At 72.8% G+C, this 54,831-nt stretch carries 56 protein-coding genes and 1 tRNA gene (2 of these 57 running past the window's edge); 38 read left to right on the forward strand and 19 right to left on the reverse strand.

Annotated elements, in window-relative coordinates; all coding sequences use genetic code 11:
* Positions 1-272, reverse strand: the 5' portion of a protein-coding gene (locus ABD330_RS15325; protein WP_344465135.1) for an SsgA family sporulation/cell division regulator. Its footprint begins 172 nt before the window's first position; 272 of the gene's 444 nt are visible here — the first part of the coding sequence; it begins with the start codon at positions 270-272; its stop codon lies off the left edge, out of view.
* Positions 273-597: 325 nt separating this feature from the next.
* On the opposite strand from ABD330_RS15325, the gene ABD330_RS15330 reads away from it, so the two are divergent.
* A complete protein-coding gene (locus ABD330_RS15330; RefSeq protein ID WP_344465137.1) occupies positions 598-1,905 on the forward strand; it encodes an RDD family protein in 1,308 nt (435 codons plus the stop codon).
* A gap of 103 nt (positions 1,906-2,008) precedes the next feature.
* A complete protein-coding gene (locus ABD330_RS15335) occupies positions 2,009-2,710 on the forward strand; it encodes an RDD family protein (protein WP_344465139.1) in 702 nt (233 codons plus the stop codon).
* 119 nt (positions 2,711-2,829) lie between these two features.
* Here ABD330_RS15335 and ABD330_RS15340 read toward each other — a convergent pair whose 3' ends face one another.
* A complete protein-coding gene (locus tag ABD330_RS15340; protein WP_344465141.1) occupies positions 2,830-3,072 on the reverse strand; it encodes a hypothetical protein in 243 nt (80 codons plus the stop codon).
* A gap of 322 nt (positions 3,073-3,394) precedes the next feature.
* Here ABD330_RS15340 and ABD330_RS15345 point away from each other — a divergent pair, with 322 nt between their 5' ends.
* From ABD330_RS15345 to ABD330_RS15375, 7 genes are all read left to right on the forward strand, one after another.
* Entirely contained in the window at positions 3,395-4,117 is a 723-nt protein-coding gene (locus ABD330_RS15345; protein ID WP_344465143.1) for an endonuclease V, read from the forward strand.
* A 168-nt stretch (positions 4,118-4,285) separates the two neighbouring features.
* Positions 4,286-4,786 carry a hypothetical protein gene (locus ABD330_RS15350; protein WP_344465145.1) on the forward strand — a complete coding sequence of 167 codons (501 nt, stop codon included), beginning with the start codon at positions 4,286-4,288 and terminating at the stop codon, positions 4,784-4,786.
* 67 nt (positions 4,787-4,853) lie between these two features.
* Positions 4,854-6,227: a WXG100 family type VII secretion target gene (locus ABD330_RS15355; RefSeq protein ID WP_344465147.1), complete on the forward strand. Its 1,374-nt coding sequence runs from the start codon at positions 4,854-4,856 to the stop codon at positions 6,225-6,227.
* A 95-nt stretch (positions 6,228-6,322) separates the two neighbouring features.
* A complete protein-coding gene (gene mycP / locus ABD330_RS15360) occupies positions 6,323-7,759 on the forward strand; it encodes a type VII secretion-associated serine protease mycosin (RefSeq protein ID WP_344465149.1) in 1,437 nt (478 codons plus the stop codon).
* 125 nt (positions 7,760-7,884) lie between these two features.
* Positions 7,885-8,100, forward strand: a complete 216-nt coding sequence (locus ABD330_RS15365) for a hypothetical protein (protein WP_344465151.1) — start codon at positions 7,885-7,887, stop codon at positions 8,098-8,100.
* A gap of 67 nt (positions 8,101-8,167) precedes the next feature.
* Positions 8,168-8,701: a GNAT family N-acetyltransferase gene (locus ABD330_RS15370; RefSeq protein ID WP_344465153.1), complete on the forward strand. Its 534-nt coding sequence runs from the start codon at positions 8,168-8,170 to the stop codon at positions 8,699-8,701.
* A 78-nt stretch (positions 8,702-8,779) separates the two neighbouring features.
* A complete protein-coding gene (locus ABD330_RS15375) occupies positions 8,780-9,331 on the forward strand; it encodes a DinB family protein (RefSeq protein ID WP_344465155.1) in 552 nt (183 codons plus the stop codon).
* Here ABD330_RS15375 and ABD330_RS15380 read toward each other — a convergent pair.
* Positions 9,328-10,416, reverse strand: coding sequence for a DUF2332 domain-containing protein (locus ABD330_RS15380; RefSeq protein WP_344465157.1), 1,089 nt, complete (start codon positions 10,414-10,416; stop codon positions 9,328-9,330). The two genes, ABD330_RS15375 and ABD330_RS15380, sit on opposite strands and share 4 nt — an antisense overlap.
* 106 nt (positions 10,417-10,522) lie before the next feature.
* Positions 10,523-10,963: a hypothetical protein gene (locus tag ABD330_RS15385; protein WP_344465159.1), complete on the reverse strand. Its 441-nt coding sequence runs from the start codon at positions 10,961-10,963 to the stop codon at positions 10,523-10,525.
* Between the two features lie 207 nt (positions 10,964-11,170).
* Between ABD330_RS15385 and ABD330_RS15390 the strand changes: the two genes are divergently transcribed.
* Positions 11,171-11,368: a hypothetical protein gene (locus ABD330_RS15390; protein WP_344465161.1), complete on the forward strand. Its 198-nt coding sequence runs from the start codon at positions 11,171-11,173 to the stop codon at positions 11,366-11,368.
* Positions 11,369-11,551: 183 nt separating this feature from the next.
* On the opposite strand, the gene ABD330_RS15395 is transcribed toward ABD330_RS15390, so the two are convergent.
* Entirely contained in the window at positions 11,552-12,214 is a 663-nt protein-coding gene (locus ABD330_RS15395; protein ID WP_344465163.1) for a hypothetical protein, read from the reverse strand.
* Positions 12,215-12,530: 316 nt separating this feature from the next.
* Between ABD330_RS15395 and ABD330_RS15400 the strand changes: the two genes are divergently transcribed.
* Positions 12,531-13,556, forward strand: coding sequence for a hypothetical protein (locus ABD330_RS15400; protein WP_344465165.1), 1,026 nt, complete (start codon positions 12,531-12,533; stop codon positions 13,554-13,556).
* A 25-nt stretch (positions 13,557-13,581) separates the two neighbouring features.
* Here ABD330_RS15400 and ABD330_RS15405 read toward each other — a convergent pair whose 3' ends face one another.
* Together ABD330_RS15405 and ABD330_RS15410 are read right to left on the reverse strand one after the other, a co-directional pair.
* A complete protein-coding gene (locus ABD330_RS15405; protein WP_344465167.1) occupies positions 13,582-14,172 on the reverse strand; it encodes an isochorismatase family protein in 591 nt (196 codons plus the stop codon).
* Positions 14,173-14,273: 101 nt separating this feature from the next.
* Positions 14,274-15,608, reverse strand: a complete 1,335-nt coding sequence (locus ABD330_RS15410; RefSeq protein WP_344465169.1) for a nicotinate phosphoribosyltransferase — start codon at positions 15,606-15,608, stop codon at positions 14,274-14,276.
* Positions 15,609-15,889: 281 nt separating this feature from the next.
* Here ABD330_RS15410 and clpS point away from each other — a divergent pair, with 281 nt between their 5' ends.
* The 7 genes from clpS to ABD330_RS15445 all read left to right on the forward strand — a co-directional run bounded on the left by clpS (position 15,890) and on the right by ABD330_RS15445 (position 20,664).
* On the forward strand, positions 15,890-16,183 hold the full coding sequence (clpS, locus tag ABD330_RS15415) for an ATP-dependent Clp protease adapter ClpS (protein ID WP_344465171.1): 294 nt from the start codon (positions 15,890-15,892) through the stop codon (positions 16,181-16,183).
* Positions 16,184-16,254: 71 nt separating this feature from the next.
* On the forward strand, positions 16,255-16,830 hold the full coding sequence (locus ABD330_RS15420) for a DUF2017 domain-containing protein (RefSeq protein WP_344465173.1): 576 nt from the start codon (positions 16,255-16,257) through the stop codon (positions 16,828-16,830).
* Positions 16,831-17,011: 181 nt separating this feature from the next.
* Complete coding sequence (locus tag ABD330_RS15425; protein ID WP_344465175.1) at positions 17,012-18,418, forward strand: amino acid permease; 1,407 nt, start codon at positions 17,012-17,014, stop codon at positions 18,416-18,418.
* A gap of 175 nt (positions 18,419-18,593) precedes the next feature.
* Positions 18,594-19,025: a M67 family metallopeptidase gene (locus ABD330_RS15430; protein WP_344465177.1), complete on the forward strand. Its 432-nt coding sequence runs from the start codon at positions 18,594-18,596 to the stop codon at positions 19,023-19,025.
* Between the two features lie 138 nt (positions 19,026-19,163).
* Positions 19,164-19,280, forward strand: a complete 117-nt coding sequence (locus tag ABD330_RS15435; protein ID WP_344465180.1) for a putative leader peptide — start codon at positions 19,164-19,166, stop codon at positions 19,278-19,280.
* A gap of 94 nt (positions 19,281-19,374) precedes the next feature.
* On the forward strand, positions 19,375-19,653 hold the full coding sequence (locus ABD330_RS15440; RefSeq protein ID WP_344465182.1) for a MoaD/ThiS family protein: 279 nt from the start codon (positions 19,375-19,377) through the stop codon (positions 19,651-19,653).
* Between the two features lie 42 nt (positions 19,654-19,695).
* Complete coding sequence (locus tag ABD330_RS15445) at positions 19,696-20,664, forward strand: PLP-dependent cysteine synthase family protein (protein WP_344465184.1); 969 nt, start codon at positions 19,696-19,698, stop codon at positions 20,662-20,664.
* A gap of 64 nt (positions 20,665-20,728) precedes the next feature.
* Here the strand turns inward: ABD330_RS15445 and ABD330_RS15450 are convergent, their stop codons facing one another.
* Complete coding sequence (locus ABD330_RS15450) at positions 20,729-21,184, reverse strand: type II toxin-antitoxin system PemK/MazF family toxin (RefSeq protein ID WP_344465186.1); 456 nt, start codon at positions 21,182-21,184, stop codon at positions 20,729-20,731.
* 228 nt (positions 21,185-21,412) lie between these two features.
* On the opposite strand from ABD330_RS15450, the gene ABD330_RS15455 reads away from it, so the two are divergent.
* Complete coding sequence (locus ABD330_RS15455; RefSeq protein WP_344465188.1) at positions 21,413-21,607, forward strand: MerR family transcriptional regulator; 195 nt, start codon at positions 21,413-21,415, stop codon at positions 21,605-21,607.
* A gap of 234 nt (positions 21,608-21,841) precedes the next feature.
* On the forward strand, positions 21,842-22,588 hold the full coding sequence (locus ABD330_RS15460) for an MBL fold metallo-hydrolase (protein ID WP_344465190.1): 747 nt from the start codon (positions 21,842-21,844) through the stop codon (positions 22,586-22,588).
* 91 nt (positions 22,589-22,679) lie between these two features.
* Here the strand turns inward: ABD330_RS15460 and ABD330_RS15465 are convergent, their stop codons facing one another.
* The 4 genes from ABD330_RS15465 to ABD330_RS15480 all read right to left on the reverse strand — a co-directional run bounded on the left by ABD330_RS15465 (position 22,680) and on the right by ABD330_RS15480 (position 28,902).
* Positions 22,680-23,294, reverse strand: coding sequence for a hypothetical protein (locus tag ABD330_RS15465; RefSeq protein ID WP_344465192.1), 615 nt, complete (start codon positions 23,292-23,294; stop codon positions 22,680-22,682).
* 89 nt (positions 23,295-23,383) lie between these two features.
* Positions 23,384-25,558, reverse strand: a complete 2,175-nt coding sequence (locus ABD330_RS15470) for an RICIN domain-containing protein (RefSeq protein ID WP_344465194.1) — start codon at positions 25,556-25,558, stop codon at positions 23,384-23,386.
* Between the two features lie 148 nt (positions 25,559-25,706).
* Positions 25,707-26,981 (reverse strand): PTS transporter subunit EIIC, encoded by a 1,275-nt coding sequence (locus ABD330_RS15475; RefSeq protein ID WP_344465196.1) that lies wholly within the window; start codon positions 26,979-26,981, stop codon positions 25,707-25,709.
* A gap of 631 nt (positions 26,982-27,612) precedes the next feature.
* Positions 27,613-28,902 carry a PTS transporter subunit EIIC gene (locus ABD330_RS15480; protein ID WP_344465198.1) on the reverse strand — a complete coding sequence of 430 codons (1,290 nt, stop codon included), beginning with the start codon at positions 28,900-28,902 and terminating at the stop codon, positions 27,613-27,615.
* Positions 28,903-29,314: 412 nt separating this feature from the next.
* Here ABD330_RS15480 and ABD330_RS15485 point away from each other — a divergent pair, with 412 nt between their 5' ends.
* From ABD330_RS15485 to rdgB, 4 genes are all read left to right on the forward strand, one after another.
* Positions 29,315-29,548 (forward strand): PTS sugar transporter subunit IIB, encoded by a 234-nt coding sequence (locus ABD330_RS15485; RefSeq protein ID WP_185031809.1) that lies wholly within the window; start codon positions 29,315-29,317, stop codon positions 29,546-29,548.
* Positions 29,549-29,648: 100 nt separating this feature from the next.
* Positions 29,649-30,374, forward strand: a complete 726-nt coding sequence (gene rph / locus ABD330_RS15490) for a ribonuclease PH (RefSeq protein WP_344465200.1) — start codon at positions 29,649-29,651, stop codon at positions 30,372-30,374.
* A 192-nt stretch (positions 30,375-30,566) separates the two neighbouring features.
* On the forward strand, positions 30,567-30,956 hold the full coding sequence (locus ABD330_RS15495; RefSeq protein ID WP_344465202.1) for a hypothetical protein: 390 nt from the start codon (positions 30,567-30,569) through the stop codon (positions 30,954-30,956).
* A gap of 68 nt (positions 30,957-31,024) precedes the next feature.
* Positions 31,025-31,633 carry an RdgB/HAM1 family non-canonical purine NTP pyrophosphatase gene (gene rdgB, locus ABD330_RS15500; protein WP_344465204.1) on the forward strand — a complete coding sequence of 203 codons (609 nt, stop codon included), beginning with the start codon at positions 31,025-31,027 and terminating at the stop codon, positions 31,631-31,633.
* A 69-nt stretch (positions 31,634-31,702) separates the two neighbouring features.
* Here the strand turns inward: rdgB and ABD330_RS15505 are convergent.
* Together ABD330_RS15505 and ABD330_RS15510 are read right to left on the reverse strand one after the other, a co-directional pair.
* Positions 31,703-31,775, reverse strand: a tRNA-Leu gene (locus tag ABD330_RS15505).
* A gap of 71 nt (positions 31,776-31,846) precedes the next feature.
* The gene (locus ABD330_RS15510; RefSeq protein ID WP_344465206.1) at positions 31,847-32,692 is read right to left on the reverse strand and encodes an HNH endonuclease signature motif containing protein; all 846 of its coding nucleotides are present in this window, start codon (positions 32,690-32,692) and stop codon (positions 31,847-31,849) included.
* A 358-nt stretch (positions 32,693-33,050) separates the two neighbouring features.
* Between ABD330_RS15510 and ABD330_RS15515 the strand changes: the two genes are divergently transcribed.
* On the forward strand, positions 33,051-35,576 hold the full coding sequence (locus tag ABD330_RS15515; protein ID WP_344465308.1) for a chitinase C-terminal domain-containing protein: 2,526 nt from the start codon (positions 33,051-33,053) through the stop codon (positions 35,574-35,576).
* 298 nt (positions 35,577-35,874) lie between these two features.
* Here ABD330_RS15515 and bcp read toward each other — a convergent pair whose 3' ends face one another.
* Positions 35,875-36,351: a thioredoxin-dependent thiol peroxidase gene (gene bcp / locus ABD330_RS15520; RefSeq protein ID WP_344465208.1), complete on the reverse strand. Its 477-nt coding sequence runs from the start codon at positions 36,349-36,351 to the stop codon at positions 35,875-35,877.
* A 145-nt stretch (positions 36,352-36,496) separates the two neighbouring features.
* Here bcp and ABD330_RS15525 point away from each other — a divergent pair, with 145 nt between their 5' ends.
* The 3 genes from ABD330_RS15525 (at position 36,497) to ABD330_RS15535 (ending at position 39,505) form a co-directional block, all read left to right on the forward strand.
* Positions 36,497-36,838, forward strand: a complete 342-nt coding sequence (locus ABD330_RS15525) for a DUF3618 domain-containing protein (RefSeq protein ID WP_344465210.1) — start codon at positions 36,497-36,499, stop codon at positions 36,836-36,838.
* A gap of 172 nt (positions 36,839-37,010) precedes the next feature.
* A complete protein-coding gene (locus tag ABD330_RS15530) occupies positions 37,011-37,313 on the forward strand; it encodes a GroES family chaperonin (protein ID WP_344465310.1) in 303 nt (100 codons plus the stop codon).
* A 293-nt stretch (positions 37,314-37,606) separates the two neighbouring features.
* Positions 37,607-39,505 (forward strand): alkyl/aryl-sulfatase, encoded by a 1,899-nt coding sequence (locus tag ABD330_RS15535; RefSeq protein ID WP_425555536.1) that lies wholly within the window; start codon positions 37,607-37,609, stop codon positions 39,503-39,505.
* Here the strand turns inward: ABD330_RS15535 and ABD330_RS15540 are convergent.
* Entirely contained in the window at positions 39,460-41,694 is a 2,235-nt protein-coding gene (locus tag ABD330_RS15540; protein ID WP_344465212.1) for a transglycosylase domain-containing protein, read from the reverse strand. The two genes, ABD330_RS15535 and ABD330_RS15540, sit on opposite strands and share 46 nt — an antisense overlap.
* 337 nt (positions 41,695-42,031) lie before the next feature.
* Between ABD330_RS15540 and ABD330_RS15545 the strand changes: the two genes are divergently transcribed.
* From ABD330_RS15545 to ABD330_RS15575, 7 genes are all read left to right on the forward strand, one after another.
* On the forward strand, positions 42,032-42,883 hold the full coding sequence (locus ABD330_RS15545) for an ABC transporter permease (protein WP_344465214.1): 852 nt from the start codon (positions 42,032-42,034) through the stop codon (positions 42,881-42,883).
* Positions 42,876-43,718, forward strand: a complete 843-nt coding sequence (locus ABD330_RS15550) for an ABC transporter permease (RefSeq protein ID WP_425555537.1) — start codon at positions 42,876-42,878, stop codon at positions 43,716-43,718. Before ABD330_RS15545 ends, ABD330_RS15550 begins: the two co-directional genes overlap by 8 nt.
* Positions 43,719-43,737: 19 nt before the next feature.
* Entirely contained in the window at positions 43,738-44,697 is a 960-nt protein-coding gene (locus ABD330_RS15555) for an ABC transporter ATP-binding protein (protein ID WP_344465216.1), read from the forward strand.
* A gap of 116 nt (positions 44,698-44,813) precedes the next feature.
* A complete protein-coding gene (locus ABD330_RS15560; RefSeq protein ID WP_344465316.1) occupies positions 44,814-45,971 on the forward strand; it encodes a glycosyltransferase family 2 protein in 1,158 nt (385 codons plus the stop codon).
* A 140-nt stretch (positions 45,972-46,111) separates the two neighbouring features.
* Positions 46,112-47,401 (forward strand): nucleotide sugar dehydrogenase, encoded by a 1,290-nt coding sequence (locus ABD330_RS15565; RefSeq protein ID WP_344465318.1) that lies wholly within the window; start codon positions 46,112-46,114, stop codon positions 47,399-47,401.
* A 138-nt stretch (positions 47,402-47,539) separates the two neighbouring features.
* On the forward strand, positions 47,540-48,835 hold the full coding sequence (locus ABD330_RS15570) for a DUF445 domain-containing protein (RefSeq protein ID WP_344465218.1): 1,296 nt from the start codon (positions 47,540-47,542) through the stop codon (positions 48,833-48,835).
* Between the two features lie 220 nt (positions 48,836-49,055).
* Positions 49,056-50,096 (forward strand): adenosine deaminase, encoded by a 1,041-nt coding sequence (locus ABD330_RS15575; protein WP_344465220.1) that lies wholly within the window; start codon positions 49,056-49,058, stop codon positions 50,094-50,096.
* A gap of 70 nt (positions 50,097-50,166) precedes the next feature.
* Here the strand turns inward: ABD330_RS15575 and ABD330_RS15580 are convergent, their stop codons facing one another.
* The 3 genes from ABD330_RS15580 to ABD330_RS15590 all read right to left on the reverse strand — a co-directional run bounded on the left by ABD330_RS15580 (position 50,167) and on the right by ABD330_RS15590 (position 52,395).
* The gene (locus tag ABD330_RS15580) at positions 50,167-50,856 is read right to left on the reverse strand and encodes a YidC/Oxa1 family membrane protein insertase (RefSeq protein ID WP_344465222.1); all 690 of its coding nucleotides are present in this window, start codon (positions 50,854-50,856) and stop codon (positions 50,167-50,169) included.
* Between the two features lie 78 nt (positions 50,857-50,934).
* Positions 50,935-51,228, reverse strand: coding sequence for a DUF6412 domain-containing protein (locus tag ABD330_RS15585; RefSeq protein WP_344465224.1), 294 nt, complete (start codon positions 51,226-51,228; stop codon positions 50,935-50,937).
* A gap of 93 nt (positions 51,229-51,321) precedes the next feature.
* Positions 51,322-52,395 (reverse strand): Gfo/Idh/MocA family protein, encoded by a 1,074-nt coding sequence (locus ABD330_RS15590; RefSeq protein ID WP_344465226.1) that lies wholly within the window; start codon positions 52,393-52,395, stop codon positions 51,322-51,324.
* Positions 52,396-52,562: 167 nt separating this feature from the next.
* On the opposite strand from ABD330_RS15590, the gene ABD330_RS15595 reads away from it, so the two are divergent.
* The 3 genes from ABD330_RS15595 to ABD330_RS15605 all read left to right on the forward strand — a co-directional run.
* Complete coding sequence (locus ABD330_RS15595) at positions 52,563-53,342, forward strand: HAD-IIA family hydrolase (RefSeq protein ID WP_344465228.1); 780 nt, start codon at positions 52,563-52,565, stop codon at positions 53,340-53,342.
* A gap of 133 nt (positions 53,343-53,475) precedes the next feature.
* Positions 53,476-54,189, forward strand: coding sequence for a uracil-DNA glycosylase (locus ABD330_RS15600; RefSeq protein WP_344465230.1), 714 nt, complete (start codon positions 53,476-53,478; stop codon positions 54,187-54,189).
* A 79-nt stretch (positions 54,190-54,268) separates the two neighbouring features.
* Positions 54,269-54,831: the 5' portion of a glycoside hydrolase family 6 protein gene (locus ABD330_RS15605; RefSeq protein WP_344465232.1), read on the forward strand. 412 nt of this gene lie beyond the right edge of the window; 563 of the gene's 975 nt are visible here — the first part of the coding sequence; the start codon lies at positions 54,269-54,271; its stop codon lies off the right edge, out of view.

A 54,831-nucleotide genomic window follows, 5' to 3' on the forward strand; every position in this document is an offset into this window, starting at 1 on the left:
CCCTTGCCGCCGCTCCCGGCCGGTGCCTGGGCGAGGGCCGGCCAGATCCGCACGTCACCCTGGCCGCACGGCCGGAAGGTGCCCTCCACCAGCAGCTCGCGGGCGAACACCCAGGTCACGGGCGTGCCGGTGTCCAGGTGGAAGGTGATGTGCACGGCGAACGGGTCGTGGCTGCCGTAGGACAGCCGGGCCGGGACGGGGACGCTGCGATCCGGTGACAGCACCAGGCTGAGTTCGAGTTCGTGCTCGACGACGCTCGTGGACCTCTCCATGACCGGTTTCCTCTCGCTCTCCTTCGGGGCCCGGCTCCGGGCTCCTGCACAGGAGAAGAGCGCGGTGTGCGAAAGGTCTTACACACCTTTCGAGAAACTTCCGGGTATTCCGTATCTGCCAGCCGCCGCACTGCCGAGGCACTACCCTTTGTGACTGTGTGGCGACTGTCCGCCCATGCGCGTCGACGGACCGCCCGCGCACTGCCGCCTGCTCGCCCCCTCCCGCACCGCTCCTCGCACGTCATGCACTCCAGCCCCGCCGCCCCCGGTTCCCCCCACGGCTGAGGACTCCGGCGCTGTCGCGAAGCCACGAAAGAAGAACCACATGACGCAACGGCCCTTCGTCGGCGGCGTGGACACCGCCGTTGGCCCGACGCCGGGCTACTACCCCGACCCGTCCGTCCCCGGCTTCGTCCGCTACTGGGGCGGCGCGGCCTGGGTGCCCGGTACGAGCAGGCCCGCGCCGGTGGAGGGCGAGGTGCTGGAGCCGCCGCGGTTCGCCGCCCGCAGACCGGCCCCGGCTCCCGCCCGGTACGTGCCGCCGCCTGTGGCCGCGCCCCCGGCCCCGGCTCCCGCCCCGGTTGCCGTCCCGGCTCCGGCGGCGGTGGTCGAGACCGGGCCGGTGTATCTGGACCAGACCTCGGCGGGAGCCTCCTTCAGCTTCGCCCCGGACGCGGAGTTCGAGCGTCGGCCGGGTCCGGCTGCTGCTCCGGGGCCGGTGCCCCCGCCCCCGCCGGCTCCGGTACCCCGAGCGGCCCCGGCCCCGGCTCAGGTCCGCGCTCCGGTCGCGGCGCCCGTGCCGCAGCCGACGGTGCCGCTCCGGGCGGCCAATGCCTGGAAGGCCGACCCCGGTGCACAGCGCGGCCTGCTGGAGGGGCCGGACGCCCCGGGCCGGATCTCCTGGGGGGCGCCTGCAGCCGTTCCGCCGGCCGGCCGGGCCGACCTGCCGGTGCCGGTGGTCCGGCCCGCGCCCGTCCCCGTCCCGGCGGTCCGGCCCGCGCCCGCCCCCGTGCCTGCGGCCGCGCCCGCCTCCGCCTCCGTTCCCGTGCCGGTGGCCGCGGCGGCGGCCCTGCCCGTCGTGCGTCCTTCGCAGCCCCGCAGCCCGGCCGTACCCCGGAAGGCGGCTCCGCGTCCGGCGGCCGGGCTGGGGCGTCGGCTCGTCGCGCGGCTGCTGGACGGCGCGGTGGCCGCGGTGGTCGCCGTCGGGGTCGGGCTGCCGCTGCTCTCCTCGGCCACCGAGCACCTCCAGCAGAAGCTCGACCAGGCCCGGGTGGCCAGTGAGCTGACGGGGCGTGACGTCCAGGTCTGGCTGATCGATCCGGTGGTGCTCGGCAAGGCCGGGGTGCTGCTCGGGGTGCTCGTCCTGTTCGGGCTGGTCTACGAGGCGATCCCGACCGCGCGGACGGGGCAGACCTTCGGCAAGCGGCTGATGGGTGTCCGGGTGGTCGGCGTGGGCGCGGGTGCGTCCGGTCCGGGCGCCGAGCCGCTGGGCCTCGGCCGTTCGACGGTGCGCTGGCTGGTCGGCGTCTTCGGCACGCTGCTGGTGGTCGGCCTGTTCCCGCCGCTCTTCGACCGGGCTGCCCGGCGCGGGTGGCACGACCGGGCGGCGCGCTCGCGGGTGGTCCGGTCCTGAGGCCGGACCAGGGGCGGCCGGGAGTGGCCCGGCCGACGGCGCGACGCGGCAGAAGTGACGGAATGTCCGAGAATCGTAGTATTGCTGATGGTCTACTCGGTTCATGAGCAGCTATGACCCCTCAGGCCCCGCAGGCCCCGAGCCGGAAGGGGGCGGCAAGCCCTCCTTCGACAAGCCCCCGCCGGCGGGCACGCCGTCAGGTGGGGCGTCCGACCCGTACGGTGCGCCCCCGCCACCCCCGCCCCCGCCGCCGCAGAACGGCAGCCCCTACGACGCCCCGCGCGGGTACGGCGCTCCGTACGGTGCCCCGCCACCCGTCTTCGGCTCGCCCTTCGCGTCCCAGGGCGCTCCGTACGCGCCGGGCGGCGGCCCGGTGCCGGGCATGCCGCCGCTGGGCAGGTGGGGCGACCGGATCATCGCCCTGCTGATCGACTACGTGATGGTCCAGGTCCTGGGCATCCTGATCGTGCTGCCGTTCGCGAGCCTCGGCGCGCGCGACGGCTGGGTGGGCGCGATCTGGCTCGGCTACGGGATCTACCTGGTCTACGACGGGCTGATGCTGAGCCGGGACGGGCAGACCATCGGCAAGAAGGTGATGAACCTCCGGGTCGCGATGCTGCTGGACGGCAGCCCGCCGACCGGTGCGGTGGCGTGGACCAGGGCGGTGACGTTCGTGCTGCCCGCGCTGGTCTGCTGCGGCATCTTCTGGTGGCTCGTCGACGGCTTGTTCGGTGTCTTCGACAAGCCGTACCGGCAGTGCATCCACGACAAGGCGGCCAAGACCGTCGTGGTTTCGACGGTCTGAGGGCCGGGCGGTCCGAAGGCCGAGCGGTCCCAGTGCGTCCCGGGTGGCCGCGGGCCGTGACCGGCGTCGGTGGACGGTCACGGCCCGCGCGTCTGCGTACCGCGCGGCCGACAGGGGGCTCAGTGCTGGCGCGCGTACTCCGGCCGTCGGGCCGGGGCCCGGCCGTCGGCGGGGGGTGCGGGCCGGTGCCGGGCGACGGTCATCAGCAGCGCCGTGGCGAGGGTGCCGAGTGCCACGGCGAAGGCGACCAGGACCATGATCTCGAACACCCCCGTGGCGCCGGAGACGGCCAGCAGCGCCACGGTGGCGACGACGACGGTGAGGGTGCCGGTGCACAACTGGGCGATGGTGGGGCGCGGCATGGCGGTCCGTCCTTCGCGCGAGGGTCGGTGTCGTGCTGGAGGTCTACCCACGACGGTAGGCCGGTAAGTACAGCCTAATTCGGCATATGCGGGGCACGGGGGGCGCACAGGCTCACGCCTTCGCTTGTCTGTGCGACGCCCGCCCCTCGGGGCCGGGCCCGGAGCCGGGGCCGGCTGTGACGCGGGCCCGCGCGCGGGACGGGTGCGGTGACCGACCGGGTGATCGGTACGGTGGGCCCGGAACTGTCCGTCAACTCTTCGCGAGAGCCGTGCACGTGGCGCCCGTACCCGGCACCGGCTCGCGAGTCCTCCTGGGGGAACCGTGCCCGTACCCGACGACTGGCCGAGCACCGAGGCCGAGGCCCTGGCCGAACAGCGGCGGCTGCGGGCCCTGGTGGAGCCGTCCGGCCCCGGGCTCGCCGACGGCGCGCTGGTGGCGGGCGTCGACGTCGCGTACGACGACGACGCGGACCTGGTGGTGGCGGCGGCCGTACTGATCGACTCCGCCACCCGCGAACCGGTGGAGGAGGTCACGGCGGTCGGCCGGATCAGCTTCCCGTACGTGCCGGGCCTGCTGGCCTTCCGCGAGCTGCCGACCGTGCTGGACGCGCTCGCCGCCCTGCGCGGCACCCCCGACCTCGTGGTCTGCGACGGCTACGGCCTCGCCCACCCCAGGCGGTTGGGCCTGGCCAGCCACCTCGGCGTGCTGACCGGCCTGCGGACGGTCGGCGTCGCCAAGACCCCGTTCGTCTTCGGCTACGAACAGCCCGGGGCCGAACGCGGCGCCTGGTCGCCGCTGCTGGACACCGGGACCGGGGAGGAGGTGGGGCGGGCACTGCGCACCCGACGGGGCGTCAAACCGGTCTTCGTCTCGGTCGGCCACCGGATCGGCCTCGCCGAGTCGGTGGCCGTGACCCTCGCGCTGGCCCCCGACTACCGCCTGCCGGAGACCACCCGGCGGGCCGACTCGCTGTGCCGGCGGGCACTGGCGGACGCGCTGGCCGGGCCGCGCCGAGGCGATTCCGGCCTGGTGCCGCGGGTATGACAGGGAAGGGGCCGGGGGAAGAGGCGCCGTGCGGGCCACCGGTGGCCATGTGTTAGACATGTGGGTTGGAGATGATGTGACACGGCCCGGTTCGGCCGGCCGACCGGATCGGCGGGTCGGCCCGAGGCGGGTCACGGTGTACGACGGGTACGGGGGAGGCACGAGGTCGTGAGCACGGGGAGCAGGTCGAGTGGCGGCTCCGGCTACCGCGTCGAGGTGGACAGCCTGCGGGCGTTCGCGGCGCAGGTACGGGGACTGCTGAGTGAGTTTCAGGCGAGCGCGGACGGCACGCGGACGCGCGGGGTGAGCGGGGTCGGGCAGACGGCCTTCGGCACCTTCGCCGAGGCGACGACGCTGCACGACAAGTACGAGACGATGCGGGACGGTCTCTGTGACGTCCTGGACGCCCTGCACGCCGCGATCGACGCGGCGCAGCACCGGGCCGACCTCACGGCGTCCAACTACGAGGAGCAGGAGAGCGACACCTCCCGTCGATTCCGGGTCGCCGCCGACGGCTGGTCCGTCGACGACCCGGTGCCGGGCAACCCCGCGCCGACGCGTACCGCGTACCGCGGTCTGCCGACCCGGCCCGCCGGCCCGCCGGCCGCGCCGACGGCGCCCGCGGGCAGCGCGCCGGCGGGCGGCGGCAGTCCGCAGCCGACGTGGTAGGCACGGGCGCGGCGGAGCGGCGGCACGACGGAGAGCGGTACGGGACGGGGACCGGAGGCGTCCGAGCATGAGTGACTTCACGAACTTCAACGGCTACAGCCATGGCGACCTGCTGCGCATGGTCCACTCGATGGACTCGGGCGGGGTGATGGCCGCGGGCGATCCGTGGCGCAGGGCCTCGGACACCCTCAAGCAGATCCGGACCACCCTCGACTCGGCGTCCGGTGACGCCACCTCGTCCTGGGAGGGGCCTTCGAGCGACGCCTTCTACTCGAAGATGACCAAGCTCGCGGCCAGCGTCAACAACATCGCCGCCTACGCCAACGACGCGGCCATCACCATGAAGATGATGTCCGAGGCCATCGACGAGGCCAAGCACGCGATGCCCGAGGAGCCCAGCTTCCTGGACAAGGTCGGTGACGCGGTCGGCGACACCGCGAAGTCGGCGGTCGGCGTCGACGACGCGAGCACCAGAACGACGATCACGGACGAGAAGAAGGCCCAGGCGGTCGCGGTCATGGAGGTCCTCGCGACCAAGTACCGTGCGGCGTCGTCGTTCCTGAAGCCGCCGCCGTTCGGCGCGGGGCAGACCGACGACGTCACCGACATCCCGCCGCCGGCCGATCCGACCGGATCCGCCGCGATCAGCGCGCTGATCGTCGGCGGCGGCATGGGGCTGCTCAGCGCCAACGGGACGCTCGAAGCCGAGCGGACCACCTCGCGGTCCGACGACCCGACGCTCAGCCGGTCCGTGCAGACTCCGCAGTCACCGAGGAGCGTCGTGCCCGGCCCGTCCGACCCCGGCATCCGGGGCGGGCTGGCGAACCCGCTGCCCAAGCCGAAGGCCCCGGGCAGCTTCGGTCCCGGCACCGGCCTCGACGGTGTGCCCGGCGGATCCCGTCCGGGCGGCCCCGGCGGGGGCGGCCTCGGTCTGGGCGCCACGGGCGGCGGCCCCGGCGAGAAGGGCCTCGGCGGCTGGTCGGGCGGCTCCGGCGGTGGGACGGAGACCGTCGGCGGAGCGTTCGGCGGCCGGGCCGGCGGCGGGGGCGACCGGTTCGGGCGCGGCTCCGGCCCGGGCGGCCGCGGCGGCGGGGCGTTCGGCTCCGACGGGCTCCTGGACGGCGAGGGCGGTGCCGGTGCGGGCAGCGGCGCCGGCGGGCGCGGTGGCGGCCTCGGCCGCCGCTCGGGCGCCGTGATGGGCGAACCGGGGGAGGGCACGAGCGGGCGGCGCAGCTTCACCGAGGGCGGCTCGGGGATCGGGCGCGGCCGTGCGCAGGCCGGGCAGGAAGGCGCCGGGAAGGGACACGGCGGCGGCGCGCCCGGCGGTGCCCAGGGCAGGAAGAAGGACCGGAAGCAGGACAAGGACCGCCCCGACTACCTCGTCGAGGACGAGGAGACCTGGGCGTCCGGCGAACTGCCCCATTCGAACGTGGTGGAATGAACCGCTGTTCGACGTGACGTACCGCTGGACCTGACAGGTCGTCCCGCAGAGCCCGCTCTGCGGGACGACCGCTTCGACGAGTGGGGTGACCAGGCTTGACGACCGGCCGACCGTTGCGCGGCATGGCCGTGCTCGCCGCAGGAGCGCTGCTCTGGGGTGTGAGCGCCGGGCCCGCCGGCGCCGACAGCATCCGTGACGGGCAGTGGCCCCTGATGAAGTACGCCGCGGACCGCTCGGTGTGGCCGCTCAGCGAGGGCGCCGGGGTCACCGTCGCCGTCATCGACAGCGGCGTGTCGGACCACCAGGACCTGGCGGGCCAGGTGCTCCCCGGCGCGGACTTCTCGGGCGGCGGTTCGCAGGGCCACGACGACGCCACCGGCCACGGCACCGGGATGTCCAGCCTGATCGCCGGGCACGGCCACGGCGGGCAGGCCGGGATCATGGGGCTGGCACCCAAGGCGAAGATCCTGCCGGTGAAGGTCGGGCTGACCGACGGCGGCGACTTCAGCGGCGGCCAGGAGACCAGGCTCGCCGAGGCCATCCGCTACGCCACCGACCACGGCGCCAAGGTCATCAACATGTCCATCGCCGGCCCGCTGGGCCACGACACGGCCGCCCGCGACGCGGTGAAGTACGCCGTCGGCAAGGACGTCGTGCTGGTCGCCGGGGCCGGCAACCTCGGCCAGACGGACGACAGCCGCGTCCAGTACCCCGCGGCCTTCCCCGGGGTGGTGGCCGTGGGCGCCGTCGACCAGCAGGGGAACCTGTGGCCCGGCTCGAACCGCGGCCCCGAGCTCACCCTGGTCGCGCCCGGCGTGGACATCTACCGGGCGACCGCCAAGAGCACCAGCAGCTACGGCAAGGGCACCGGCACCTCCGACGCGACCGCCTACGTCTCGGCCGTCGCGGCACTGGTCCGCGCCAAGTACCCCGCCCTCTCGGCCGGACAGGTCATCAACCGGATCATCAAGTCGGCGGTCGCCCCGCCCGACAACTCCAAGGTGCCGGGCGACGGCTACGGGTACGGCATCGCGTCGCCGAGCCGGGCCCTGGCCGCCGATCCGGCGGTCGACAACGGGCCGAAGGAGAACCCGCTGCTGACCCGGCCCGAGTCCCAGGGCGGCCCGGCCACCGGCCCGGGCACCTCCTCCACCGCGCCGATGGCCGCCGGCAGCAGCGGCAAGAGCGGCGGCGGCATCTCCGCCGTGGTCTACGCGGCCGGCGGGGTCCTGGCGCTGCTGGTGGTCGTGGGCGCCGTCCTGCTGCTCCGGCGGCGGAGCGGCCGGGGCACCGCCACGGCACCCGGCGGCTACCAGCCCCCGGCACCGGCCGGGCCGGCGCCGGGGCAGCCGGGGGCGCAGGCGTACCAGCAGCCCTATCAGCAGCCGTACCAGCAGGCGGTGCAGCAGCCGGGACAGCCGCCCTACCAGCAGCCGTACCAGCAGAACCCGTACAGCGCGCAGCCGCCGCAGCAGTACCCCCCGCAGGCTCCGCAGAACCCGCCCGCGCCCCCCGGCAATCCGTACAGCTGACACCACCCGGTGCCGTCACCCGGCACCGGCACGCACTGACACGCCCACGAACGGATCAAGATCACCGGGCGGCAGCGGCCCTTCGGGTATTGATGGCTCGTCCGTCGTCTACCTGAAGGGCCGTCATGTTCAAGCAGCTGGTCACCCGAGTCCTGTTCGCCGCGGCCGTGGTCGCGCTCCCGGTCGCCACCGCCGGGCCCGCCGCCGCGGACAGCAGCGGCCCGGCCAACGCCCAGGAGGCGGCCGTCTGCAAGCAGCTGCTGTCGGACTGGCTGACGCCCTTCGGGCTCCCGGCGACCTCGGTCAACGCGGTCTGCACGGTCAAGGGCAACCACAGCTGACCGCAGGGCGGGGTCCGGCGCGGGGCGGCCCGGAAAACGGGTTGCCCCCGGCCGGAGGATGGCGGGTGTGACCATCCCTTCACCCGCCTCGCCGCCGACCTGGACCATCACCCCGACGCCGGTCGGCGACCCGGCCGCGGCGGGGCTGCTGCGCGCGTACCTGGACGAGTTGATCAGCCGCTACTACGGCCGTCCGGCGCTGGAGGCCGAGATCCTCCAGGAACTGGGGGACGGTGCGGACCTGTCGGCGCCGCACGGGGTCCTCCTGGTGGCCAAGGACGCCGACGCGGTGCCGGTCGGGTGCGCCGGGCTGCGGTGGCTGAGCCCCGGGACCGGTGAGCTGACCCGGGTGTTCGTGGCCGGGGCGGCGCGGCGGGGCGGCGGCGGGGCCCGGCTGCTCGGTGCGGCCGAGCGGACGGCCCGGGCGCACGGGGTCCGGCAGCTGCTGCTGAACACCCGGAAGGACCTGACCGAGGCGATCGCGCTCTACCGGCGGCTCGGGTACCGCGACACGGACCCGTACGGCGACGACCCCTATGCGGAGATCTGGCTGGCCAAGCCGCTCGACGGCGGCCCGGTCCGGCCCGGTCCCACGGCCTGACCGGGCTGGCAGCATCTCGACGCGGTGTGGCGCTCCGGCCGCTGGCCGGGGCGGCGGCCGCCGGGCCATCCTGGGGGCATGATCACTCCTGACACCAAGGACTGGACCTGGGTCCTGCAGCGCCCCTGCGGCGACTGCGGACTCGACACCGCCACGCTCGTCCGCGAGGAGCTGGCCGGGGCGGTACGCGCCGAGGCGGCCGCCTGGGCGGCGCTGCTCACCGGCAGCCCGGCGGTGGTGCTGCGCCGCCGTCCGAGCCCCGAGGTGTGGTCGGATCTCGAATACGCCTGCCATGTGCGGGACGTCCTGCGGCTGTTCGGCCACCGCCTGGAGCTGATGCTCACCGAGGACGCCCCGTGCTTCGCCGACTGGGACCAGGACGAGACGGCCGTGGCCGAGCGCTACGGCGAGCAGGACCCGGCCGTCGTCGCGACGGAGCTCGCGGCGGCGGGCGAGCGGATGGTGGCCGTGCTGACGGCGGTCTCGGGCGAGCGGTGGCAGCGCCGCGCGGACCGCAGCGACGGGGCCCGGTTCACCGTGGAGTCCCTCTCGCGGTACGTGTTCCACGACGTGGCGCACCACCTCTTCGACGTCACCGGGGTATCACGCCGGACCCCGACGGCGCGCTAGGAGCCGAGCGCCGCCGCGGGCTGCCAGGCCGGCAGCCCGTGCGGAGGGGCCTCGGCGAGGACCTGTTCCGGGCCGGTGCCGACGCGCACGGTGAGCAGGAAGTGGTGTTCGGTGCCCACCCGGCGGGGCTCGAAGGCGATGTGGGCGAACGGGGCAGCGGGCGTGCTCGCGGCCGCGAGGCGCGCCAACTCCCCCTCGACGCGCTGCCATTCGGGCTTCGGTACGTACTGGCGCATGATGGAGTGCCAGACGACGGTCAGGGCGCCGTCGGCGCCGTGGACGTCCCGGAGGAAGTCGGCGGCGCCGGTGGCCTCCACCCGGGGCGGCAGCTCGGCGGCGAGCCGCAGTGCGCCGTTCAGCCGGGCGGCGCGGGCGGGCTGGTCGGCCCAGACGTAGGCGCGCAGCGCCAGGGCGCCCTCGGGGGAGAGGGGGCCGATCGGGGCCGGGTCGCAGCCGCGCCGCTCGGTGAACTCCAGCGGGTGCTGCGGTCCGGTGAGCCAGCCGGGCGGGGTGTCCTGCCAGGCCTGCGGGAGCAGGACGGGCGAGTCCGCCGGGCCGTACGCGAAGCCGGGGGCCTCGCAGCGGAAGCGGTCCGCGAGCAGGTTCAGCCCCGCGCTGGAGCCCAGTTCGAAGAGCCGGACGGGCAGCGGGCCGGTGGCGAGGGTGTGCAGCAGACCGGTGATCAGCAGGTTGGCGCGGCCGACCTCGTTGGTCTGCGGGGGCCGGGTCAGCCAGTCCTTGACCCAGGGGAGGTTGGCGGCGACGGTGTCGCGGAAGGCCGCCCAGGCGGCCTCCGCCGCTGCGGGGGAGGAGGGGTCGAAGCTGCCGCCGGCACTGGGGTAGTGGGCCTCCAGCGCGGGGGCCCGGCCGGTCAGGACGAGGGCGTGCACCGCGCCGAGCAGCCGCAGTGCGACGGCGGCCGGACCGGGGGCGTCCTCGTACCCGGCGATGGCCGTCGCGCAGGGGCCGCCGCCGGCGATGTCCCGGGCCGCCCGGTGCAGCAGCGCCGCGTACAGCGGGGAGCCCAACTCGGCACAGGCGGCGGCCTGGTGCTCGGTCATGGTGACGGCGTGTTCGAGTGGCATGTGCGGTTCTCCCAGCAGGTCGACTGTAGATCATCATTCGCCTGCGGGCCGGGCCGGCGACAGTGGCCGAGCGGGTGATCGGCATCACCAGGGGAGGGGCGGCGGGCTACCAGTCGGCGGTCTCCCGCCGCAGGGCGTGCCGCAGCTGGCTGGCGACGCTCGCGGTGTCGGTGCCGACCACGTCGGCGATCTCGGGAGTGGCCAGGCCCACCACGTAGTGCAGGATGGCGAGATCCTCGTCGGCGGCGCCGGCCCGCGGACCGGCCCGGCCGGGCGCGGTGATCCGTTCGGCCACCGTGCCGCGCAGGATCTGCCAGGCGGCGGCCGTGGGGTTGGGGCTGCCCAGGATCTCGGACCATACGGCGGCCAGCGCCTTGAAGGCCAGCTCCACCGCCTCGGCCGCCGACCCCGGCTCGGCGAACCAGACCCGGGCGTAGCTCAGGTAGCGCGGGTGGTGGAGCTCCCGGAAGGCCGTGAATTCCAGGGACAGCAAGGCGGGTTCGGCGGCGTCGGCCGGTCCGCCGGAAGGGATATGACGATTGGTCACATCGGCCTCGCGATCCGGTCTCGACGGCAGGGGGGTCGTTGCGCTCACTCTAGGCCCTCGGGCGGACGCTTTGAGTGACAAGTCTCATCAGATGTTCAGGAGGGGCTTGATTGAGCCGCTGTATGACGAAGTGTCAGCTATGGCACGGTGAGGTCTCCCGGGGTAAACCCTGAGGACGTCCCGTGGTCACCTCCGGGGTGCTCCGGGGTGATCACCGATAGCCGGGCCGACGGGCCGGACGGCAGGCTGGCGGACATGAAGCCCGCCGCCGCCAAGCCCGCTGCCGTCAGGCACGCCGCCGTCAAGCATCCCGTCCCCGCGCTCGCCCGCCGCGCCGCACTGGCCCTCGCCGGGATCGCCGTCACGGCGGGGCTGGTCGCCGTCTACCTGCCGGCCTTCGCCTAGGGCCGGCAGGCCCTGGCCGCGGGCCCGCTCCGGTGATCCGCGCGGGTGATCCGTGCGGGCGGCGTCGGCCGCCCCGCCGTGCTGTATCCCCTCCCCGTACCCCCGGCCGGTCCCGGCCCCGCCGCCCGGGCCTGCCCCGGCCCGTACCCCCCGGCCCGGTGGCGTACGGCGCCGGCTGCGACGTCAGGAGGCCGGGCCGGTCGGCGGCGCCCCGGCCGACCGGTCCGTGCCGAGCCGGACGTGCTGCGCGCCGGCCGTACCGGCCGTGCCGACGGTGCCGACCACGGCTGCCGCGGCCGAGGCGGCGGCCGCAGCGGCGGCAGCGGCGGCGGCCGCAGCGGCGGCAGCGGCGGCGACCGGTGCGGCGGCGGCGCGCAGCTCCGCGAGGCTCCGGTCGGTGCGGCTCTGCTCCGGTATCGCGGCGACGACGGCTGCGGCGGAGGGGGTCGTGGCGGAGCGGGCGGGCGCGGTGGGGCCCTCCGGCCCGGCCGGGTCGGACGGCTCCGCCGGGCCGGCGGGTCTGCTGCGGCGGGTGCGCGTGACCTCCTCGGCCGCCTCCCGGGCGGCCAGGTAGGCCTGTACCGCCGCGATCCCGTAGACCGGCTGGATCAACTGGTGGCCCTTGAAGAACGGCCGGGCCGGGGCGAAGCCGGCGGCGATCACGACCTCGCGGATCTCCGCTATCTCCTGTTCGTTCCGCGCGGTGAAGCGGACCTCCCACCCCTTCTTGTACGTGTGTCCGTCCTCGCCGTTGCGGCGGGTCAGGTCCGGCTGGCGGACGTAGCCGGGCAGGCGGCCGAGACGCAGTTGAGCGGCACGCAGGCCGGTGGAGTCGTCACGTGACATGAAGCGATGGTAGGCAATCGCGGGGGGCCTCTGTGACTCCAGGGTGGTGCTTCACCGTATGGTTCTCGTCACTCTCGGTCAGAGTCGGCTGTTCGAGAGTGGGCGACCCATCGGCCGGATCACCCCGACGAAATGCGATAAAGCGGATGGTATGGACCAACTGTGGCCTGGGTCCGGCAATCGGACGAACGTCTGTTAGGCCGAATGGGTGAGGGTATGAGGACTTTAGTGCGGGCCAGTCCCGATTTCGCGACGGTTGGGTAACGGTGCGTCAGGTCGCGGGTGCCGCAGCCGCCCTCTTGGGGAGGGTGTCCGCATGAGCTACCAGATTCCTTCCTCGCACCCGTCCCTGCAGGAGCTGGCACAGCGTCAGCAGAATGTCATCACCGCCAGCCAGCTGCGCGCCCGGGGGGTGCCCACCCGGCTGGTCAGCGAGCACTGCCGGCAGGGCGGCCCCTGGCGGCGGCTGCTCCCCCGGGTCTACCTGCTGCAGGGCGGCGAACCGACCCCCGAGCAGCGGATGTGGGCCGCCCTGCTCTACGCCGCGCAGGACGGGCGGGAGGAGGGCCGCCGCGAGGGTGCCGTGATCACCGGCACGGCGGCGCTCGCCCTGTACGGCTTCGCCTCGGTGCCCCGGCTGCCGGCCGTCACCGAGGTGGAGATCCTGGTGCCCCGGCAGCGGCGGCTGAAGGACGCGGGCGAGGTCCGGATCCGGCGCACCGAAAGGGAGTTGGAGGCCAGGTCGGTCCACGGTCTGGCCTGTGCCCCGGTCGCGCGGGCCGTCGCGGACGCGCTCCGGGAGTGGGCGCAGGCGGGCGCCTTCGAGACCGGCGAGCTGCCGCCGGAGCTGGTGCGGGCGGTGCTGGGCGAGGCGGTGCGCAGGGAACTCGGCTGCACGCTCGCCGAGTTGACCGCCGAGCTGGGCGAGGCCGGAGTGCTGGCGGACCCGCGGGTCCGGGCCGCACTGGACGAACTGCTCGCCGCCGAAAGGGAGTCGGTGTTCGAGCGGGTCGGCGAACTGGTCGACGAGTGGCTGCTCCCGGTGCCGCTGGTCGGGCCCGAGCTGCGGATGCCGGGCGGCACCTACATCGCGGTGCCCGACCTGTACTGGCCGGCGGCCGGGGTCGCGGTGGAGGTGGACTCGGAGCTGCGCTGCGTCAGCGCGGGGGAGGCGGCCTGGGTGCGCGGCGGCCAGCACCGGATGGAGTACCTGGGGGTGCGGGTGGTGTACCTGTCGGGGCGGCGGATCGCCGACGAGCCGGACGTCGTCGGAGCCGAGCTGCGTGAGGCCTTCCGGGCGGGCGGTTCGGACGTGGTCGAGCTGCTGGTGACCGAGCGCTGAGCCGCCTCTGCGCAAGGCCGTGCGGTCAGCCCCGGACGACCGGGGTGCCGGTCAACTCGACTCCAGCCGAAGCGAGTTCGACCAGTGCGGCCTCGGTGGTCGGCGCGGCCACCCCGGCGGTGAGGTCGAGCAGCACGCGGGTGGCGAACCCCTCGCGGACGGCGTCCAGCGCGGTGGCCCGGATGCAGTGGTCGGTGGCGATGCCGACCACGTCCACCTCGGTGACGCCCCGGGCCCGCAGCCAGCTGGCCATCGACTCGCCGTTCTCGTCGGCGCCCTCGAAGCCGCTGTACGCGGCGGAGTACGCGCCCTTGTCGAAGACCGCCTCGATCGCGCCGGTGGTGACGGACGGGGCGAAGTTCGGGTGGAAGCCGACGCCCTCGGTGCCCGCCACGCAGTGCGCGGGCCAGGAGGCGACGTAGTCCGGTGCGGCCGAGAAGTGCGCGCCCGGGTCGATGTGGTGGTCCCGGGTGGCCAGGATGTGGGCGTACCCGGCGGCGGACTCGGCGATCAGGTCGGTGATCGCGGCGGCCACCTCGGCGCCTCCGGCGACGGCCAGGCTGCCGCCTTCACAGAAGTCGTTCTGCACGTCGACGACGATGAGTGCCCGGTGCATGGGGTGCGTCCTTGGTCGTATCGGGGGGAAGGCCGGTCGGTGGGGGCCACTCTAGGGAGTGACGCGCGTAGGCGGAAGGGTCCGGGCCGAGGCCGGTCGGTTCAGGCGGGGACGCCCTCGGCGGCGGCGATCCGCAGCTCGGTCGCCAGCACGGGCTCGCCCTTGGAGAGCTGGGTGGCCGACAGCGGCAGCGCGGCCCGGGCCCGCAGGTGGCGTTCGCGGGCGGCGGCCAGCGGCTCGCGCCCGACCACCTCGCCCGCGGTGATCAGCGGTACGTGCAGCAGGTGCGGTTCCAGCTCCCCGGGCACCGGCCCGGTGCCGACCACCTCGGCCTCGGCGACACCCTCCGCGTCGAGCGGCCGCGCGGCCCACTTCCGGTCGCCCACGCTGGACTTGCCGCCGGCCGAGCGCTTGGCGACCGGCACCAGCGGACCGTCGGGCGTGGCGGCCCGGGCGACCAGCTTGTAGACCATCGCGCAGGTCGGGTGCCCGCTGCCGGTCACCAGGCTGGTGCCGACCCCGTAGCCGTCCACCGGCGCGGCGGCGAGCGCGGCGATGGCGTACTCGTCCAGGTCGGAGGTGACGATGATCCGGGTCTTGTCCGCCCCGAGCTCGTCCAGCTGGCGGCGGACCCGGTGGGCGAGCAGGGTGAGGTCGCCGGAGTCGATCCGGACGGCGCCCAGCGTCGGGCCCGCCACCTCGACGGCGGTGCGGACGGCCTCGGCCAGGTCGTAGGTGTCGACCAGCAGGGTGGTGCCGCGGCCCATCGAGTCGATCTGGGCGGTGAAGGCGTCCCGCTCGCTGTCGTGCAGCAGGGTGAAGGCGTGCGCGGCGGTGCCGGTGGTCGGGATGCCGTGGGTGAAGCCGGCCTCCAGGTCGGAGGTGGCGGCGAAGCCCGCGATGTACGCGGCGCGGGCGGCGGCCACGGCGGCGCCCTCGTGGGCCCGGCGGGCGCCCATCTCGATGCACGGGCGGCCCCCGGCGGCGCTGGTCATCCGGGAGGCGGCCGCGGCGATCGCCGAGTCGTGGTTGAGGATCGACAGGATGACCGTCTCCAGGATCACCGCCTCGGCGAAGCTGCCCTCCACGGTCAGCACCGGCGAGCCGGGGAAGTAGACCTCGCCCTCGGCGTAGCCGTGGATGTCGCCGGTGAAGCGGTAGTCGGCCAGGAAGCGCAGGGTGGCCTCGTCGACCACGTTCTGGTCGGCCAGCCAGTCCAGCTGCGGGCTGGTGAAGCGGAAGTCCTCGACCGCGTCCAGCACCCGTCCGGTCCCGGCCAGCACGCCGTAGCGGCGGCCGTCGGGGAGCCGTCGGGTGAACACCTCGAAGACCGATCGGCGCTGCGCGGCGCCGCTGCGGAGTGCGGCCTGCAGCATGGTGAGCTCGTAACGGTCGGTGAGCAGCGCGGTCGAACGGCGCGCGGTGGTGGCATCCATGGGGATGATGCTACTACCACTTAGCGTCAGAGTGACGATTTCTGTCGCGGGTTCCGTTCGGAGTGTCCCCGGGGCGCCCGCCGGGCGCCTGCCGGGGCGCCTGCCGGACATCCGCCGGGCGGCCCGCCGTGCGCCCGCCGGGCGGGTTCGCCGCTGGTTCGCCGGTGGGCCGGGGCCGGTCCGCCGGCGGAGCGCGCCGGTGCTGCGGGCCGGATTGGCCCGCAGGTCGCCCGGATGGAAGCATGAGAGGCGGAATCCGTGCCCAGCGAGGAGTGTCAGCCGTGAGTGTCGCGCCCGTGGAGATCGAGCGCCCGGAAGTCGAAGGCCTTCCGGTGGTGGAGCCGGACACACCCTGGGTGACCATCGTCCACAACGATCCGGTCAACCTGATGAGCTACGTCCAGTACGTCTTCCAGGCCTACTTCGGCTACCCGAAGGAGAAGGCCAGGACGCTGATGATGGAGGTGCACTCCAAGGGGCGCGCCGTCGTCTCCAGCGGATCCCGCGAGGAGATGGAGCGGGACGTCCAGGCCATGCACGGCTACGGCCTGTGGGCCACCCTCCAGCACGACTGAGAACGTCCGGGCCGCCGCGGGCGGCCGGACGGCTGAAGCACCAATCGACGAAGACGGGCTGACTGAGACTCATGGCTGGGTTGTTCGAGAGCGCCGGCGGCGGCAGTGCGGCGATCGCACTGGACGAGCTGGAGGCGTCCATCCTGCGCTCGCTCGAAGTACAGATGCTGGAGCTGATCGGGCCGGGCCCGGGGTCGGAGAGTGACGACCCGTTGGCCGCACTGTTCGCGGAGGGCCCCAGCGAGGCCCCCAGCGACCCCGCGCTGGCCCGGCTCTTCCCGGACGCCTACGGCGAGCCCGGGGAGGCGGCGGACCCGCAGACCAGGGAGCTGGCGGCCGAGTTCCGCCGCTACACCGAGCTGGACCTGCGGGCGCGCAAGCGCGACGACGCGCTGAGCGTGATCCGGGCGCTGGACGACCTCGGCGGCGAGGGCGGCGCACTGAAGGTGGCGCCGCCCGAGTGCCCGCGCTGGCTCGGCGCGCTGAACGACCTCCGGCTGACCCTCGGCGCCCGCCTTGAGGTCTCCGAGGAGGACGAGGAGGGCCTGTACGGGCTGCCCGACTCCGACCCGCGCAAGCCCCTGGTGATGGCTTACCTCTGGCTCGGCGGCATGCAGGAGTCGCTGATCGAGGCGATGACCGACTAGCGCCCCGCTGCCCGGAACCACCCCCGGCCCCCTGTCCAGTACGTGGACAGGGGGCCGGGTCATTCCGGGTGAACCGGGACGTATCCCGACATGACATGCTCAAATAACGCTCAGATGGACACCGCTCTCCGGTCACCACGTGGTACGACTTCCTCTCCCCACGATCGAAGGACGGTGCCCCATGGCCGATCAGGTGTACGACGAGGTCGTCGAAGCCGCGGTGGACGACGAGGGCTACGCCCGGGGCCTGGGCAGCCGCCAGATCCAGATGATCGCGATCGGCGGCGCCATCGGCACCGGACTCTTCCTCGGCGCCGGCACCGCGATCTCCAAGGCCGGGCCCAGCCTGATCCTCAGCTACGCGGTGGCCGGCGTGGTGATCTTCGCGATCATGCGGGCCCTCGGCGAACTGCTCACCTACCGCCCGGTCTCCGGCAGCTTCGCCGAGTACGCCCGCGAGTTCCTCGGCCCGTTCGCGGGCTTCGTCACCGGCTGGACGTACTGGCTGTTCTGGGTCGTCACCGGCATGGCCGAGACCACCGCCGCCGCCGTGTACGTCAAGTACTGGGCCCCCGGGATCCCGCAGTGGCTCAGCGCGCTGGTCTTCCTGGTGGTCCTCTACGCCGCGAACCTGATCTCGGTGAAGCTCTTCGGCGAGATCGAGTTCTGGTTCTCGATGGTCAAGGTGACCGCGATCATCGGCATGATCCTGATCGGCGTCGGCGTGCTGACCCTCGGCTTCAGCAAGGCCGGTGACACCGCGTCGGTCACCCACCTCTGGCAGGACGGCGGGTTCTTCCCGAAGGGCATCGGGTCGACCCTGATGACCCTGCAGATCGTGATGTTCGCCTACCTCGGCGTCGAACTGGTCGGCGTCACGGCGGGCGAGAGCGAGAACCCCGCGAAGACCCTGCCCCGGGCCATCAACACGCTGCCGCTGCGGATCGTGCTGTTCTACATCGGCTCGCTGACGATCATCCTCTGCCTGGTCCCGTGGACCGAGTTCAAGCCCGGCGTCAGCCCGTTCGTCGCCGCCTTCGGCAAGGTCGGCATCCCGGCGGCGGCCGGCATCATCAACTTCGTGGTGCTCACCGCCGCGCTCTCCTCCTGCAACTCCGGCATGTACTCCACCGGCCGGATGCTCCGCGACCTGGCCCTGCGCGGCCAGGCACCCGGCCGCATCACCAAGTTGAACCGGCACCAGAGCCCGGCCGTGGCGATCACCGCCTCCGCGCTGCTGATGGGCGTCGGCGTGCTGCTCAACTACGTTGCCCCGGGCAAGGCGTTCACGTACGTCACCTCCGTCGCCACCGTCTGCGGCATCTGGACCTGGGCGGTCATCCTGCTCTGCCAGCTGCGCTACCGCGCCGCCTGGCGCGGCGGACGCCTCCCCGCGCCGAGCTTCAAGGCCCCCGGCGGCCCCTGGGTCAGCTGGGCCGCACTCGCCTTCCTCGGGCTGGTCGTGGTGCTGATCGCCTTCGACCCCGACAACCGGATCTCGCTGTACGTGTTCCCGGTCTGGGCCGTCCTGCTGGTGATCGGGTACCAGGTGCTCAAGCGCCGCCGGCCGGACGCGGTAACCGGTTGACCACAGGGGCGCGGGGAACTGCGCGAGGCCGGAAGGCAACGGTCCGCACCTTCCGATCCCGCGCGGTTCTCCCCCAGCCTTCGGCCGGGAGGTGCCCCCACGCGCCCCTGTCTGTGGGCTGACCGAGTGCTGAACCGGCCCGGAGGGCACGCCGCCGCGTGGCTATCCTGACCGCATGCTGACCATCACCCGAGAGCTGCACGACGCGATCGTCGCCCACGCCCGCGCCGACCACCCGGACGAAGCCTGCGGCGTGGTCGCGGGCCCGGCGGGCACCGGCCGCCCCGAGCGGTTCATCCCGATGCTCAACGCGGCACGCTCGCCCACCTTCTACGAGTTCGACTCCGGTGACCTGCTGAAGCTCTACCGGGAGATGGACGACCGGGACGAGGAGCCGGTCATCGTCTACCACTCGCACACCGCCACCGAGGCGTACCCCTCGCGCACCGACGTCAGCTACGCCTCCGAGCCGCACGCCCACTACGTCCTGGTCTCCACGGCCGACGGGACGGGACCGGACGACGCCTTCCAGTTCCGCTCGTACCGGATCGTGGACGGCGAGATCACGGAGGAGGACGTCGAGCTCGTCGAGGCGTACCAGGCCTGATCAGCGACGTGCCCGCAAGCCCGCCGGTGCCCGGCCCCGGCGGGCCCCCGGCCCGCAGATCCCACAGAGGGAGACGGAATCATCCGGATCGCGAGACGCGGATGTCGGAGCAGGGGCGGGAATCTATACGATGAGCCCATGCGTTCCGTCGATGTGAGCACTCAGGCCCCGGGCATCCGCCTCGTGGCGCGCCTGCACATCGACCTGTGCCGGCTCGCCGGCGCCAGCTGTCCCGGCACCGCCGGCGCCCGCTGAACCCTCGGCGCCGCCCGCCCGCCCCCGCACCGGGGGCCTCTCCGCCCGCGCCGCGCCCCGCGGCCACCCGAAACCACTCCACAGGAGCGCAGTCATGGCCATCGAGGTCCGCATCCCCACGATCCTCCGCACCTACACCGACGGCCAGAAGGCCGTCGAAGGCGCAGGCAGCAACCTCGAGGAGCTCTTCGCCGACCTCGACGCCCGCCACCCGGGCATCGCCGCCCGCCTGCTGGACGCCGGCGAGCTGCGCCGCTTCGTCAACGTCTACCTGAACGACGAGGACGTCCGGTTCCTGGACGGCGTCACCACGTCGCTGACCGACGGCGACAGTGTCACCATCCTCCCGGCCGTGGCCGGCGGCTCCCGCTAGCAGCCCCCGCTCTCCCCGACCCGACCCCAGCCGGAGGCCCCCTTGCGTTACGACAGCCCGCTCGACGCCGTCGGCAACACGCCGCTGGTACGGCTGCCGCGGATCTCGGCCGCCGTCCCCGGCAACGAGGACGGGCGGGTGACCCTCTGGGCCAAGCTGGAGGACCGCAACCCCACCGGCTCGATCAAGGACCGCCCGGCCCTGCACATGATCGAGCGGGCCGAGGCCGACGGCCGGCTCACCCCGGGCTGCACCATCCTGGAGCCGACCAGCGGCAACACCGGCATCTCGCTCGCCATGGCGGCCAAGCTCAAGGGCTACCGGATGGTCTGCGTCATGCCGGAGAACACCAGCGAGGAACGCCGCGAACTGCTCCGGATGTGGGGCGCGGAGATCATCCCCTCGCCCGCCGCCGGCGGCTCCAACACGGCGGTGCGGATCGCCAAGGAGATCGCCGCCGAGCACCCCGACTGGGTGATGCTCTATCAGTACGGCAACCCGGACAACGCCGGCGCCCACTACGCCACCACCGGCCCGGAGATCCTCGCCGACCTCCCGACCGTCACCCACTTCGTCGCCGGACTCGGCACCACCGGCACCCTGATGGGCGTCGGCCGCTACCTGCGCGAGAAGGTCCCGGGCGTGCGGATCGTCGCCGCCGAGCCGCGCTACGACGACCTGGTGTACGGGCTGCGCAACCTCGACGAGGGCTTCGTCCCCGAGCTGTACGACGCCGAGGTGCTCACCACCCGGTTCTCCGTCGGCTCGGCGGACGCGGTGCTGCGCACCCGTGAACTCCTCCAGCAGGAGGGGATCTTCGCCGGGGTCTCCACCGGCGCCATCCTGCACGCCGCGATCGGGGTGGCCCGCAAGGCCGCCCGGGCGGGCGAGCGCGCGGACGTGGTCTTCGTGGTCGCGGACGGCGGCTGGAAGTACCTCTCCACCGGGATCTACACCGCCGCCAGCACCGAGGAGGCCGTCGAGGCCCTCCAGGGCCAGCTCTGGGCCTGAGGCTTCCCTCCGAGGGCGCAACCGCCGAAGGGGCTCGCGCCCCTGTTCCGGTGCGACTGACTGCCTAGAGCGAAGCGACCCGCGCCCAGGTCCGGTCGTCGAGCGGCCCGACCTTCCGGCGGAAGTCGGCGAGCGGCACCTCGCGCAGCTCGTCCGTCTCCAGCCAGCTGGTGCGGCCCTGCCGGTCGCCGACCGCGCCCGGCGGGAGCGCGAGCACCCCGGGCCGCTCGGCGTGGTGCTTGCTGGTGATCTTGACGACGGTGGCGGTGCGCCCGTGCACCCGCAGCACCAGGCAGGGCCGGTCCTTCGCCCCCGGGCCGTCCTCGAACGGGACTTCGGCCCACCAGATCTCACCGGGGTTCGGTCCGCGCCCGGCCGGGCGCGGGCGGCCCGGCCCGGTCGGCGGCCGGGTCGGCCGCTCCGGCTTCGTCCGGCCGCGCAGCGCCGCCACCGCGAGGGCGACCGCCACCGCCAGCCCCGCCGCCACCCAGCCCCAGACGTGCCCACCGCCGCCGTGCATGCCACTCTCCTCCGGACGATCACCCGTACGGCAGACCGTACCGGCCGCCACCGGGCGGCGTGACACCGGTGGCCGTCGTGACAATCGGGGATTTGTCCGTTCCCCGCTGCCGGTTCGTCACGGAACGGCCACCGAGTCCGCAGCGCGCTCAAGGTTCCCGCCCGGCCGTTGAAGCTGATCACGTAACCCCAGTGCAGCTTCGGAACCCTCGCTCCCAAGGCGGCCCAGATGAGCCCTCGCAGCAACGAACTGTGGTCCTACGCCGAGATCGCCCGCCACATCAACGTCCAGCCCGAGACGGTCCGCAACTACCGCCGGCACGGCCTGCTGCCCGAACCCGACCTGACGGACTCGGCCGGCCACCCCCGCTGGTACCCCGACACCATCCGCGCCTGGGCCCGCAGCCGGCCCGGCCACCGCTGACCCCACGACCGCCGGCCCGCCCCCCGCCGACCGGGTGGCGGGCCGCCCCCGTCGCCGCCCCGTTCTGGTGATTCCAGCCACAGCACGGCACGGAGACGGGGGCAAAGTGCTTCACCGCCCTTACTCTCGTCTCGCGGACCCAGCGCTACCAGCAGGTAGTGCGGACAGGTGTGCCGCGGACCGGCGCGCCGCGTCCGGGCGCGGACCAGGACCCAACGAGGCGGAGGGCACGGCATGAAGCTGACCGTGGTGGGATGCTCGGGGAGCTTCCCGTCCGTCGACTCGCCCTGCTCCAGCTATCTGGTCGAGGCGGACGGCTACCGCGCCGTACTGGACCTCGGCAACGGCGCGCTCGGCGCCCTGCAGAACTACTGCGGGCTGTACGAGGTCGACGCGATCCTGCTCAGCCACCTGCACGCCGACCACTGCATCGACCTGTGCGCCTACTGGGTCGCCCGCAACTACCGCATCGAGGGCTGCCCGGACCCGCTCCCGGTCTACGGACCGCACGGCACCCCCGAACGGCTGGCCCGCGCCTACGACATGCCGGAGGATCCGGGGATGAAGGAGGTCTTCGACTTCCACACCCTCACCGAGGGCACCTTCGACCTCGGCCCGCTGCGGATCACCGCCATCCCCGTCAACCACCCGGTCGAGGCGTACGCGTTCCGGGTCGAGCACGGCGGCCGGAGCTTCGTCTACTCCGGGGACACCGGGGTGAGCCCCGAACTCGTCGAACTCGCCCGTGGCACCGACCTGTTCCTCTGCGAGGCGGCCTACACCCACGGCCGCGAGCCCTATCAGGACGTCCACCTCAACGGACGCCAGGCCGGCGAGCACGCCGCCGCCGCCGGGGTCGGCCGCCTGGTCCTCACCCACATCCCGCCGTGGACGGACGCGGAGTACAACCGCGCGGACGCGGCGGCGGCGTACGCCGGACCGGTCGAGGTCGCCCACGCGGGCGCGGTGTACGAGTTCTAGCGTCACCGCACCGCCCGCCATCGACAGCCCAAGGCCCAACACCCTTGGGAATGAACGGACTTGTGGGGATCCAGCCCGGGCCGACGGCTGTTCAGGCCCGTCCCGTCCGGGTCCGCCTGCGCACCGCCACGGCCACCGCTGCGGCCGCCGCCACGGCCAGGGCGCACGCCGCCGCGATCCCGACGGCGGCCCGGCCCGAGCCGCCCGACGACCCGCCCGACGCCGACCGCGCGACGACCGCGGGCGCCGGTGCGCCCGCCGCCGTACTCGCCGCCGTGCTCCCTGCGGTGCTCGCCGCTGCGCTCGGCGCGGCAGCCGTCGGGCCGGCGGCGGCAGCGGCGACGGTGAGGTCCGCCTCGCCCCGGCCCAGCGCCGGGAAGCCGGACTCCACGCTCACCTTCCACCGCCCGGCGGGCAGGGTCTCCAGCACGGTGAAGGTGGCGGGGGAGCCCGGCACGGCCACCAGCCGCCAGGGCCCCACCTGGCGCCCGTCGGCGGAGCGCGCACTGAGCGTCGCCGCGAGGTCCTCGGTGACCGGATCGCCGTCGTTCTCCCAGCTGGCCACGGTCCGGGGGTGCCCGCCGCTGCCGCCGCTGATGTCGAAGCGGATCGTGTCGCCGTGCGCGGCCGCCGGCCCGGCCGCCGCCAGGGCGAGCAGGCCGGAGAGTGCAAGTGCCGCCGTCAGTACGGCAGATCGGTTGCCCATGGGGTGGGACTCCTTGTGGGAAACGGCGGGGGTGCGGCCCGGCCGGGTCGGCCGGACCGCACCTGGGGGAGCGGAGAAGGGAGCAGGGCTCAGGAGGCCGGCTGCAACGCCCACTGCTGGTAGGCCTGGTCGCCCGGGGTCTGCAGCTCAAGGAGCCAACCGCCGTAGTACCAGCGGTTGCTGATGCCGAGCACCAGCGAGGAGTCCCGGGCGGTCAGCGCGTAGCGGTTGCCGCTGGACGCGAGCTTCCACTGCTGCGCTGCCGCCGAGCTGCAGCCCTGCTCCGCCACGTACTGCCCGGGGAGGAGCTGCCCGCCGACCTGGAGGCACTTGCCGGTCAGCGCGGACCTGATCCGCAGGTACCCGCCGCCGGCGTCGTCGAAGAGCCACTGCTGGTTCGCGTAGCCGGTGCTCTGGTAGGCGATGAGGACGGTGCCGTCATTGGCGGAGCTGCCCCACAGGTCGGCGGCCTGGCCGGTGAGGCCGTTGAGCAGCTGGTACGGCGTGCCGGGCTTGGTCGGACTGCCCGTCCCGCCGGCCGGCAGCGTGTGGAAGGAGGCGGCCCGGCCCGGGTTCGAGGTGTGGCCGCCCTGGTCGCGCACCGCGACGGCGATCGTGTACGCGGTGTCCGGCCGCAGCCGGACCACCCGCACCACGGTCGAGCCGACGGACCCGATGACCTGGCCGTTCAGCCGGATCTCGTACGCCGCCGCACCGCTGACCGGCTGCCAGCTCGCCACCACCGAGTCGACGCTGACCTGGCTGGTCGTCACCGCGGGGCCGCCGGTGGGGGTCGGCGGGACGCTCGGGCTCGGGCTGCCGGTCGGGCTCTTGCTCGGGCTCGGGCTCGGCGTGGGGTTCGGGTTGGGCGTGGTGCCGCCGCCCGCGATCAGGAACTGGTTGTTGGCGACGTTCCAGTGGGTGGCCAGGTAGCTGCCCGGCTTCGGGTCGGTGCTGTAGTAGTCGTCGTGGTTGCAGTCCAGCCGGTCGTCGTGGCTGCGGTCCGGGCAGAGGGTCTGCATCTGCGGGTAGTACGGCGCGTCCGAGTAGCACATGATGTCCCACTCGTCGGTGCAGTGGCCGGCCTTGCTGGAGTGCGGCGCGCTGTTGTTCACCGCGCCGAGGTTGTGGCCGAGTTCGTGCGAGGCGGTGGAGCCGCTCCAGCAGCCGTTGTCCGTCCGGCCGTACGAGGGGCCGAAGTTGCTGGTGTTGTCCTGGCCCGGGCGCTCGTCACCGTTGAACGTGCCGATGCCGCAGTACACCTGGGCGTCCGCGAAGATCATGTACTTGCGGTCCCGGCGGTTGAAGCCCTGGGACGCGAGCGCGTCGTTGGTCGAACCGAACTCCTGGAGCGCGGTCGCCGAGAGCTCCACGTCGAGCACCGTGGCGGTGCAGTCGGGCTCGGTGACGAACCGGATGTGCCGGACGCCGCCGGTCTCCTCGGCGCTGGCGTCGTAGATGACGTCCGCGTCGGCCGCCCACTTCTTGAACGAGGGCAGGTACTGCCCGAAGCGGTCCTGCCCGGGCGCGTGGACGTACAGCACCTGGACGCGGTTGCCGGTGCTCCCGTCACCGTCGCAGACCACCGTCGTCCCGGCGGCGGGGGCCGCCGCTGCCGCCGACCGGGCGGTCGACGCGGGCGCGGCGTCGGCGGCGGCGCCGGACCCGTCGGCCGCCGACGCGGTGGAGGGCGAGGAGGAGGGGGCCGCCGACACGTCGGCCAGATCGGCCCCGGTGGTGGCGTCGAGGACGGGCGGCAGGTCCTTCAGCAGGTCCGAGGCGGCCGGCGCCTGCGCGCCGGCGTCCCCGCCCTGCGGCGCCACGGGCGTCGTCACGGCCGCCGTCACGGCGGGCGGCGTGACCTGGTGGATGTCGACACCGTGCGGCGGCGCGTCCGGACCGTGGGTGCACTGCTCCACGGTGGACACCCGGTAGACGCCCGCGCACTTGTCGTTCTTGGCGGCCGGCGCCAGGCCGGTGTAGACCATGCCGCGCGCCGGGTCGCTCTTGGGCACCCCCTGGACCGGGGTCGGCGTCTCGGCGTGCTGCGGCGCTGCGGCGGGGGAGGGCGGCGCCGTACCCGACAGCGCCCCGGCTATCGCGTCGGCGGCCACCGGCTGGGGGACCGCGGAGTCCATCGCGCTGCCGATGCCGACCACGCCGGCCAGGAGGCCGGCGGCCACCACCGCGGTGAGGACGATCCGGCCCCGGTGGCTGCGCCTGGCCCGGCTGCGATGCCGGTGTGCGGGCTTCCTGACTGCCATGCAGATTCTCCCGTCTGTACCTTCCGATACCTGGGAGATCACCGGGCGGCTTCCGCATAACGGAAACCTCGGCGGAAAACCGAACGCCCTTGCCGGCGGCTCCGGCGAGCGGCGGGCAAGGGCGTCCGGGGTGGGTGGGGCGTGCGGGTCAGGCCTTGGTGAGGTCCTCGATCTCCTCGTCGCTCTCGCGGCCGGGGGTCGGCAGGTTGAACTTGGTGATCGCGAAGCGGAAGACCACGTAGTAGATCACCGCGAAGACCAGGCCGATCGGGACGATCAGCCACGGCTTGGTGGCGAGGTGCCAGCTGAGGCCGTAGTCGATCGCGCCGGCCGAGAAGTTGAAGCCGATGTGCACGCCGAGCGCCCAGGTCACGGCCATCGACAGCGCGGTCAGCACGGCGTGGATCGCGTACAGCACCGGGGCGATGAAGACGAACGCGAACTCGATCGGCTCGGTGACACCCGTGACGAAGGAGGTCAGCGCCAGCGACATCATCATGCCCATCACGACCTTGCGGCGCTCCGGGCGGGCGCAGTGCGCGATGGCCAGGGCGGCGGCCGGGAGGGCGAACATCATGATCGGGAAGAAGCCCGAGGTGAACTGCCCCGCCGTCGGGTCGCCCGCGAAGAAGCGGCTGATGTCGCCGTGCACGACGGTGCCGTCGGCCTTGGTGTAGTCACCGGCCTGGAACCAGGCGTACGAGTTGACGAACTGGTGCATCCCGACCGGCAGCAGCGCACGGTTGACCAGCCCGAACGCGCCCGCGCCGAACGCACCGGCGCCGATCAGGGTGTTGTTCAGGTGGCCGATGGCCGAGCCGACCGGACCCCAGGTGTAGGCGAAGACGACGCCGACCGCGGTGCCCACGAACGCCATGATGATCGGGACGAGCCGGCGGCCGTTGAAGAAGCCGAGCCAGTCGACCAGCTTGGTGCGGTGGTACTTCTGCCACAGCACGGCACTCAGCAGACCGATGACCACACCGCCGAGCACACCCGGGTCCTGGTACGTCGCGGGCGCGTCCTTGCCCGGCAGGATCTGGTACTCGGTGATCGGGAACGCCGTCAGCACGTTCTTGTACACCAGGAAGCCGACCAGGGCGGCGAGCGCGGTGGAGCCGTCGGCCTTCTTGGCGAAGCCGATCGCGATGCCGACCGCGAAGAGCAGCGGCAGGTTGTCGAAGACCGCGTGCCCGGCGGTGGAGAAGACCGCCGCGACCTTGAGCCAGCCGAGCCCGTCCTTGCCGAAGACGTCGTCCTGCCCCAGGCGCAGCAGGATGCCGGCGGCGGGGAGGACGGCGATCGGCAGCTGGAGGCTGCGGCCCATCTTCTGCAGGCCCTGGAGGAGGCTCTGCCCGAATGTCTTGCCGGAGCCGGGCTTGGGAGCCGCAGCGGGCGCCGGTGCCTGCGCAGTCGTACTCATGGGGGTGGTTCCTAACGGCAGGGCGGGTCGGTCGGGGGGAGCGTCGGGGGCCGAACCGCGAACTGGTCTACACCACTAGTGGTGTAGACCAGTTTCTAGCATGCGCCGAGAAGGGGGGGAACCCCCGAAAGGCGTGCACGGAGGAAGCGCTATGAAATCGAAACCTTGCCGCGGATTAACGATCTTGGCTACCGGCCGTAACAGCGCTTTTGGAGAGTCGCGCAACAAAAGGCGGGCGGCCCGGCCGGATCGGTCCCCGGCCGGGCCCTCGGTCTCCTCCGCCGGTTCGCGGCCCGGGGTGGCGAGGTCGAACCGGGTGCGGGCGAAGCGGACCGGCGTGCGGTGGAGCGTCGCGAAGGCCGGTCCGACCGGTATGACCGGCCGGGGTCCGGCGGCGGGCTTCCGGTTCGGCGGGTGGTCGGTTGAGCCGTCGTGGCAGCAGTGGCAGGTTGCCGGACACCGCGTCACCGGCGGTGGTGAACACGGCGGCGGCCGCGGGACGGGTCCTCGTACGCACGAGGTAATGGCGGAAGGGTCGTCAGTCCCTTTCCGGACATGCCGAAGGCCCCCGGATCGCAGGGTCCGAGGGCCTGGAGACGGAGGTCCGGGGTCATATCCCCGGCCTCCCGGATCACGCCTTCGCGACGTCCTCGATTTCGTCGTCGTCCTCGCGGCCGGGGGTTTTCAGGTCGAATCTGACGATGATGAACCGGAACAGCGCGTAATAGACGACGGCGAAGCAGAATCCGATCGGAATGATCACCCACGGCTTGGTCGCCAGCCCCCAGTTGATGACGTAGTCGATCAGCCCGGCCGAGAAACTGAACCCGTCGTGGACCCCGAGTGCCCAGGTCACCGCCATCGAGGCACCGGTCAGCAGCGCGTGCACCGCGTACAGCGCCGGGGCGATGTACGCGAAGGAGTACTCGATCGGCTCCGTCACGCCGGTCACGAACGAGGTCAGCGCGACCGAGGTCATCAGGCCGTAGATCTCCTTGCGCCGGTGCGGCTTGGCCGAGTGCGCGATGGCCATCGCGGCGGCCGGCAGCGCGAACATCATGATCGGGAAGAAGCCGGAGGTGAACTGCCCCGCCGTCGGGTCACCCGCCAGGAAGCGCGGGATGTCGCCGTGCACCACGGCGCCGCTCGGCTTGGTGAAGTCGCCGAACTGGAACCAGACGAAGGTGTTCAGCAGCTGGTGCATGCCGATCAGCAGCAGCGCCCGGTTGGCCACGCCGAAGATGCCCGAACCCCACGCCCCGAGGTCGGACAGCCACCTGCTGAACGAGGTGAGCCCGTCGCCGATCGGCGGCCAGACCCAGAGGCAGAGGCAGGCGAAGACCAGTCCCACCAGGGCGGTGATCATCGGGACCAGCCGGCGGCCGTTGAAGAACCCCAGCCAGTCGACCAGCTTGGTCCGGTGGAAGCGGACCCAGAGCCAGGCCGAGGCCAGCCCGATCAGGATGCCGCCCAGCACACCCGGGTTCTGGAAGGTCGCGGCGGCGGCCGCCCGGGAGGTGAAGTCGACGCACTGGTTGCCCACCAGCACGGTCGTCCCCCTGCACTTCTGCGGGAAGGCCTGGAGGACCTGGTAGTAGACCAGGAAGCCGACCACAGCCGCGAGCGCGGTCGAACCGTCCGCCTTCTTCGCCATGCCGATCGCCACGCCGATGCAGAACAGCAGCGGCAGGCCGAGGCCCGAGTCGAGCAGCGCGCCACCGGCGGCGGCGAAGACCTTGGCGACCTTGTCCCAGCCCAGACCGTCCTTGCCGAACACGTCGTCCTGCCCCAGCCGGTTCAGGATGCCCGCCGCCGGGAGCACGGCCACCGGGAGCTGGAGGCTCCGCCCCATCTTCTGCAGACCGTTGTAGAAGGAGTGCCACCACACCGCCTGAGGGGCCGCCGCGCCTGCCGAGCTCATCTTCGCCCTCCGAGTGCCGTCACGAATGCCTTCCCGGGTACCCGCGCGAGCGCTCGCCGGCGGACCGCCCGACAGGTCAGGAACCCCGGGGGCCGTTCCCGCGTTGTGCGGAGTGCGCCTAATATTGGTGTAGACCACTTGGGGCAGAGTCGACCGCGCCGGGTCCGAGGTCCTCCCATCGTCATCCTGTGGCGAAGACCGGGAACCCGCGCGTGGAAGTGGGCCAAAAGTGGACTAACGTGGCAGGCCGGTTGAACTCGGGTGATGCTTGTCGCGCTGTTGCACAGCGCGGCACCTGAGCCCGCGTCACCCCCGGCGGCGACCTCCCCGGCCACCCGCCGGACGGTCCCCACACCAGGCAAGAACGGCACCCGGCAGAGCAGCCGGCGCGCCGAGACAGAGGGAGAAAGACATGGCCACCAAGGCTGAGAAGATCGTCGCCGGTCTCGGCGGACTCGACAACATCGAAGAGGTCGAGGGCTGCATCACCCGCCTCCGCACCGAGGTCGTCAACCCCGACCTCGTCGACGAAGCAGCCCTGAAGGCCGCCGGCGCCCACGGCGTCGTCAAGATGGGCACCGCCATCCAGGTCGTCATCGGCACCGACGCCGACCCGATCGCCGGCGAGATCGAGGACATGATGTGAGCTGACCCACCGGGTCACTCCCGTACGGCCCGCCGACCCACCCGTCGACGGGCCGTACGCATGCCGGGCCCACGCCCCCGACCGACTACGCTCGGACGCTATGTCACGCATCGACGGCCGCACCCCCGACCAGCTCCGCCCCATCACCATCGAACGAGGCTGGAGCAAGCACGCCGAAGGCTCCGTCCTGGTCTCCTACGGCGACACCAAGGTGCTCTGCACCGCCAGCGTCACCGAAGGCGTCCCCCGCTGGCGCAAGGGCAGCGGCGAAGGCTGGGTCACCGCCGAGTACGCCATGCTCCCCCGCGCCACCAACACCCGCGGCGACCGCGAATCCGTCCGCGGCAAGATCGGCGGCCGCACCCACGAGATCAGCCGCCTCATCGGCCGCTCACTGCGCGCCGTCATCGACCACCGCGCCCTCGCCGAGAACACCATCGTCCTCGACTGCGACGTCCTCCAGGCCGACGGCGGCACCCGCACCGCCGCCGTCACCGGCGCCTACGTCGCCCTCGTCGACGCCGTCTCCTGGGCCCGCGACAAGAAGATCCTCCGCGCCAAGGGCCAGCCCATCACCGGCGGCGTCAGCGCCGTCAGCGTCGGCATCATCGACGGCATCCCCATGCTCGACCTCCGCTACGAGGAAGACGTCCGCGCCGAGACCGACATGAACATCGTCTGCACCTCCGACGGCCGCTTCGTCGAGGTCCAGGGCACCGCCGAAGGCGCCCCCTTCGACCGCGCCCTCCTCGACCAACTGCTCGACCTCGGCACCCTCGGCTGCGCCGAGCTGGACGAGATCCAGCGCAAGGTCCTCGAAGGCTGACACCGGCCGCACCACAGCGGCCCTTCAGGGCTGATCGAGTGCCAGGTGGTAAGGGCTCCGGGGGCGGACGCTGTACAGGCGGCCCCTGGAGCCCGTACCGTTCCGCTCAGATGTCCGGCACGGGAACCGGCGAACCCCCACCGCCCGTCCTCACCGTCGGAACAGCCCCGCGCCTTCACCGGAGGACCCTCGATGCCGCACAGCATCAACCGCTCCACCACCCTCGCCGTGGCCGCGCTCATCCTCCTCCTGCCACTCAGCGCGGTGAGCTGCTCGGCCGCCCGGAAGGCCATCGACTGCGGCAACACCGCCGTCCGGATCACCAGCGACCTCGCCGACGCGGGCACCGCCTTCAACAACGCGGACAAGGACCCGAAGCCCGCCGGACAGGCCCTCCAGAAGCTGAAGAAGGACCTCGACCAGCTCGGCCGCAACTCCAGCGACACCAACGTCGGCAAGGCCGTCACCGACCTCCAGGCCCAGTTCGACAAGGCCCAGAAGGCGATCGACGCCAAGCAGGCCCCCGACCTCCAGCCGCTGGGCGACGCCGCCGCCAACCTCAGCAAGGTCTGCACGGGCTGACCGGGCTGCGCCGACCGGTCTGCACAGGCTGCACGGGCTGACCGGCAGGGCTCGTTAGGCTGGGCCGCATGACTACCCGACGCCTCGTCCTCGCCACCCGAAACCAGCACAAGGTCGCCGAACTGCGCGCCATCCTCGGCGACGCCGGGCTGTCGGTCGAGCTGGTCGGCGCCGACGCCTACCCCGAGATCCCGGACGTCCCCGAGACCGGCGTCACCTTCGCCGAGAACGCCCTCCTCAAGGCCCACGCCCTGGCCCGCGCCACCGGCCTTCCCGCCGTCGCGGACGACTCCGGCCTCTGCGTGGACGTCCTGAACGGCGCGCCCGGCATCTTCTCCGCCCGCTGGGCCGGCAAGCACGGCGACGACCGCGCCAACCTGGACCTCCTGCTCGCCCAGCTCTCCGACATCGGCCCCGAACACCGAGGCGCCCACTTCGCCTGCGCGGCCGCCTTTGCCCTCCCCGACGGCACCGAGCGCGTCGTCGAGGGCCGCCTCCTCGGCACCCTCCGCACGACCCCCTCCGGCGACGGCGGCTTCGGCTACGACCCGATCCTCCAGCCGCTGGGCGACACCCGGACCTGCGCGGAGCTGACGGCCGACGAGAAGAACGCCATCAGCCACCGGGGGCAGGCCTTCCGGGGGCTGGCAGAGGTGGTCCGGGAGCTGCTGGGCTGACGGAGCGTCCGGCGGAACGACGAAGGCCCCGCCTCCTTCGAATCGAAGGTGGTGGGGCCTTTTTGCCTGTACGCCCGGTGGGATTCGAACCCACGACACTGCGGACCTAAACCGCATCCCTCTCCCGCTGGGGCACGGGCGCGTAGCACCGCCAGCTTACCGTCTGCGAATCGCGACTGGTAGCAGGAGGCCTGAGGGGTTGGTGGTGGTCAGTCAGGCGGCGCGCTGCGGGTTCTTGTTGCGACCACAGTAGGTCGAGGTGATCGAGTGGCAGTTGGGGCACAGCAGGCGGAGGTTCTCGATCCGGTTGTCGAGCCAGTCGCCGTTGATGTGGTCCACCTCCAGCGTCATCGGCCGCCCGAGCCAGGTCGGCGGCGTGCCGCACGTCTCGCAGACTCCCGGGTGGCCGATGTGCACCAGCATCGCCCGCAGGCGATCACCGTGGGTTCGGTGGCTGCCCGGAGGTAGCAGTACGAGCAACTCTTCGGGCTTTCGGCGCGGACCGATCTTCTTGCCTTTGCTGTGCAGTTGCCCGGTGAAGTGACTGGTGTCGATCCCGTGCAGCGCGATGCCCTCCTTCACTTGCTTCCGGGAGGAACCGCTCTCGACCAGGTCGAGAGCCCGCAGGACGGCGCTGATGCTGGCGTGTGCGGCGACCGCCTCAGCCAGCAGGTTCTTGGAGATCAGCTGCACCCGGTGCTTGCCGTCGCCCCGGAAGCAGAAGTGCGACGTGTCTATGCCGAAGTCGCGGAGCCGCTTCTTGAAGTACGAGTAGATGCTGTCGTACGGGGTGATGCCCATGTGGTCGAGCATCCCGTTGATGCTCGTGCTGTGCGCGGCCGCCTCCGCGAGCTGCTCGCGGGTGTAGCGGCGGCGGCCGTAGTCGGGGCGGCCACCGTTGAAGTGCGAGGTGTCGATCCCGTAGTGCTTCAGCCGCCGGCTCAGGTAGCTGTGGGTGCCGCCCGCCATCGGCACGCCGAGCCGCCGCATCATGTCGTTCACGCTGTTCGACTCCGCAGCCAGCTCGGTGAGCAGCTCGCGGGTGTACTTGACGGTCATGTGTACCCCTCCCGGGTCTGTGGTGCACCCGTCCCCCGATGGAGTAACGACCGTTGGGGCGCAAGGATGCGGGGTATGCGAAATATGAAGATGTGATGAGAATCACTGGAGGGCAATTGGCTGCCGATTGGTACAGACCTATTGACCTATGTGGTTCAGACCACATAGCTTCGCGCCAATCTGCAGCGAGGCAGCCGGGGGGTGTTGACCGGGGGTCGGCTGCGGTTCCGTCCGACCTCCCCCACGGCGTGCGCCCCCACTGCGCGTCCGGCACTCTCTCCTGGAGGACCGAGTGTTGATCCGATCCGTCGCGGCGCGGCGTCCCACCGCCGCCGTCCGCAAGAAGTCCGGCGCGCGGGTGGCGCTGGCCTCGGCCGCTGCCGCCGGGCTGGCGGGCCTGCTGGTCGCCACGCTCGGGGCGACGCCCTCGCAGGCGTCCGCCGTCGCCCCCGCCGCTCCCGCCGCTCCGGCCGTGGACAACCAGTCCTGTCGGCCGGACGGGATGTACACCACGCCCGGCGTGGACGTGCCGTACTGCGACGTCTACGACAGTGCGGGCCGCGAGAAGATGGGCGCGGACCACCAGCGCCGGATCATCGGGTACTTCACGGGTTGGCGTACCGGCAAGGACGGGACCCCGCCCTATCTGGTCAACAACATTCCGTGGGACAAGGTCACCCACCTCAACTACGCCTTCGGGCACGTCGGTTCGGACAACAAGATCTCGGTCGGCGCCGACGGCCCGAACAACGCCGCCACCGGGATGACCTTCCCGGGCGTGGCGGGCGCGGAGATGGACCCGACGCTGCCGTACCAGGGGCACTTCAACCTGCTGAGCAAGTACAAGAAGCAGTACCCGAACGTCAAGACCATGATCTCGGTGGGCGGTTGGGCCGAGACCGGCGGCTACTTCGACGACTCGGGCAACCGGGTCGGCTCGGGTGGTTTCTACTCGATGACGGTGAACGCGGACGGCAGCGTCAACCAGGCCGGGATCAACACCTTCGCGGACTCCTCGGTGGCGTTCATCGAGAAGTACGGCTTCAACGGCGTCGACCTCGACTACGAGTACCCGACCTCGATGAACAACGCCGGCAACCCGCTGGACTGGACGACCGCCAACGCGAAGCGCGGTTCGCTGATGAAGGGCTACGCGGCCCTGCTGAAGACGATGCGCGAGAAGCTGGACCGGGCCTCGGCCGCCGACGGCAAGTACTACCTGCTGTCGATCGCCTCGCCGTCCTCCGGGTACCTGCTGCGCGGTATGGAGACCTTCCCGGTCACCCAGTACCTGGACTACGTCAACGTGATGTCCTACGACCTGCACGGCGCGTGGAACCAGTACGTGGGCCCGAACGCCTCGCTCTACGACGACGGGAACGACGCCGAGCTCAAGGCGGCGAACGTCTACGGGACTTCGCAGTACGGCGGCATCGGCTATCTGAACGCGGACTGGGCGTACCACTACTTCCGGGGTGCGATGCCGCCCGGCCGGATCAACATCGGACTGCCGTACTACACCCGTGGGTTCAAGAACGTGACGGGCGGGACGAACGGCCTCTGGGGCACCTCGCAGACCACCAACTGCCCTGCGGGATCCGGGCTCACCACCTGCGGTGACGGCGCGGTCGGCATCGACAACCTCTGGCACGACCTGGACAGCAACGGCAAGGAGGCCCCGGCGGGCTCCAACCCGATGTGGCACGCCAAGAACCTGGAGGCGGGCGTCGTCCCGGACTACCTGTCGAAGTACGGGCTGACGGACACCGCCCTCCAGGGTACCTACAGTCGCAACTACAGCTCGGCGCTGGGCGCGCCGTGGCTCTGGAACGACAGCAAGAAGGTCTTCCTCTCCACCGAGGACGAGCAGTCGGTCGGCGCCAAGGCGGACTACCTGGTGAACCAGGGCGCGGGCGGCGCGATGATCTGGGAGCTGGCGGGCGACTACAAGTGGGACGCCACGGCGAACGGCGGCAAGGGTGAGTACGTGCCGGGGTCGACCCTGACCTCGCTGATGTACGACAAGTTCAAGGCGGCCTCGCCGTACGGTGCGACGCGTTCGACGGTCGCGCTGCCGGCCCAGACCCTGCCGATCGACGTGTCGTTCACCAACTTCGCGCTGGGTGACTCGAACTACCCGATCAACCCGAAGATCCACATCGTCAACAACTCGGCCCAGACCCTGCCGGGCGGCACCGAGTTCCAGTTCGACTACTCCAACTCGGCTCCGGGCAACGCCAAGGACCAGTCCGGCTTCGGCCTGACCGTCATCCGGCAGGACAATCCCGGTCCGGGCAACGTGGGCGGCCTGAAGGGGACGTACAACCGGGCCTCGGTGAAGCTGCCGGCCTGGCAGTCGCTGGCGCCGGGCGCCTCGGTGGACATCGACTTCGTCTACTACCTGCCGGTCTCCACGCCGTCCAACTGGACGGTGAACGTGGGCGGCACGCTGTACGGCCTGACGGGTGACCTGACCCGGGGTGCGACCGGCGGTGGCACCTCGTCGCCGAGCCCGACCCAGAGCCCGACCTCGTCGCCGTCCGGCAGCCCGAGCGGCAGCCCGTCCGGGACCCCGTCCGGCAGCCCGTCGTCGAGCCCGAGCGGCACGCCGTCCGGTACCCCGACCGGCACGCCGTCGTCGAGCCCGAGTTCCACTGCGAGCCCGAGCCCGACCGGCACCCCGACCGGCACGCCGTCCGGCACTCCGAGCACGCCGTCCGGCAGCTGCACGGCGCCCGGTTGGAGCGCGGGCACGACGTACGCGACCACCGGCACCAAGGTGTCCTGGAAGGGGCACACCTACGCCAACAAGTGGTGGACCTCGGGCGAGGACCCGACGACCACCGGCGCTTGGGGCGTCTGGAACGACCTCGGGGCCTGCTGATCACGCGGTAGCCCGCTGAGGTGACGAGCGGCGGTGGCGGTGCACCCTGTCGGGGGGTGTGCCGTCACCGCCTTCGGGTGTCCGGGGGCCGTGCCGTCCGGAGGTGCGCCGGATTCCCGTCGCGTTCGATCCTGTTGGATTGTGATTGATTATGGGAAGATCTGGGCTGACGCCGTCCCGGGACGGGAGTCCTCGGCGTCAGCACGCTCCCGGCGCGCGTAGGGGCCCGCCGGGTTGTGGGGGTCGTCGCCCCCGGCGGACGGGCCGGGGGCGACGACTGCACACGGACGGACGTCCGTCAGGCAGCGGCGATCTTCAGGTCGCGCAGCAGCTTGGCGACGTGGCCGGTGGCCTTGACGTTGTAGAGGGCGTGCTCGACCTTGCCCTGCTCGTCGACGACGATCGTGGAGCGGATCACGCCGAGGTAGGTCTTGCCGTAGTTCATCTTCTCGCCGTAGGCGGCGTACGCCTCCAGGACGGACTTGTCCTCGTCGGCGACCAGGGTGACCTTGAGGTTCTCGGTCTCGCGGAACTTGCCGAGCTTCTCGGGCTTGTCCGGGGAGATGCCGATGACGTCGTACCCGGCGCCGGCGAAGACCTCCAGGTTGTCGGTGAAGTCGCAGGCCTGGGTGGTGCAGCCGGGGGTGAGGGCGGCGGGGTAGAAGTAGACGATCACCTTGCGGCCGAGGTGGTCGGCGAGGGACACCTGCTTGCCGTCGGCGTCGGGCAGGGTGAAGGCGGGGGCGGTGTCGCCGGCCTTGAGGCGCTCGCTCACGGTGGATCTCTCCTCGTGCGTGGACTGGGGTCGTGCCATCGCAAACTTACCTCCGTCGGTGGGTGGGGCCGCGCGTGCGTGGGTGTCAGCTGACAGACTGGCCCTGTCGCAACAGGACAACATCAGTAGTGAAGGGGTGGCCCGAGTGGGCAAGGCCGGCACAGACGACAAGGCGGCGCGGACGACCGCCCAGATCGAGGCGAACATCGCCCGGACCCGCGAGCAGCTGGCGGCGAACCTGGACGAGCTCGCCTACCGCGTCCACCCGAGCACCGTCGCCGCCCAGACCAAGGCGAAGCTGCTCGCGTCGGTGGAGCAGAAGGCCGGGCAGGTGTACGTCGCGGCGAGTGGCGCGGTCGAGCAGGTGAAGGCGCAGTTCACGGACGAGAAGGGGCGCCCGCGCAAGGAGCGGATCGTGCCCGCCGCCCTGGTGGGCGCGGGTGTGCTGCTGCTGGTGGCGTCCGCCCGCAAGCGCAAGCGGGGCTGACCGTCCCGTCGGAGGGGCCGGGGTCCGCCCCCGGCCCCTTCCGCATGCCGGGCCAGCGTGTCACCGGGGGCGCGGGACCGGTACGGTCGGGGGCGTGAGCACCGACGACGAGCAGAGGACGCGGCACGAGACGCCGCGCCACGACCGGCTGGGCGAGAAGCTGCCGATCAAGATGTTGCACGACCGCGTACTGGTGAAGACGGACGGCGCCGAGGGCGAGCGTCGCTCGACCGGCGGCATTCTGATCCCGGCGACCGCCGAGCTGTCCAAGCGGTGCACCTGGGCGGAGGCGGTGGCGGTCGGCCAGAGCGTACGGTCCGTGGAGCCCGGCGACCGGGTCCTGTACGACCCGGAGGACAAGCTGGAGGTCGAGGTGCGCGGCGCCACGTACATCCTGCTGCGCGAGCGCGACCTGCACGCGGTCGCGGGGATGCGCTTCGGCGACGCGGAGGGGTCGACGGGGCTGTACCTCTGAGCGGTGGCGTGACCGGCCGCCGCTCCGCGCCTGCCGTCGGGTGGTCCCTCACAGAGTTGTAGCCGCCTGTCGCCGCTGACGTCCGGTCAGTCCGGTACGACGCGCGGGGCGGCCGCCGCCCTGGCCCTGGGCTCCGGTCGGGCCGGGTGGCCGTGCCGGCCGGCGGCCGCCGCGTCGTCCTGCTGACCCGGGCGGCGTAGGCGGGGTGGTGTTCCGGGCCGTGGGCACGGAGGGTGGCTGTGGGCCGTGGCGGTGTGAGCGGCCTTCCAGCCCCCGAAAGGTAGGAACGTGCTGTGAACGCTGCTCCCCGGGACGCCGAGGCTCCGATCGCGGAGGCCAACGAGGCCGTCCGGCACCGGTTCCCGTTCGAGGACGCCCGGGACGCGCAGGACGAGCGCCGGGGGTTCCTGGGGACGTCGGAGGAGACCGGGATCCGGGCCGCCGACGGCCGGGTGGTGTGGGACCTGGGCGCGTACGACTTCCTGGACGCGGACTGCCCGGCCTCGGCCAATCCGAGCCTGTGGCGGCAGAGCCGTCTGGTCGCCGGGCACGGGCTGTTCGAGGTGGTCCCGGGGATCTACCAGGTGCGCGGCTTCGACCTGTCGAACATGACGGTGGTCGAGGGGGAGCGCGGCGTCCTGGTGATCGATCCGCTGATCTCGGCGGAGACCGCTGCCGCCGCGCTCGCCCTGTACCGCCGCCACCGCGGTGAGCGGCCGGTCACCGGTGTGCTGTACACCCACAGCCACGTCGACCACTTCGGCGGCGTCAAGGGCGTGGTCGGTGTCGAGGAGGTCGCCGCGGGGCTGCCCGTGATCGCCCCGCAGGGGTTCATGGAGCACGCGGTGAGCGAGAACGTCTACGCCGGCACCGCGATGGCGCGGCGCGCGGCCTACATGTACGGTGCCGCCCTGCCGAAGGGCGTTCGCGGCCAGATCGGGGCCGGCCTCGGTGCCACCACCTCGACCGGCACGGTCACCCTCATCCCGCCGACGCTGGACGTCACCCGGACCGGGCAGACCGTGACCGTCGACGGTATCCGCATGGTGTTCCAGCTGACGCCGGGCACCGAGGCCCCGGCCGAGCTCAACATCCACTTCCCCGACCACAACGCCCTGTGCAGCGCCGAGAACGCCACCCACACCCTGCACAACCTGGTCACCCTGCGCGGCGCGCAGGTCCGCGACCCGCACGACTGGGCCGGCTACCTCACCGAGGCCGTCCAGCTCTTCGGTGCCTCCTCCGATGTCGTGTTCGCCTCGCACCACTGGCCGCTGTGGGGGCGCGAGCGCGTCATCGCCTTCCTGTCCGAGCAGCGCGATCTGTACGCCTACCTCCACGACCAGACGCTGCGGATGATGAACCAGGGGCTCACCGGACGGGAGATCGCCGAGCGGTTGCAGCTGCCCCCGGCCCTGGAGCGGGCCTGGCACACCCATGGCTACTACGGCTCGGTCAGCCACAACGTCAAGGCCGTCTACCAGCGCTACCTGGGCTGGTTCGACGGCAACCCGGCCCATCTCTGGGAGCACCCGCCCGTCGAGAGCGCCGCCCGCTACGTCGAGTTCATGGGCGGTGCGGACGAGGTGCTGCGCCGGGCACGGCACTCCTACGAGCAGGGGGACTTCCGCTGGGTCGTCCAGGTCGTCGACCACGTGGTCTTCGCCGATCCCGGCAACGCCGACGCCCGCAGTCTCCAGGCCGATGCCCTGGAGCAGCTCGGCTACGGCAGTGAGAACGGCACCTGGCGCAACTTCTACCTCAGCGGTGCCCACGAGCTGCGCCACGGCTCCGTCGGCACCCCCGCCACCGCGGCCGCGCCCGACCTGATCGGCGCGCTCACCCTGGACCAGCTCTTCGACTCCCTGGCGATCCGTATCGACGGCCCGGGCAGCTGGGACGCCGATGTCACGGTGCGCTGGCACCTGGGCGGCGGAGCGGGCCCGTACACCCTGCGCCTGTACAACGGTGTGCTCACCCATGTCGCCGGCCTCGGTCCGGCCGCCGCCGAGCCGGATGTCGAGATCACCCTGGACGAGGCGGACCTGCGGGGCCTGCTGCTGGGGCAGGTGCAGCTCGCCGACCTGGTCGGGCAGCGGCGCGCCGTGGTCTCGGGCGATCCGGGCAGGCTCGCCGAGCTGGTCGGTCATCTCACGGAACCCGACCCGGACTTCGCGATCGTCACGCCCTGACGGAGTCGGTCCGGTCCGTTGCCGGGTGCCGGGGCCCGGGGCGGTGAGGGCACGGGCGTCGGGGTCTGGGCGGGCCGGGTGTTGGCGCTGCCCGGCTGGAGGTCGAAGGTCCGGGTCGGGGTGCCGGCCAGGGCGGCGCGCATGTAGGTGGTCCAGATGGCGGCGGGGAGGGTGCCGCCGTTGATCCGGGAGTAGCCGGCCGTGCCGGTCAGCGGCTCCTTGGCGTGGGTGTGCGGGTTCTCCCGGAAGAGGCCGACCACGGTGGCGAGTTCGGGGGTGTAGCCGGCGAACCAGGCGGACAGGTCGCCGTCGGTGGTGCCGGTCTTGCCGGCCACCGGGCGGTTCAGGCGCAGCGCGGCGGCGCCGGTGCCGCCGGGGCCGGCGGCGTCTTCCAGGACGTCGGTGACGGCGTCCGCGATGGTCCGGCTGACGGCGGTGGTGGCGGGGTGTGCGGGCAGGCGGGGGACGTTGGACTCGCCGGGTTTGTCCAGGGCGAGGACGGCCCAGGGGGTGTGTGCCTGGCCGTGGTCGGCCAGGGTGGCGTACGCGTTCGCCAGGTCGACGGCGCTGGGGGTGGCGGTGCCCAGGGTCATCGAGGCGTTCGCCGGGTCCATGCCCGGGGTGTTGTCGGGCAGGCCCAGCCGGACGGCCGTCCGCCGGACGTTGTCGAGCCCGGCGTCCACGCCTTCCTGGGCGTACACCGAGTTGACCGATTTGATCATCGCGTGGCGCAGGCTGATGGTGCCGTGGTCGGTGCCGTCCTCGTTCGGCGGTGCGTACGGTCCGGGGCCGCCGGTGACCGGGCGGCCGCTGGTGCCGTCGTAGAGCGTCCGGGTGGTGATCGGGCGGCCGTCCTGGGTGGTGCGGTCGCTGTCGAGGCCGGCTGCGAGGTCGATCGGTTTGAAGGTGGAGCCGATCTGGTTGTCCTGGCGGACGGCGTCGTTGTAGGGCTGGGCGGCGTAGTCCGGGCCGCCGTAGGCCGCGACGATCCGGCCGGTGCCGGGTTCGACGGAGGCGCCGCAGACGCGGACGTCGGTGTCGGTCGCCGGCCGGGCGGCGGGGTCGAGCCCGGTGGTGAGTTCCTGTTTCACGGCGGCGGTGAAGGCGTCCTGTGCGGGCTTGTCGAAGCTGGTGGTGATCTTCCAGCCGCCGGATTTCAGGGTGGCCGGGTCCAGCAGCCCGGGGGTGGTGGTGAGGTAGTTGTCGGCGATGCCGACCAGGTAGCCCGCCTGTCCGCCGAGGCTCTTGGCGGGCTGCGGGTCGGTCGGTTCGGGGAAGGTGAGCGAGGAGCGGGTGGCGGGGTCGAGGGAGCCGAGGGTGACCATGCCGTCGAGGACGTAGTTCCAGCGGGCGACGGCCTTGTCCCGGTTGGCGGGGGTGGTGTTCTTGACGTCGTACGCGCTGGGGGCCTGGAGCAGTGCGGCCAGGTAGGCGCTCCGGGCGGTGTCCAGCCGGGAGGCGTCGACGCCGTAGTAGGCGCGTGCGGCGGTCTGGATGCCGTATGCGCCCCGGCCGAAGTAGCTGGTGTTGAGGTAGCCGGCCAGGATGTCGCCCTTGGTCTCCTGCTGGTCGACCTTGAGGGCGATGAAGAGTTCCTTGAGTTTGCGGGTGTAGGTCTGGTCCTGCGTCAGGTAGTAGTTCTTGACGTACTGCTGGGTGATGGTGGAGCCGCCCTGGAGGCCGGTGCCGGTGGTGCTCTGGGCGAGGTTCTGCCAGGCGGCGCGGGCCATGCCGGACAGGTCGACGCCCCGGTTCTGGTAGAAGCTGCGGTCCTCGGCGGAGACGACGGCGTGCTGGAGGTCGGCCGGGATCCGGCCGATCGGCACGTCCTCGCGGTTGACGGAGCCGGTGCGGGCCAGCTCGGTGGTGCCGTCGGCGTAGTAGTAGACGTTGCTCTGGGCGACGGCGTACGCGTTGGGGTCGGGGACGGAGACGGCCAGGTAGAGCGTCACGAACGCGGCGACGCCGAGCAGGACCAGCCCGAGCAGCCCGCTCACCGCCATCCGCCAGGTCGGGAGTGCGCGGCGCCACCGGGGGAGTGCGCGGCGCCGGGCCTTGCGGGCGGTCCGTGCGGTCCGGCGGCGGTCGCGGCGGGAGCCTTCGGCGCGGTCCTCCGACTCCAGGGTGTCGGGGGGAGGGTGTTCGCCCGTCCGCTGGTTGCTCGTCGGCTGGTCCGGCTCCTGGCTCATGGGGGTGATTATGGGCGTTTTGTTGATGATTGAGTGTTTTTTGCCGCTCCGGGCGGCGCGGGTCGGGCGGAGCGGGGTGCCCGGGGTCGGGCGGAGCGGGCCGGTGGGGAAAACCGGCTGCGCCGGGTGAGCGGCGGCGCTACGGTGAAAGGTGACAACCGCATAGCGCACACGCTGCAGCGCCGAGCGCCGCCCGCAGTCCCCGTACCCCCGGGGGCCACCGGTCGGAGCTGATCAGTGCTGCCCGGAGCCGCCCGCCGAGCTGTCAGAACCCGCCCGGCGGGCTGTCCGCCGCTGCATCCGGGAGTGTCGCGCAATAAGTCGACAAGGAGACAATATGGCGACAACGCTGCAGCTCAGAACGGGCAGCCGAGCACTGCAGGACTCCGCGAGGCTCTACCTGGCGGTCGCCGCGGGCGCCTTCCGCCGCTACTCCACCTACCGTGCCGCGACCTTCGCCGGCGCCTTCACCAACACCGTCTTCGGCTTCATCCTGGCCTACACCTTCCTCGCCCTCTGGCAGGCCAGGCCCGGCCTCGGCGGCTACGACACCTCACAGGCCGTCACCTACATCTGGATCAGCCAGTCGCTGCTGGTCACCGTCGCCGTCTGGGGCGGCGGCTTCCAGGACGACCTCCAGGAGCGCTTCCGCACCGGTGACATCGCCGTCGACCTCTACCGCCCGGTGGACTTCCAGGGCTGGTGGCTCGCCTCCGACCTCGGCCGGGCCGGCTTCCACCTGCTCGCCCGGGGCGTCGTGCCCACCCTCGCGGGCGTGCTGGCCTTCCACACCCACCTGCCGCGCAGCCCGTACGTCTGGGCGGCCTTCCTGCTCTCCGTGCTGCTCGCCGTGGTGGTCAGCTTCGGGCTCCGCTTCCTGGTCTCGCTCACCGGGTTCTGGCTGCACGACTCGGAGGGCATCCGGGCGGTGATGCTGGTGGTGGCGATGTTCTTCTCCGGGATGCTGCTGCCGATCAGCCTCTTCCCCGGCCTGCTCGGCGAGATCGCACCCGTCCTGCCCTGGGCCGCGCTGATCCAGATCCCGACCGACGTCTTCCTGGAACGCCGCACCGGCGCCGGGCTGCTGGCCGGGCTCGGCTTCCAGATCGTCTGGGCGGTCGTCCTGCTCGCCGCCGGGCGCGCGGCGCAGGCGCTCGCCACCCGCAAGGTGGTGGTCCAGGGTGGCTGACACCGTCGCGTCCGAGTCGTTCCCGTCCCGGGTCCGCTGGTCGGTGCGCTCGTGGCTGCTGATCGCGGGGATGTGGACCCGCGCGATCATGTCCTACCGCGCCTCCTTCGTCCTGATGCTGATCGCCAACCTCGCCACCACCTCGCTCGACTTCGTGGTCGTGGTGCTGATGTTCCAGCACACCCACCGGCTCGGCGGCTGGACCCTGCCCGAACTCGGCTTCCTGTACGGCACGTCGGCCTTCGCCCTCGGCGCGGCCAACTTCTTCGTCGGCAGCATCGACGCGCTCGGCGACCGCATCCGCAGCGGCACCCTCGACACCGTGCTGGTCCGCCCCGCGCCCGCACTCGCCCAGCTCTGCGCCGAACGCTTCTCGCTCCGCCGGCTCGGCCGGCCCGTCCAGGCGGCGGCCGTGCTGGCCTGGTCGCTGGGCGCGGTCCAGGTCCACTGGACGGCCGACCGGGTGCTGCTGGTGCCCGTGCTGCTGATCAGCGGGACGGTGATCTTCTCCGCCGTCTTCGTCGGCGGTGCCACCCTGCAGTTCTGGTGGGGCGAGGCCAAGGAACTGCAGAACTCCTTCACCTACGGCGGCGCGACCCTGCTGCACTACCCGCCGACGGTCTTCGCCAAGGAGCTCGTCGCCGGAGTCGTCTTCGGCGTGCCGCTGGCCTTCGTCAACTGGCTGCCCGCCCTGCACATCCTCGGCAAGCCCGACCCGCTCGGCCTGCCCACCGCGTTCCAGTACGCCTCACCACTCGCCGCCGCGCTCTGCGTGCTCGCCGCCGGGTACGCCTGGCGGGCCGGGCTGCGCGCGTACCGCGGCACCGGCAGCTGACCCAGGAGGAACAACGGACATGGCACTCATCGAACTGGACGACGTCCACCGCAGCTTCACCGTCCGGACCAGGGCCGGGCGGCTGCGCCGGGAGAAACGCGAGGTCCGGGCCGTCGACGGGCTGAGCTTCGAGATCGGCGCGGGGGAGTGCGTCGGCTACATCGGCCCCAACGGCGCCGGCAAGTCCACCACCATCAAGATGCTCACCGGCATCCTCGTCCCCAGCAGCGGACGCCTGCGCGTCGCGGGCGTCGACCCGGCCCGCGAGCGCACCCGGCTCGCGCAGCGGATCGGCGTGGTCTTCGGCCAGCGCACCACCCTGTGGTGGGACCTGCCGCTGCGCGACAGCTACGAGCTGGCGCGCCGGATCTACCGCATCCCGGACGCCCGCTACCGGGCCAACCTCGACCGCTGCGTCGAACTCCTCGACCTGGGCGCCCTGCTGGACACGCCCGTCCGGCAGCTCTCGCTCGGCCAGCGGATGCGCGGCGACCTCGCGGCGGCGCTGCTGCACGACCCGCAGGTGCTCTACCTGGACGAGCCGACCATCGGGCTCGACGTGATCAGCAAGGGCCGGGTCCGGGAGTTCCTGCGCGAGGTGAACACCCTTCAGGGCACCACCGTGCTGCTCACCACCCACGACCTCACCGACATCGAGCAGTTGTGCGGCCGGGTGATGGTGATCGACCACGGCCGGGTGGTCTACGACGGCGGACTCGACGGGCTGCACGCCGCGGGGGAGAGCGAGCGCACCCTGGTGGTGGACCTGGCCGAGGCGCACCCGGCGATCGTCGTCCCGGGCGCCAGGGTCGTCAAGGTGGAGGGCCCGCGCCAGTGGCTGGCCTTCCCCGCCCAGGAGAGCGCCGCGCCGATCGTCGCCGCCGTCGCGGACCGCTACCCCCTGGTCGACCTCTCGGTACGCGAACCCGCGATCGAGGACGTGATCGCACGGATGTACGCGGAGGTCGCCATCGGCTGAGGCGGCGCCCCGCCTGTACGGCCGGCGCGCCCCCGGGCGGTCCCGGTCCGCCGGGTCCGCTGTCCGCCTTCCCGTAACCCGCGGGCACCGGGCGGAGTTGTCACCTCGTGACTCTGATGGGATCCGAACGGCGGACGGCGGTACCCGACGTCTCCGTCGTGATCGCCGTCTACAACACCATGCCGTACCTGACCGCCTGCCTGGAATCGCTCGCGACCCAGACCATCGGGCCGGCCCGGATGGAGGTGGTCGCGGTCGACGACGGCTCGACGGACGGCAGCGGCGCGGAGCTGCGGCGCTTCGCGGCACTGCACCCCGGCCTGTTCCGGCTCCGGCACCAGCCCAACTCCGGCGGCCCGGCCGCCCCCACCAACGTGGGGACGGCCGTGGCCCGGGGCCGGTACGTGCTCTACCTCGGCGCCGACGACTGGCTGGCCCCCGAGGCGCTGGAGCGGCTGGTCCGGGCCGCCGACCGGTGGGACGCCGACGTCGTGCTGCCCAAGCAGGTCGGCGAGAACGGGCGGATGGTGCCGCAGGGCATCTTCGACCGCACCGCCGCCGAGGTCCGCTTCACCGACTCGGCGCTCGCCTGGGCGCTCGCCGACACCAAGCTCTTCCGCCGCGAACTGCTGACCCGGCACGGGCTGCGCCGGCGCGAGGACCTGCTCGTCCACTCCGACCAGCCGTTCACCCTGGAGGCCCTGCTGCGGGCCCGCCGGGTCTCCGTCCTGGCCGACTACGACTACTACCACCTGGTGCTCCGCCGGGACCGCAGCAACGTCACCCACCGCGCCGGGCCGCTGGACCGGGTGCGCGGCGTCGCGGCGATCCAGCAGGTGGTCGAGCGGCTCACCGAGCCCGGCCCCGAGCGCGACGCCATCCGCAGCCGGCACTTCGGCTGGGAGGTCCCGCAACTGCTCCAGGAGGGCTTCCTCACGCTGGACCGGGCGACCCGGTGGCAGGTCTGCGCGGGCGTCGGGCGGCTGGTCCGCAGCCACTGCCACCCCGCCCTGGTGTACCGCCTGCCGGTGCCCGACCGGCTCCGCCTGGTACTGGCCGCCCGCGGGCGGCTCGACGCCCTGTGCGGGCTGATCGAGTACGAGGCCGCCAACGGCCCGGCGCCGGTGCTGCTGCGGGACGGGCAGGAGTACGCCGGGTACCCGGCCTTCCGCAACCGCCGGCTGCGCCTGCCGGACCGGCTGTTCGCGCTGTCCGCCGCCGAACCCGTACGGCTGCCGGCGCAGCCGAGGGCCCGGGGGCTGGTCCGGTCCTGAGGGCGCGTCCCGGGCGGTGACCCGGGGGCGCGGGGACGGGTGCGACGGGGCCGCTGCCTCCGCCGAGGGGCGCGGGGCGGGCGGGCCGCAAGCTACTTGGGCACCCGGGTGGTCAAGGTGAACAGAGAGAGATGAGCACGATGGACATCTGTGTGGTCGGCCTCGGCAAGCTGGGGCTGCCGCTGGCGGTGCAGTTCGCCGGGAAGGGGCACCGCGTCACCGGTGCGGACATCGCGCCGGAGGTGGTGCGCGCGGTCAACGAGGGCCGGCCGCCCTTCCCGCGTGAGGCGGAGCTGGCCGAACGCCTCAAGGAGGTGGTCGCCGAGGGCCTGCTCCGGGCGACCACCGACACGGCGGAGGCCGTCGACGGTGCGGCGGCCGTGGTGCTGGTCGTCCCGCTGGTCACCGACGCGGACGGCGTGCCGGACTTCTCGCTGCTGGACAGCGCCACCGACGCCGTCGCGGCCGGGCTGCGGCGGGGTGTGCTGGTCAGCTACGAGACCACCCTGCCGGTCGGCACCACCCGGGGCCGCTGGGCGGGGCGGCTGGAGGAGGGCTCCGGCCTGGTCGCGGGGCGGGACTTCGGGCTGGTGTTCAGCCCGGAGCGGGTGCGGACCGGACGGGTCTTCGCCGACCTGCGCCGCTACCCCAAGCTGGTCGGCGGCCTCGACGCCCGCTCGGGCCGGCAGGGCGCCGAGTTCTACCGCTCGGTGCTCGACTTCGACCCGCGCCCGGACCTGGAGCGCGGCAACGGCGTCTGGGACCTCGGCTCGGCCGAGGCGGCGGAGTTCGCCAAGCTCGCCGAGACCACCTACCGGGACGTCAACATCGCCCTGGTGAACCAGTTCGCCCGGTTCGCCGACCGCTGCGGCGTGGACCTGGCCCCGGTCATCGACGCCTGCAACTCGCAGCCGTTCAGCCACCTGCACCGGCCGGGCATCGCCGTCGGCGGCCACTGCATCCCGGTGTACCCGAAGCTGTACCTCTGGAACGACCCGCACGCGACCGTCGTCCGGGCCGCCCGGGCGGCGAACGAGACGGTGCCCGCGTACGCCGTCGGCCTGCTCGCGGGCGCGCTCGGCACGCTGGCCGGAGTGGGCGTGCGGGTGCTCGGCGCGGCGTACCGGGGCGGGGTCAAGGAGACCGCGTACTCCGGGGTCTTCCCGCTGGTCGAGGCCCTGCGGGAGGCGGGGGCCCGGCCGTACGTCAGCGACCCGCTGTACGAGGCGGCGGAGCTGGCGGCGCTCGGGCTGCCGCCGTACGACGGGGAGCCGGTCGAGGCGCTGGTGATCCAGGCCGACCACCCGGAGTACCGGGAGCTGGCGGCGGCGGACTTCCCCGGCGTGCGGGTGCTGCTCGACGGGCGGCGGGTGACGGACCCGGCGCGCTGGGCCGGCGTCCGGCACCTGGTCCTGGGCGGCGGCGGGTAACCCCAGGGGCGAGTGGGGGCCCCTCCCGGCCGCAGGCTGGGGGAGAACTGCGCGAGTTCGGAAGGCAACGGTCCGTACCTTTCGGACTCGCGCAGTTCCCCGCACCCCTGCGGGGTCGCGGCGGGGCAGACTGTCCGGGTGAGCGTTGATGAGAAAGTCGGACCGGTTGCCGGGGTGAGCTTCACCGCGGCCGACGAGGAGAAGCGCCGGGGCGTCCGGCGGATGAAGCGGATCGCGACCGGCCTGCTGGCCTTCGCCACCGTGGTCTACGCCCTGGCGACCTGGGCCGGCGCCGCGGGCGCCGGCTCCTGGACCGGGTACGTCGCGGCCGCCGCCGAGGCCGGGATGGTCGGCGCGCTGGCGGACTGGTTCGCCGTCACCGCGCTGTTCCGGCGCCCCTTCGGGCTGCCGATCCCGCACACCGCGATCATCCCGACCAAGAAGGACGCCTTCGGCAAGTCGCTCGGCGACTTCGTCGGCGACAACTTCCTCTCCGCCTCCGTGGTGCGCGGGCGGCTCGCCCGGATCGGCATCGCCCGGCGGCTCGGCGAGTGGCTGGCCGCGCCCGGCAACGCCGACCGCGTCACCACCGAGGCGGCCGCCGCGCTGCGCGGGGTGCTCGCCGTGCTGCGCGACGACGACATCCAGGCCGTGGTCAGCGAGGCCGTCACCCGCCGGGCCGCCGCCACCTCCGTCGCCGAGCCCGCCGGACGGCTGCTCGGCAAGGTGGTCGCCGACGGCGGGCACCACGGCGTGGTCGACCTGATCGCCGTCCGGGCGCACGACTGGCTGACGGTCAACCACGAGGAGGTCGTCCAGCGGGTCACCGAGAAGACCCCCGGCTGGACGCCCAGGTTCCTCGACCACCAGGTCGGCGAGCGGGTCTACAAGGAGCTGATGCGGTTCGTCACCGACATACGGGACGACCCGGGGCACGCCGCCCGGGGGGCCATCGACAAGTTCCTCGCCGACTTCGCCACCGAACTCCAGCAGGACCCGGAGACCATCGCCCGGGTCGAGCGGGCCAAGGCCGAGCTGCTCGCCCGGACCGAGGTCCAGGACCTGATCGCCTCCTCCTGGGCGGCCGTCCGCTCACTGGTGGTGACCGCCGCCGAGGACGAGCAGAGCGAGCTGCGGCGCCGGATCCGGGACGGCCTGCGGTCCTTCGGGCAGCGGCTGGCCACCGACGCCAAGCTCCAGGCGAAGACGGACGGCTGGCTCCAGGACGCCGCCCAGTACGTGGTGGAGACCTACCGGGAGGAGATCACCGCGCTGATCTCCGAGACGGTGGCGGGCTGGGACGCGGACGACGCCTCGCGCAAGATCGAGGCCAACGTCGGCCGCGACCTCCAGTTCATCCGCATCAACGGCACCGTGGTGGGGGCCCTCGCCGGCCTGCTGATCCACACGGTGGCCGTCGCCTTCGGCGCGTAGCGACTCCCGACGGGTAGGGCTGGCCCAAGGGGGCGCGAGGAACTGCGCGAAACGGGAGTAACGGTGGGGTGCCTTCCGCCTTCGCGCAGTTCTCCCCCAGCCTTCGGCCGGGAGGTGCCCCCACGCGCCCCTGGACAGTGCAACCTCGGGCGAGCCGCACGGCTTCGCCGGGATCGTGAAATGATCCGAAGTCAGCCCATTTCGAGCAGGGAGCAGTGGCGTGTCAGAAGGTAAGAACGGGATCGAGGCGTTCATCGCAGGCCTGCCCAAGGCCGAGCTGCACGTCCACCACGTCGGCTCGGCCTCGCCCCGGGTGGTGGCCGAGCTCGCGGCCCGGCACCGGGGTCAGTCGAAGGTGCCGACGGATCCGGCCGCGCTCGCCGAGTACTTCACCTTCACCGACTTCGCGCACTTCATCGAGGTCTACCTGAGCGTGGTCGACCTGATCCGTGACGCGGAGGACGTCCGCGCGCTGACCTACGGTGTCGCCGAGGACATGGCCCGCCAGCAGATCCGGTACGCCGAGCTGACGATCACCCCGTACTCCTCGGTGAGCCGGGGCATCCCGGACGTGGCGTTCATGGAGGCGATCGAGGACGCCCGCAAGTCCGCCGAGAAGGACCTCGGCGTGGTGCTGCGCTGGTGCTTCGACATCCCCGGCGAGGCCGGCCTCGCCGCCGCCGAGGAGACCGCCCGGCTCGCGGTCGACCTCGCGCCGGAGGGCCTGGTCAGCTTCGGGCTCGGCGGCCCGGAGATCGGCGTGCCGCGTCCGCAGTTCAAGCCGTACTTCGACCGGGCCCGGGCAGCCGGCCTGCACAGCGTCCCGCACGCCGGGGAGAGCACCGGGCCGGAGACGGTCTGGGACGCCCTGCGGGTGCTCGGCGCGGAGCGGATCGGGCACGGGACGCAGTCGGTGAAGGACCCGGCGCTCATGGACTGGCTCGGCGAGCACCGCATCCCGCTGGAGGTCTGCCCGACCTCCAACCTCGCCACCCGGGTGGTCGAGCGGATCGAGGAGCACCCGATCCGGCAGATGGTCGACGCCGGCCTGCTGGTCACGATCAACAGCGACGACCCGCCGATGTTCGGCACCGACCTGAACACCGAGTACGCCGTCGCGGCCCGCCTGCTGGGCCTCGACGAGAGCGGCGTCGCCGCGCTCGCGAAGAACGCCGTCGAGGCGTCCTTCCTGGACGCCCCCGGCAAGGCCCGCCTGGCCGGCGAGATCGACGGCTACCTCGCGAGCTGGGCCAAGGGCTGATCCCTCCCCGCGTCACCGCCGCCGGGGATCCCCGCGCGGGATCCCCGGCGGCGGTGACGGCCGCCCGGTCTCAGGCGGCCTGCACCAGGGCCGGGACGGCGGCGTCCCGGTGCAGCCAGGCGCGCTCGGCGGTGGTCCAGGCGGTGGTGGTGAGCAGGTAGAGGCCGGCGGCGAGCGGGACGAGGGCGGCGAACAGGACGGTGCCGAAGGAGAGGTAGGGCATCAGGGCGCCGCCGGGGGTGGGGGTGGTGGCGGCGGCCATCGTCCGGCGGGCGCGGCGGAAGCCCGCGTAGCCGACGGCGGCGAGCGCCGCGTACAGCAGGCCGAAGACCGCCAGTTGGGCCGGGCCGTGGGCGGAGCTCACGTGCAGGCCGAGCGGGACGCCGAGGACGGTGTGCCCGAGCAGGTCGTTCGGGGTGGTGAACAGCCGGTACATCACCGAGAAGAACGGGATCTGGACCAGCATCGGCAGGCAGCCCGCCAGCGGCGAGGCCTTCTCGGCGCGGTACAGCTCGGTCAGTGCGGCCTGGAGCTTCTCCGGCTTCCCCTTGTGCTTGCGGTTCAGCTCGGTGACCTGTGGGGCGAGCCGCAGGCGGGTCTTCTCGCCGCGTGCGGCGGCGCGGGCGAGCGGGTGCAGCGCGAGCCGTACACAGACCGTGAAGAGCACGATCGCGAGGGCGGTCGGGAGCAGCTGGGCGAGTGCCGACACGGCGCCGTGCGCCAGGTGGACGGCGGGGTCGAGCAGAGCGAAGACGGACATGGTGGTGCGAGCCCTCCGGGGTCTCGTGAGCGAGATTTCGGCGGAGGACGGCGGCGTCGCGGTGCGGAAGAGGCGGTGCTACGCGGCCGTCAGGGCCGCGCCCGGGGCCCTGGGGCGTCGACGGCCCCGGGCGTCCGGATCGCGTTGCGGGAGGAAGGCGGTGCGGAAGGCGCGCCTGCGCAGTGTCCCGTCCCGGACGAAGGCGGGGGCGCGGGCCCCGAGCAGCCGGGCGGTCGCCAGGGTGCCCGCGACGACGCCTGCCAGCAGGGCCAGGGTCGCGGCGGCCGCGACGGCGGTCAGCCCGGCGGGCCCGGTGATCGTGTCACCCGTCAGCAACCGGAGCAGCCCGAGCAGTACGGCGAGCAGCGGCACGGCGGACCTCCTCGGTCGTGGGTTCGGGCGACGGCGCCGGTTCGGGCGGTCCCGCCCGATGGTACGTGTCCGGCCGGGCGGGCGGTAGGGGGTTCAGCCGAGGTGGACGACGGTGCTGGTGGCGGCCGAGCCCCGGGCCGCTTCGAGGACGGTGAGGGTGGCGACGGCGTCGCGCGGGTCGACCGGGGGCGGGGTGCCGGTGGCGAGCGAGTGGGCGATGCCCGCGTAGTAGGCGGGGTAGTCGCCGGGGTCGGTGGGGGCCGGGGCGGTCTGCCCGTCGTGGCCGAGGGTGCCGTACGCCTCGGCGGGCTCGGTGCCCCAGGGGGTGCCGTCGCCGGGGCGGCGGCCGGCCCGGAGGTCGTTCTCCTGCGGGTCCATGCCGTACTTGACGTAGCCGGCCGCGTCGCCGAGGACGCGCAGCCGGGGGCCGCCGAGCGGGGTCAGGGCGCTGGTCCACAGGTGGGAGCGGACGCCGGAGGTGTGGCTGAGCGCGAGGAAGGCGTCGTCGTCGACCACCGCGCCGTCGCGGCGGACGTCGATCTCCGCGTACACCGCGGCGACCGGGCCGAACAGGGCGAGCGCCTGGTCGACCAGGTGGCTGCCCAGGTCGTACAGCGTGCCGCCGACCTCGGCCGGGTCGGCCAGCTCGCGCCAGCCCGCCTTGGGCTTGGGGCGGAACCGTTCGAAGCGGGACTCGAAGCGATGCACCCGGCCGAGCGCGCCCTCGGTGACCAGGCGGCGGGCGGTCAGGAAGTCGCCGTCCCAGCGGCGGTTCTGGAAGACCGACAGCAGGGTGCCGGTCCGTTCGGCCAGGTCGCACAGCGCGGCGGCCTCGGCGGCGGTGGCGGCGAGCGGCTTGTCCACCACGGTGGCCAGCCCGGCGGAGAGCGCGGCGCGGGCCAGCGGGACGTGGGTGCGGTTGGGGGAGGCGATCACGATCAGATCGAGGGTGCCGGGCGCCTCGGCGAGCAGCTGCTCGGGGGTGTCCAGTGCGCGGGCGTCCGGGTGCTCGCGGTGCAGCTGCTCGCGCCGGCCGGGGTTGGCGGTGACCACCGCGTCCAGCCGCAGTCCGGGGGTGGCGGCGATCAGCGGGGCGTGGAACGCGGAACCGGCCAGGCCGTAGCCCACCAGGCCGACGCGGAACGGGGGGCGGGGCGCGGTACTCATGCCACTACTCAATCACGGGCGCCGGGCTGAGTTCGGATCAGCGCGCGGGCCGGCTCGCCGGTCGTCGCCGGTCGTCCGGTGGGCGGGACCGTACTGCCGTCGGGCAGGCGTGCGGATTAGGCTGGAGCCGTCGGGGCAGCTGGAGTACGACTTCGGGAGATACGCACGTGACAGACCGCAAGCCCATCGAGTCCTGGCTCACCGACATGGACGGCGTCCTCATCCACGAGGGCACGCCGATCCCCGGAGCGGAGGAGTTCCTCCGCCGCCTCCAGGAGTCGGGCAAGCCGTTCCTGGTGCTGACGAACAACTCCATCTACACCCCCCGCGACCTCAGCGCCCGCCTCGCCGGGATGGGCCTGGACGTCCCGGAGGAGCGGATCTGGACCTCCGCCCTGGCCACCGCGAAGTTCCTCAAGGGCCAGCGCCCGAACGGCACGGCATACGTGATCGGGGAGGCCGGGCTGACGACCGCGCTCTACCAGGCCGGGTACGTGCTGACCGACAACAACCCGGACTACGTGGTGCTGGGCGAGACCCGCACCTACAGCTTCGAGGCGCTGACCAAGGCGATCCGGCTGATCAACGCGGGTGCCCGGTTCATCTGCACCAACCCGGACGAGACCGGCCCCTCGCCGGAGGGCGTGCTGCCGGCCACCGGTTCGGTCGCGGCGCTGATCACCAAGGCGACCGGCGTGGACCCGTACTTCGTCGGCAAGCCGAACCCGCTGATGATGCGTGAGGCCCTCAACAGCGCGGGCGCCCACTCGGAGAGCGCCGTGATGATCGGCGACCGGATGGACACCGACATCGTCGCCGGGATGGAGGCGGGCATGGAGACGATCCTGGTGCTCACCGGCCTGACCGACGCGGAGGATGTCGAGCGCTACCCGTACCGGCCGACCCGGGTGGTCAAGTCGATCGCGGATCTGATCGAACTCGTCTGATTTCTTCACCTCGCTCCGTCGTTCTTCACCGGCCCCGCTCCTCCCCGTCACCGGGGAGGGCGGGGCCGCCGTGTTGTCGGTGGGGCTGTGTAGCGTTCGGTTCGGAAGCGGACGTGTGTGAGAGGTTGAAGTCGTGACGGATGTGGCAGAGGTGGCCGTGGGCGCCGAGTTCGAGGTACCGGAGTCCTGGCGCGAGGCGCTGGCGGGCGAGCTGGAGAAGCCGTACTTCGCCGAGCTGGCGGCCTTCGTGGCGGCCCAGCGGGCCGAGCACGAGGTGTTCCCGCCGAGCGGGCAGGAGTTCTCCGCGCTGGCGGCGACGCCGTACCAGGGCGTCCGGGTGCTGGTCCTGGGCCAGGACCCGTACCACGACAACGGCCAGGCGCACGGGATGAGCTTCTCGGTGCTGCCCGGGGTGAAGACCCCGCCGTCGCTGCGGAACATGTTCAAGGAGCTGAACACCGACCTCGGCGTGCCGGCGCCGGACAACGGCTACCTGATGCACTGGGCCGAGCAGGGCGTGCTGCTGCTCAACGCGGTGCTCACCGTCCGCGCGCACGAGGCGAACTCGCACAAGGGCAAGGGCTGGGAGAAGTTCACCGACGCGGTGATCAAGGCGGTCAGCGAGCGCGAGGAGCCGTGCGTCTTCGTGCTCTGGGGCAACTACGCCAAGAAGAAGCTGCCGCTGATCGACACGACCAAGCACGTGGTCGTGCAGGGCGCGCACCCGTCGCCGCTGTCGGCGAAGCTCTTCTTCGGCAGCCGCCCGTTCTCGCAGATCGACGAGGCCCTCGAAGGCTTCGGCAGCGAGCCGATCGACTGGCGCATTCCGGACCTCAAGTCGGCCTGACCCAAAGGCCGTTACGGTCGGCACCCGCTGTGCGAAGCTGAGTGCCGACCGTGACGGCTGGGGCTGGGAGGGCGGGTTCGTGCACCGGTTCTGGCGTGGGGTGGCGTTGGCCGGTGCGGTGGGGGTGGCCGCCGGGTGCGGGGGGCCCCGGGCGGCGCCCGCGCAGCCGGCCGGCCAGCCGGCCGGGCAGCCGGTCGGGCAGACCTTCTACGTATGGGACCAGTCCTCCGCGGCCCGGCAGTTGACGAGCCTGAAGGGCGCGCAGGCGGCGGCCGTGGCCCGGATCGCCGGGCAGCCCGCCGCGGTCTGGCTGGCCGGGCCGGACGCCCGCGCCGAGGCGCAGGACCTGACGCTGCGCGCGGCCGCGGCCGGGCGGACGGCCCTGCTGGTCGCGTACGACATCCCGTACCGCGACTGCGGCCGGTACTCGGCCGGCGGTGCGGCCGACGGCCCCGCCTACCGGGCCTGGATCGACGGGCTCGCCGCCGGGCTGGCCGACCGCGCGGCCTGGGTGGTCCTGGAGCCGGACGCCGTCGCACACACGCTGGACAGCTGCGCTGCGCCGGCGGCGGAGGCCGACGAGCGGTACGGGCTACTGGCCTATGCGGTAAAGGAGTTGAAGAAGCTCCCGAAGGTGCGGGT

The organism is Kitasatospora kazusensis, from assembly GCF_039529945.1.
In the GTDB taxonomy this organism is placed as follows: domain Bacteria; phylum Actinomycetota; class Actinomycetes; order Streptomycetales; family Streptomycetaceae; genus Kitasatospora; species Kitasatospora kazusensis.

What these genes read in the sequence shown, in the direction of transcription:
- rdgB (WP_344465204.1), top strand. Translation starts at nt 31,025, where the DNA reads ATGACTACCCGACGCCTCGTCCTCGCCACCCGAAACCAGCACAAGGTC.
- ABD330_RS15420 (WP_344465173.1), top strand. Translation starts at nt 16,255, where the DNA reads ATGGCTGGGTTGTTCGAGAGCGCCGGCGGCGGCAGTGCGGCGATCGCA.
- ABD330_RS15495 (WP_344465202.1), top strand. Translation starts at nt 30,567, where the DNA reads ATGCCGCACAGCATCAACCGCTCCACCACCCTCGCCGTGGCCGCGCTC.
- ABD330_RS15355 (WP_344465147.1), top strand. Translation starts at nt 4,854, where the DNA reads ATGAGTGACTTCACGAACTTCAACGGCTACAGCCATGGCGACCTGCTG.
- ABD330_RS15555 (WP_344465216.1), top strand. Translation starts at nt 43,738, where the DNA reads ATGGCACTCATCGAACTGGACGACGTCCACCGCAGCTTCACCGTCCGG.
- ABD330_RS15400 (WP_344465165.1), top strand. Translation starts at nt 12,531, where the DNA reads ATGAGCTACCAGATTCCTTCCTCGCACCCGTCCCTGCAGGAGCTGGCA.
- ABD330_RS15425 (WP_344465175.1), top strand. Translation starts at nt 17,012, where the DNA reads ATGGCCGATCAGGTGTACGACGAGGTCGTCGAAGCCGCGGTGGACGAC.
- ABD330_RS15450 (WP_344465186.1), bottom strand. Translation starts at nt 21,184, where the DNA reads ATGCACGGCGGCGGTGGGCACGTCTGGGGCTGGGTGGCGGCGGGGCTG.
- ABD330_RS15380 (WP_344465157.1), bottom strand. Translation starts at nt 10,416, where the DNA reads ATGCCACTCGAACACGCCGTCACCATGACCGAGCACCAGGCCGCCGCC.
- ABD330_RS15335 (WP_344465139.1), top strand. Translation starts at nt 2,009, where the DNA reads ATGAGCAGCTATGACCCCTCAGGCCCCGCAGGCCCCGAGCCGGAAGGG.
- ABD330_RS15470 (WP_344465194.1), bottom strand. Translation starts at nt 25,558, where the DNA reads ATGGCAGTCAGGAAGCCCGCACACCGGCATCGCAGCCGGGCCAGGCGC.
- ABD330_RS15475 (WP_344465196.1), bottom strand. Translation starts at nt 26,981, where the DNA reads ATGAGTACGACTGCGCAGGCACCGGCGCCCGCTGCGGCTCCCAAGCCC.
- ABD330_RS15540 (WP_344465212.1), bottom strand. Translation starts at nt 41,694, where the DNA reads ATGAGCCAGGAGCCGGACCAGCCGACGAGCAACCAGCGGACGGGCGAA.
- ABD330_RS15365 (WP_344465151.1), top strand. Translation starts at nt 7,885, where the DNA reads ATGTTCAAGCAGCTGGTCACCCGAGTCCTGTTCGCCGCGGCCGTGGTC.
- ABD330_RS15530 (WP_344465310.1), top strand. Translation starts at nt 37,011, where the DNA reads ATGTTGCACGACCGCGTACTGGTGAAGACGGACGGCGCCGAGGGCGAG.
- ABD330_RS15465 (WP_344465192.1), bottom strand. Translation starts at nt 23,294, where the DNA reads ATGGGCAACCGATCTGCCGTACTGACGGCGGCACTTGCACTCTCCGGC.
- ABD330_RS15565 (WP_344465318.1), top strand. Translation starts at nt 46,112, where the DNA reads ATGGACATCTGTGTGGTCGGCCTCGGCAAGCTGGGGCTGCCGCTGGCG.
- ABD330_RS15435 (WP_344465180.1), top strand. Translation starts at nt 19,164, where the DNA reads ATGCGTTCCGTCGATGTGAGCACTCAGGCCCCGGGCATCCGCCTCGTG.
- ABD330_RS15410 (WP_344465169.1), bottom strand. Translation starts at nt 15,608, where the DNA reads ATGGATGCCACCACCGCGCGCCGTTCGACCGCGCTGCTCACCGACCGT.
- ABD330_RS15455 (WP_344465188.1), top strand. Translation starts at nt 21,413, where the DNA reads ATGAGCCCTCGCAGCAACGAACTGTGGTCCTACGCCGAGATCGCCCGC.
- ABD330_RS15405 (WP_344465167.1), bottom strand. Translation starts at nt 14,172, where the DNA reads ATGCACCGGGCACTCATCGTCGTCGACGTGCAGAACGACTTCTGTGAA.
- ABD330_RS15340 (WP_344465141.1), bottom strand. Translation starts at nt 3,072, where the DNA reads ATGCCGCGCCCCACCATCGCCCAGTTGTGCACCGGCACCCTCACCGTC.
- ABD330_RS15580 (WP_344465222.1), bottom strand. Translation starts at nt 50,856, where the DNA reads ATGTCCGTCTTCGCTCTGCTCGACCCCGCCGTCCACCTGGCGCACGGC.
- ABD330_RS15440 (WP_344465182.1), top strand. Translation starts at nt 19,375, where the DNA reads ATGGCCATCGAGGTCCGCATCCCCACGATCCTCCGCACCTACACCGAC.
- ABD330_RS15330 (WP_344465137.1), top strand. Translation starts at nt 598, where the DNA reads ATGACGCAACGGCCCTTCGTCGGCGGCGTGGACACCGCCGTTGGCCCG.
- ABD330_RS15480 (WP_344465198.1), bottom strand. Translation starts at nt 28,902, where the DNA reads ATGAGCTCGGCAGGCGCGGCGGCCCCTCAGGCGGTGTGGTGGCACTCC.
- ABD330_RS15485 (WP_185031809.1), top strand. Translation starts at nt 29,315, where the DNA reads ATGGCCACCAAGGCTGAGAAGATCGTCGCCGGTCTCGGCGGACTCGAC.
- ABD330_RS15375 (WP_344465155.1), top strand. Translation starts at nt 8,780, where the DNA reads ATGATCACTCCTGACACCAAGGACTGGACCTGGGTCCTGCAGCGCCCC.
- ABD330_RS15510 (WP_344465206.1), bottom strand. Translation starts at nt 32,692, where the DNA reads ATGACCGTCAAGTACACCCGCGAGCTGCTCACCGAGCTGGCTGCGGAG.
- ABD330_RS15430 (WP_344465177.1), top strand. Translation starts at nt 18,594, where the DNA reads ATGCTGACCATCACCCGAGAGCTGCACGACGCGATCGTCGCCCACGCC.
- ABD330_RS15545 (WP_344465214.1), top strand. Translation starts at nt 42,032, where the DNA reads ATGGCGACAACGCTGCAGCTCAGAACGGGCAGCCGAGCACTGCAGGAC.
- ABD330_RS15590 (WP_344465226.1), bottom strand. Translation starts at nt 52,395, where the DNA reads ATGAGTACCGCGCCCCGCCCCCCGTTCCGCGTCGGCCTGGTGGGCTAC.
- ABD330_RS15395 (WP_344465163.1), bottom strand. Translation starts at nt 12,214, where the DNA reads ATGTCACGTGACGACTCCACCGGCCTGCGTGCCGCTCAACTGCGTCTC.
- ABD330_RS15560 (WP_344465316.1), top strand. Translation starts at nt 44,814, where the DNA reads ATGGGATCCGAACGGCGGACGGCGGTACCCGACGTCTCCGTCGTGATC.
- rph (WP_344465200.1), top strand. Translation starts at nt 29,649, where the DNA reads ATGTCACGCATCGACGGCCGCACCCCCGACCAGCTCCGCCCCATCACC.
- ABD330_RS15460 (WP_344465190.1), top strand. Translation starts at nt 21,842, where the DNA reads ATGAAGCTGACCGTGGTGGGATGCTCGGGGAGCTTCCCGTCCGTCGAC.